Below are 55,454 nucleotides of genomic sequence, written 5' to 3'. Positions count from 1 at the left end.
CCGAGAAGGGGTCTTCTACGCGGAGCTGGTCTTCGCCAGCGGGGTCGAGGTGAGCGCGCGGCCGTCCGACGCCATAGCGCTCGCGCTGCGCACCGGAACGCCGATCTACGGCAGCGACGGTGTCCTCGACGACGCGGGCATCGCCATTCCGGACGAGCAGGAGGACGAGGTGGAGAAGTTCCGCGAGTTCCTCGACCAGATCTCGCCCGAGGACTTCGGCACCAACAGCCAGTAGGCCGTCGCTTCCCGAGGGTCCCGGCGGACCATTCGACTAGCCCTTCCCGAAGGCGCGGTACGGCAAACCACTCTTAGGGTGATTATCACTCGGCGTGCCGAGTGTGGCGATCGTTGACGAGCCCCTGGTGACTGCCTACCGTCGTGGAGGCAGGTCAAGGACGGAGGTCGGCGTGAGAAGCAGCGGCGACGGTACGGCGATGGGCGGTCCGTATCCGCTTCAGAGCAGCGCGGCCGGTCACTCTCCGAAGAGGCCGATGGCGGTTCAGGGGAGCGTTCAGGAGAGCGGGGACGCCACGTCCGGGCCGACCGAACAAGAACAGATCGGGTACCGGGGGCCGACCGCGTGTGCGGCCGCCGGCATCACCTACCGGCAGCTCGACTACTGGGCCCGGACGGGTCTGGTCGAGCCCAGTGTGCGATCGGCGGGCGGGTCGGGGACCCAGCGGCTCTACAGCTTCCGGGACGTCGTCGTCCTGAAGATCGTGAAGCGCTTCCTCGACACCGGTGTGTCCCTCCAGAACATCCGGACCACGGTCCAGCATCTGCGGGACCGCGGTTTCCAGGACCTGGAGCGGATGACGCTCATGAGCGACGGCGCCACGGTCTACGAGTGCACCTCGCCCGACGAGGTCCACGACCTGCTCCAGGGCGGTCAGGGAGTCTTCGGGATCGCGGTGGGCGTCGTGTGGCGGGACGTGCGGGCGGCGCTCTCGCAGCTGCACGGGGAGCGGATCGACACCGGGGAGACGCTGGTACGGCAGAACCCCGCCGACGAGCTCGCCAGGCGGCGCAACAGGGCCGTGTGAGGCGCCGGCGACATGGCGGGCGCGGTGCGGTCCCCGGGGCGTTGTCAGTGGCGTAAGGCAGCATCAGAGGTGTGAGAACCGCGCCCACGATTCTGCATCTCGACATGGATGCTTTCTACGCGTCCGCCGAGCAGGCCGCGAAGCCGAGTCTGCGCGGGAAAGCCGTGGTCGTGGGCGGCCTTGGACCGCGGGGCGTGGTGGCCACGGCGTCGTACGAGGCGCGGAAGTTCGGGGTCCACTCGGCGATGCCCATGGGGCAGGCGCGGCGCCTGGCGCCCAATGCCGCCTATCTGGTGCCGCGCTTCGGGCTCTACCGCGAGATCAGCGACCAGGTGATGGCGCTGCTGCGGGGGCTCTCGCCGCTGGTGGAGCCGCTGAGCCTGGATGAGGCCTTCGTGGATCTGGAGGCGGGCGGCGTGGCCGACGACCAGGCGTCCGCGCTCGTGGTGGGCGAGCGGCTGCGCGCGGACATCAAGGCGGTGACGGGGCTCGCGGGATCGGTGGGTCTCGCCGCGTCCAAGATGCTGGCGAAGATCGCCTCGGAGGAGGCCAAGCCGGACGGGCTGCGGCTGATCGTGCCGGGCACCGAGCGGGAGCTGCTCGGGCCGATGCCGGTCAGGACCCTGCCGGGCGTGGGGCCCGCCACCGGGGACCACCTGCGGCGGGGCGGGATCACGACCGTGGGGGAGATCGCGGAGGCCGGCGAGGACGAGCTGGTGCGGCTCCTGGGGAAGTCGCACGGCAGCGCGCTGTACGCGATGGCGCTCGCCCGCGACGAGCGGCCCGTGGTGGCCGAGCGGGAATCGAAGTCGGTCAGCGTCGAGGACACGTACGACGTGGACATCCATGACCGGGTGCGGGTCAGGGGCGAGGTCGCGCGGCTCGCGGACCGGTGTGTGGAGCGGCTGCGGGCGGCGGGGCACTCGGGGCGCACGATCGTGTTGAAGGTGCGGCGGTTCGACTTCTCCACGCTGACGCGCTCCGAGACGCTGCGCGGGCCCACGGACGACCCCGGGGTGGTGCGGGAGGCCGCGGCGCGGCTCCTGGAGTCCGTGGACACCACCGGCGGCGTGCGGCTGCTCGGCGTGGGCGTGACGGGCCTGGCCGACTACACGCAGGAGGACCTCTTCGCGCAGGCCCAGGCGCAGGCACAGGCCGAGGCGGACGCGCTGGAGGCGCTGGAGGCGCTGGAGGCGCTGGAGACGCAGGGGGAGGCGACCGCCGAGGAGAGCCCGGGGGAGGCCGCGGCCCCGCCGGTCGGAGAGACGGTGGCGGAGCCGGTCGTTCCGGCCGAGCGGCGGTGGCCCGCCGGGCACGACGTGCGGCACGCCGAGTACGGGCACGGGTGGGTGCAGGGCAGCGGCCTGGGGCGGGTCACCGTGCGCTTCGAGACCCCGGAGTCGTCGGCGCCGGGGCGGGTGCGGACGTTCCGTACGGACGATCCGGCCCTGGAGCCCGCCGAGCCTCTGCCCCTGGTGGCGGCTCCCGAGCCGCTGGAGCCGGGGTGACGGCGGCGCCGGGCCCCGTGACGTACCGGGAAGCGCCGGGACGGCCGGAAGCGCCGGGACGGCCCGCGGCGGGCGTCAGGAGCTCTCCTGGCCCGTGGTGGCGGCGAGGTCAGCTCTCCTGGCCCGCGATGGTGCCGAAGTCCTTGTCCGGCGGCGTCATCGACTGCGGAGGCGTGATGTCGAGGCCGTAGTGGTGGTAGAGCTGCAGTTCCTGTTCGGGGGAGAGGTGGCGGCCCACACCGAAATCGGGGGCGTCCTTGATCAAGGAGCGTTCGAAGGGAATGTGCAGGGTGCCGTCGGCCCTGAGCTCGCTCGGCTCCAGGGGGACGAACGCGTCCCGGCTGAACAGACCCGTGCGTATGGCCGCCCACTCCGGGGCACCCGTGGCGTCGTCGAGATAGACCTCGTCGATCGTGCCGATCTTGGCCCCGTTCCGGTCGAACGCCTTGCGGCCGATCAAGTTCCGCGGATCGATGTCGGTCTGCACGGTCCCTCCAACGGGTCGAGGCGTGTCGAAGTGGGGCGTAATTCATCCTCGTTCGTTCGTCATCACTACGAAAGAGCACTTCGCGGCAGGCGGCCACTCGAGGGATCGGCTCCGGACCTCGCTGGTAGGCTGGCGCTTGGCTGCTGACCCCGTGCGGGAGAGCTCTCCGGTCGAGACACCGGAGGCGCCGAAGGAGCAACTCCTCCCCGGAATCTCTCAGGCCCCTGTACCGCACGGACGAGGTCACTCTGGAAAGTAGGGCGGGCGTCGGGCGGGCACGTTCGAATCCCTTCCTCACCGACGGTGAAAGCCGGTGCGACGCCTCTCACGGGGCACGGACCGGTGAAACTCTCAGGTTGAGATGACAGAGGGGGAGGCCGTCCGGGTACCCGTGCCGTGGTGCCCCTCGCAGGTCGCGTCGACCAGGAGGCCTCCGCAATGACCGCCACTCCTCGTATCCCGCTCTCGGAGCTCGAACAGGGCATTCCCTTCGAGCAGCGGCACATCGGTCCCGATGCCGAGGCACGGGCCAAGATGCTCGCGCAGGTGGGATACGGCTCGCTCGACGAGCTGACCGCCGCCGCCGTGCCGGATGTGATCAAGAACGCCGAGGCGCTGAACCTCCCCGGAGCGCGCACCGAGGCCGAGGTCCTGGCCGAACTGCGTTCCCTCGCGGACCGCAACCAGGTGCTCGACTCCATGATCGGGCTCGGTTACTACGGGACCTTCACGCCGCCCGTGATCCTGCGGAACGTCATGGAGAACCCGGCCTGGTACACCGCGTACACGCCGTACCAGCCCGAGATCTCCCAGGGGCGGCTCGAAGCGCTGCTCAACTTCCAGACCGTCGTCGCCGAGCTGACCGGCCTGCCCACGTCCGGCGCCTCGCTGCTGGACGAGGGCACGGCCGCCGCCGAGGCCATGGCGCTCTCGCGGCGCATGGGCAAGGTCAAGAACGGCGTCTTCCTCGTCGACGCCGACGCCCTGCCGCAGACCATCGCCGTGATCCAGACCCGCGCCGAGCCGACCGGTGTCGAGGTCGTCGTCGCCGATCTGAGCGAGGGCATCCCGGCCGAGGTCGCCGAGCGCGGTGTCGTCGGCGTCCTGATCCAGTACCCCGGCGCGTCCGGTGCCGTCCGCGACATCAAGCCCGTCATCGACCAGGCGCACGAGCTCGGTGCCGTCGTCTCCGTCGCCGCCGACCTGCTGGCCCTGACGCTGCTCACCTCGCCCGGCGAGCTGGGCGCGGACATCGCCGTCGGCACGACGCAGCGCTTCGGCGTCCCGATGGGCTTCGGCGGCCCGCACGCCGGATACATGGCGGTGCGCGAGAAGTTCGCGCGCAGCCTGCCGGGCCGGCTCGTCGGTGTCTCCGTGGACGCGGACGGCAACAAGGCCTACCGCCTCGCCCTGCAGACCCGTGAGCAGCACATCCGCCGCGAGAAGGCCACCAGCAACATCTGTACCGCGCAGGTGCTGCTCGCCGTGATGGCCGGAATGTACGCGGTCTACCACGGTCCCGAGGGGCTCAGGTCCATCGCCCGGCGTACCCACCGCTACGCCACCGTCCTCGCCGCCGGGCTCACCGCGGGCGGGGTCGAGGTCGTGCACGGCGCGTACTTCGACACGCTGACCGTGCGGGTGCCCGGCCGGGCCGACGAGTTCGTCGCCGCGGCCCGCGAGGGCGGCGTCAACATCCACCAGATCGACGCCGACCACGTCTCCCTGGCCTGCGACGAGACCACCACGCGCAAGCAGCTGGCGGCGGTCTGGAGCGCGTTCGGCGTCGAGGCCGACGTCGAGGCGCTCGATGAGCGGACCGCGGACACGCTTCCCGCGGACCTGCTGCGCGAGGACGAGTACCTCACGCACCCCGTCTTCCACCAGTACCGCTCCGAGACCGCGATGCTGCGCTACCTGCGCAAGCTGGCCGACCGCGACTACGCGCTCGACCGCGGCATGATCCCGCTGGGCTCCTGCACCATGAAGCTCAACGCGACCACGGAGATGGAGCCGGTCACCTGGCCCGAGTTCGGCCAGCTGCACCCCTTCGCCCCCGCCCAGCAGGCGCAGGGCTATCTGACGCTCATCCGTGAGCTGGAGGAGCGGCTCGCCGAGGTCACCGGCTACGACAAGGTCTCGCTCCAGCCCAACGCCGGTTCGCAGGGCGAGCTGGCCGGACTGCTCGCCGTGCGCGGCTACCACCGCGCCAACGGCGACGAGCAGCGCACCGTCTGCCTCATCCCGTCCTCCGCGCACGGCACGAACGCCGCGAGCGCGGTGATGGCCGGCATGAAGGTCGTCGTCGTGAAGACCAGCGACGACGGCGAGATCGACGTCGAGGACCTGCGCGCCAAGATCGAGAAGCACCGCGACGAGCTGTCGGTTCTGATGATCACCTACCCGTCCACGCACGGCGTGTTCGAGGAGCACGTCGCCGACATCTGCGCCTCCGTGCACGAGGCGGGCGGTCAGGTGTACGTCGACGGCGCCAACCTCAACGCCCTGGTGGGTCTCGCCCAGCCCGGCAAGTTCGGCGGCGACGTCTCGCACCTGAACCTGCACAAGACGTTCTGCATCCCGCACGGCGGCGGTGGCCCCGGCGTCGGCCCGGTCGGCGTGCGCGAGCACCTCGCCCCGTACCTGCCCAACCACCCGCTCCAGCCCGCCGCGGGTCCCGAGACCGGTGTCGGTCCCATCTCCGCGGCGCCCTGGGGCTCGGCCGGAATCCTGCCGATCTCCTGGTCGTACGTACGCCTCATGGGCGGCGAGGGCCTCAAGCGCGCCACGCAGGTCGCGGTGCTCTCCGCGAACTACATCGCCAAGCGCCTCGAGCCGCACTTCCCGGTGCTCTACACCGGCCCCGGCGGCCTCGTCGCGCACGAGTGCATCATCGATCTGCGGCCGATCAGCAAGGCGACCGGCGTCAGCGTCGACGACATCGCCAAGCGGCTCATCGACTACGGCTTCCACGCGCCGACCATGTCGTTCCCGGTGGCCGGCACGCTGATGATCGAGCCGACCGAGAGCGAGGACCTGGTCGAGATCGACCGGTTCTGCGAGGCGATGATCAGCATCCGCGCGGAGATCGAGAAGGTCGGCGGCGACTGGCCCGCCGAGGACAACCCGCTGCGCAACGCCCCGCACACCGCCGCCGCGCTCGGCGGCGAGTGGGAGCACGCCTACAGCCGCGAGGAGGCCGTCTTCCCGGCCGGCGTCGTGGCCGCCGACAAGTACTGGCCGCCGGTGCGCCGCATCGACCAGGCGTACGGCGACCGGAACCTCGTCTGCTCGTGCCCGCCGCTGGACGCGTACGAGGACTGATATCGGGGTCCCGAACATGCGTGGGGGCCGGTCCGGAGGTTGTTCTCTCCGGGTCGGCCCCTTTGTGTTGTCCGTGCCGTGCCGTCGTGCGCTCGCGCGTCAGGCGGCGGTCATGATCTTGTCGGTGCCCAGCGGTCGGTGCGGGGCGATGATCTGGCCGTCCGGCAGCAGCTCACCGGTGTCCTCGAAGAGAAGGACGCCGTTGCACAGCAGGCTCCAGCCCTGCTCCGGGTGGCTCGCCATGAGGAGCGCGGCTTCCCGGTCGGCGGAGTCGGCTGTCGGGCACGGTGGTTGGTGCTGGCACATGGAAGGGTTCTTTCGCTGCGATGTGATGGCTGTGACGTCTGCCTTGCGACTCGATGCGGTGTTCATAACCGCCCCCCGTTCAGTCGGTCCGGTCCCAGTGTTGCCCTACGGGAGTCAATCCGCAGGGATTTCGCTGCAGCGCTCCTCACTGCTTAAAGACGTATCACCCGCCCGGACGGTTCAGCCCAACTGCACTGTCTCTTCGGGTGGTTCGGGGTGGTCATACCGGGCTAGTCCGTATGGGCATCTCACGCGCCGAGCCCCGCGGCCAAAAGCGGCGGCGGGGCACGGAGGCGTACGGCGAGGTCAGGCGGGCGAACCGAGCAGCGGTGCCGGGGTCATGCGGTGGGCGAGCGTGGCCAGGAGCTCGGTGGCGCGGTGCGGGAGGTGCGCCGCGATGCCCGGAGGCGCGGGAGCCAGGGGCACGAGGATGTCGGTGGGCGCGAGAGGGCCCTCCGTGCCGTCCGCGGTGCAGTCGCCGTGCAACCAAAGTGTCAGCATGTAAAGCTCGGGTACCGACAAGAGACGTGGCTGGTACGGCATTGGCATTGCTTCGGCATGACGGAGGGCGCGCTCGGTGGACGCTATGTACGGACCCTCGAAGAAGTGCGAGAAGGTCCATCCGTCGGGCGTCAGCATCGTGTCCGCCGCGGCGACGGCCCGGTCGCCGGCCCGGATCAGGAAACGCCACCCGGCGAGCCGGGTGGGCGAGGTACCTGCCGGAGCGATCCTGTCGAGGACGTGGACGGGCAGCGGGAGTTCGGGGCTTGCGGGTCCCTGTGCGGCGCGCAGGGACGGGGTGCGGGCTTCGCGTACGGCGGTGGGTGAACCGAGTGCCGCGAGGACGCTGCGCAGGGCGGGCGCGGGAGCCGGGGGGACTTGCAGCGGCATGGTGGGTCGCCTCTCTCATTCGACAGGCACGGTGGAACGAGGACAGGTGCGGACGTCGCTGTCTGCTCCGGGGGCAGAAGGGCGGGGGACCTCAAGCGCCAACTCTCTGCCTCGTTCGCGGAGTTTATACGACACGTGTTCAGGCAGTGTTTCGTCTAACCGCACCCGATATTGCCTGCAAGACGTTATCCGGTCGCCATTTTGCGAATTTTAACCCGATTCCAGAAGGGCCCGGACGTTTGACCTCGGCTCCCGTCGCGGAAGTGGACGGCCGATTCTCGTCGGTGTTTTTCACCAGGCGTCGGCGCGAAGATTCACCGGCCAACCCCATGCCTGGTGAATGTGCCGCACGGACGTGGCAGAGAGCCTACTGGGCCGGGGGCATGTGCGGGGCGTTATCGATCACATTGCAGGGCATCATCCACCGAGACACAGCGGCCGGATCATTGGCTGCCCATCCGAGGAGGGGACGCTTCGATGGGGGAGAAGGTCGTAGCAGGAACGTTTGATCTGGCCGAGCGCAACCGGTATCGGACCAAGCTCAAGGAGTGTCTCGCGGGGCTGCGGAGGCTGCTGGACGAGGAGCGGTTCGACCGGCCCAAGAATCTGATGGGCGTGGAGATCGAGCTGAATCTCGCGGGGCCCGACGGCATGCCGAGAATGCTGAATGCCGAAGTACTCGAACGGATCGCGAGCCGCGACTTCCAGACGGAACTCGGCATGTTCAATCTTGAAGTCAATATCGCGCCGCACCGATTGGGCGGCCGTGTTCTCGACCGCCTCGCCGAGGAACTGCGCACCGGACTCGCCTATGCCCACCGGAAAGCGAACGAGGTGAACGCGGGCATCGTGATGATCGGCATTCTGCCGACGCTCGCCCACCACGACCTGGTCTCGGGAAACCTCTCCGACGTCGACCGCTACGCGCTGCTCAACGACCAGATCGTGGCTGCGCGCGGCGAGGAGTTCGTCCTGGACATCCAGGGCGTGGAGCGGCTGACCTGCACGTCCGCGTCGATCGCGCCCGAAGCGGCGTGCACGTCGGTGCAGTTGCATCTCCAGGTCACCCCGGGCCGGTTCGCCGACGTGTGGAACGCGGCCCAGGCCGTCGCCGCCGCACAGGTCGCCGTCGGCGCCAACGCCCCGTTCCTCTTCGGGCGCGAGCTGTGGCGCGAGTCGCGCCCGCCGCTGTTCCTTCAGTCCACCGACACCCGGCCGCCCGAGCTTCAGGCCCAGGGCGTGCGGCCGCGGACCTGGTTCGGCGAGCGCTGGATCAGTGACGCCTACGAGCTCTTCGAGGAGAACCTGCGCTATTTCCCCGCGCTGCTGCCCCTCGTGGACGACGAGGCACCGCTGGAGGTGCTCGACGACGGCCGCGTGCCGCAGCTGGCCGAACTGGTCCTGCACAACGGCACCGTCTACCGCTGGAACCGCCCGGTGTACGGCATCGCGGGCGGTGTCCCGCACCTTCGGGTGGAGAATCGCGTCCTGCCCGCCGGCCCCACCGTCACCGACGTCATCGCCAACGCCGCCTTCTACTACGGCGTCGTACGCGCCCTCGCCGAGGAACCAAAGCCCGTGTGGAACCGGCTGCCCTTCGAGGCCGCGGCCGACAACTTCGACACCGCGTGCCGCGACGGCATCGAGGCCCGGTTGCGCTGGCCGCGGCGCGGCCGGTCGGGCGGGCTCGTGGAGGTGCCCGCGGTCGCTCTCGTGCGCGACGAGCTGCTGCCGCTGGCGGCGGCCGGCCTCGACGCGTGGGGCGTGGAGCCGGCCGACCGGGACTTCTACCTGGGGGTCATCGAGGAGCGGTGCAGGCGCCGGGTCAACGGGGCGTCCTGGCAGGCGGCGACGTACCACCAGGCCCTGGAGACCGGCCTGGAGCGCGAGGCCGCGCTCGCCGCGACCACCCGCCGCTACGCCGAGCTGATGCACGCGGGCGACCCGGTGCACACCTGGCCGGTGGGGCTGCCGGAGCCCGCCGTCCTGAGCTGAGGCGCAGGGAGCGAGCCCGCCGTCCTGAGCTGAGGCGCGGGGAGCCCGCCGTCCTCAGCTGAGGCGCACGGAGGCGGGCGGCCTCAGCCGTGGCTGCCCGCCTCCATGATCGCCTTGAGGATGACCGCGTGGATCTGTGCCGGGTCGTCGACCTGGTGGCCCGATCCGCCGGTCGCCTCCGCGATCTGCACGACCTCCTCCTTGTCCGCGTTCGGGCCCACCGCGATGGCGATGAGCGGCACCGGGCGCTCGGGGTCGGAGAGGTCCTCCAGCTGCGCGATGAGGTTGCTGCGCGAGAGGGAGCCGGGGTCTTGGTTCACGCCGTCCGTGAGCACCACCAGCGCGTTGAACTTGCCGCGCGCGTAGGTGGACGTGGCCTCCTTGTACGCCGCGAGCGTGGTGTCGTACAGGCCGGTCGCGCCGCCCGGGATCGGCGCCAGATCGCTGAAGGCCTCCGAGACCTCGTCCCGCTGGGTGCCCCCGCCCTTGCGGGCGCCCAGGCGCTCGGTGGGGACGAGCTTGCGGTAGTCGCGCTCGCCGTCGAGGTGGGTGGCGAACTCCCAGAGGCCGATCTCGTCCTCGTCGGTGAATCCCGCGAGCGCCTGGAGCAGCGAGGACTTGGTGACCTCCATCCGGGACTGGTCGCGGCCCGGCACGAACTCGCCCATGGAGTCCGACACGTCGACGACCGTACTGATCCGGGCGCTCTGGACGGTGATCGTCCACATGCCGAGTGTCTCCTGGAGCTCCCTCTCGGAGGGCGGGTCGCTCGCCTCGTCGCCGTACGGCTGGGGCGTGCGGCCGCCGGCCGCCGTGACGAGCCTCGCCGACGGCTCCTCGGCGCCGGTCCGGAAACCGTGCTTCGCCAGGATCGCGCGGCCCGCGTCGTCGCCGAACAGGGTCATGAAGCGCAGGGCGGCCCGGCTCTGGTCGGTGGACAGCTCGTCCTCACGGACCAGCGTGTAGGGGTAGTCCAGGCGCGGTGAGCCGTCCTTCGGATAGAACATGTCCAGGCTGTTCTCCTCGCCCGCCGACGCGTTGTGGGTGAACGCGGCCTGCTCGGAGAGGATCAGCGCCTGGTTGCGCCGGGGGTTGCCCTGCTCGGTGCCCGACGCGTCGCGGGCCAGCGTGTCGAGGAGCTGCCCGTCGGTGTCGGACGTGCGGGCCGACAGTGCCTTGGCCATCGCGGCGGCCTGGGTGTCGCCGTCCTGGCCGCCCGACTTCTTCGCCGACGCGCCCAGCTTCGCGAGCGCCAGCAGCCCGGTCGCGCTGCGCGCGGGATCGGCGGCGCCCAGCCGCAGCTTCTCGCCCTTCATCGCCGCGCCGGTCAACTCCGGCCACGCGTACGTCTTCTCGGGCCAGCCCAGCTTCTCGGCGGCCGAGGGGACCATGGCCATGCCCACCGGCGAGGAGGCTATGTTCCCCGCGGGCGACACCTTGTTCTGGCCGCCGCCCAGGCCCACGCGCTGCAACCACAGCTCGGAGTCCGGCACCCACACGTCGTAGCCGGGATCGCCCTTGCCCGTGCGCAGCTCGTCGGCGATCTTGTACGGATCGCGGGCCGAGACCCGCACGTCGATGCAGGCCCCGTCGGACGTGACGTCCTTCTCGCGCGCGTCGTCGGCCGCCGCGCGCAGGGCGGGGGCGATGTCGGGGGCGGCGACGACGTCCAGCCGCACCGAGTCGTCGCGGCAGGCGCCGCCGAAGCTCAGCAGGTCGCTGCGGACGGCGACCGCCGTGCCCGCCGCGACCGTCAGGACGAGTGCCGTCGCGATGGCCACCGTGCGGCCGCGCGAACGGGGCCGAGGGTCGGGTGCGTCCGTCCCGTGCTCATCGGGCAAGCTGTGACGTCCCATGGCGGTGGTGCCCCTCCTCGAATGATGAAGCAAGGAAAGAGGGGGTGGCGTGACCGCAATCGGCGTCCGTCCCCCTCGGCCTGTCGCGCACGATCTTCGTAACTTCTTTCGAGACCCTAGCGGGACGAGGATGGGGATGAGGCGGGATTACTCAACTGGAGGCGGAGTGCAAGCGGAGTCCGGGCCGTTGGCCGGTTCTTTTCGGGGCGAGGGGCCATCGCGACGGATCCTCCGGGACGAGACGCTGCTCGTCCTGGCGCTCTCACTGGGCGCGAGCGGTGTGTCGGCGCTGATCAGCTTTGTCGGCTCGGTGACCAAGCCGGGTGGCCTCAAGGACCAGGCCGCGACGATGAACGCGTCGGCCGCTCCGGGGCGGCCATGGCTTGATCTCGCGTGGCAGTTGTTCGGCATCTCGACCGCGCTGGTGCCGGTGGCGCTGGTCGCGCACTTCCTGATCCGGGAGGGTGCCGGGCTGCGTTCGATCGGGTTCGACCGGAGCCGGCCGTGGCCGGACCTGGGGCGCGGGGCGGCGATCGCCGCGGTGATCGGCAGCACCGGGATCGCGTTCTATCTGGCGGCGCGCGGGCTGGGGTTCAACCTGACGGTGGTGCCGGAGGATCTGCCCGACGTGTGGTGGAAGTACCCGGTGCTCGTGCTGGCCGCGGTGCAGAACGCGGTGCTGGAGGAAGTCATCGTCGTCGGCTATCTGCTGCGCAGGTTCGGCCAGTTGGGGTGGACGCCGATGGCCGCCCTGGTCGGCAGCTCGGTGCTGCGTGGCTCGTACCACCTCTATCAGGGCATCGGCGGTTTCATCGGGAACATGGCGATGGGGGTGGTCTTCGTGCTCCTGTACCGGCGGTGGGGGCGGGTCGGGCCGCTGGTGGTGGCCCATTCGCTCCTCGACATCGGCGCGTTCGTCGGGTACGCGCTGCTCGCGGGCAAGGTGGGGTGGCTTCCCACTCCGTAGACGGCCGGGCGGCCGGGCGGCCGGGCGGTTCTGTGCGGGGACGCCGCTGTGGGGACGTGCGACCGGGTCGGTCGTACGTCCCCACGGTGATGTCAGGGGCACGGGTCGTCAGGCGTACAGGTCGCCCTCGATGACGGTGACCGCGCGGCCCGTGAGGAAGGTGCGGTCGCCGCGCAGCTCCGTGCGGACGAGGCCGCTGCGGGCCGAGGCCTGGAGGCCGGTGAGCTCCGTGCGGCCCAGGCGCCGGGACCAGAAGGGGGCAAGCGCCGTGTGGGCGCTGCCGGTCACCGGGTCCTCGTCGATGCCAACGCGCGGGAAGAAGCCGCGGGAGACGAAGTCGTAGCCGCGGGAGGGGTCTTCGGCGGGCGCGGTGGCGATGATGCCGCGCTCGGAGTGCCGGATCAGGGCCTTGTGGTCCGGGGTGAGCGCGCGGACCGTCTTCTCGTCGGCGAGCTCGACCAGCAGGTCGCCGAGGTTCGCGCCCGCGTCGTACGCGGCGAGCGGTTCGGCGCCGAGGGCTTGTGCCACGCCGTCGGGGATCGCGGTCGGGGTCAGCGGGGCGGTCGGGAAGTCCATGGTGATGGTGCCGTCGTCGTGCGCGGTCGTGGTCAGGACGCCGCTGCGGGTGGCGAACCGTACGGGGCCCTGGGCGGCGCCGGTGGCCCGGAGGACGTGGGCCGTGGCGAGGGTGGCGTGGCCGCAGAGGTCGACCTCGGTGGCGGGCGTGAACCACCGCAGCGCCCAGTCGGCCCCACCGCCCGCGGGGAGGCGGTGCGCGAAGGCGGTCTCGGCGTGGTTGACCTCCGTCGCCACGTTCTGGAGCCAGGCGTCCTCCGGGAAGGCGTCGAGCAGGAGGACCCCCGCGGGGTTGCCCGCGAAGGGGCGGTCGGTGAAGGCGTCGACGATGCGGATGCGGTGAGGAGTCGTCATGCCGTCGACGCTAGCGGGCCAATGCGGGGCCACGACAAGGCCAATCGGGGGTGGGTGGCCCGATTGGTGGCACGGGCCGTCGCGTGGCTGCGTGGTGCGGCGCCCTCTGACCTGCTGCTTTGTCCGACTTGCCGCAAAAGCTTGTCAGGCGAGCTGTTGCGATATATCGTTGAGGCATCGCGACAGATCAACGATGGCGCGATAGATCAGAACACCACGACACGTGCGCACCTGTACGGCGGCACGTAAAAAGGAGTGATTGTCATGCGTTCCCACGGACATGAACACGAGCACGGACGAGGAAAGTGCGGCCCCGGCCACGAGGGCCGCGGCGGCTTCGAGGGGCGGCGCGCGGCGTTCGGCCCCTTCGGACCCGGTTTCGGCGGCCCCGGTGGCGGGCCCGGCGGCCCCTGGGGCGGTCGCGGCGGCAGGGGCGGTCCGCGAGGCAGGGCGAGGCGCGGCGACGTACGCGCGTCGATCCTGGCCCTCCTGAAGGACCGGCCGATGCACGGCTACGAAATGATCCAGGAGATCGCCGAGCGCAGCGGCGGGGCGTGGAAGCCCAGCCCCGGTTCGGTCTACCCGACCCTCCAGCTCCTGGAGGACGAGGGCCTGATCAGCAGCGCGAGCGAGGGCGGCAAGAAGCTCTTCTCGCTCACCGACGCCGGTCGTACCGCGGCCGACGAAGGTCCCGACGCGCCTTGGGAAGAGGCCGGGCGCGGGGTCGACTGGGAAGCCCTGGGTGAGATCCGGCAGGCCGGTTTCGGTCTCATGGAGGCGTTCGGGCAGGTCTGGAAGACCGGCAGCAAGGAGCAGCGCGAGAAGGCCGTCACGGTCATCAACGACGCGCGCAAGAAGCTGTACCTGATCCTCGCCGATGAGGACTGAGGCGGCGGGGGTCGACGATCCCCCTTGCCGTTGAGGCGCCCCGCACTTCGTGTGTGGGGCGCCTCTTTGCGTGGACGCCCTTCGGTGTGGGCGTCTTCTTGTCGTCGAGGGAGGGGACGGCCGAGAGGGGCGACGGGATGCGGGAGGCGGAGAGGGGGTCAGGTCACCAGGCCCGCGAGTTTCCGCAGCGACTCGTTCAGGGCGGCCGTCGCCGAGTCCTTCAGCTTGCCCGCCATCAGGGAGACCGCCGCGCCCGTGAAGTCCCCGTCTATGCGCACCTTCGTCGCGTCGCCCTCGGGGGCGAGGCTGTAGCGGGTGCCGACCGTGACGCCCATCGGGCCCTTGCCCCTGATCGCCAGGGTCCGCTCGCTCTCCAGTTCCTCGACCGTCCAGTTCACCTCGGCCGGGAAGCCCATCAGCTTCATGTTCTCCGCGAACGTGCCGCCCGTCTCCAGCGTGGTGGGCGCGCCCTGGGGGAAGCTGGTGTGCGTGGCGTTCCATTCGCCGTACGAGGAGAAGTCGGTGAGCTGGGCCCAGACCTTCTCGACGGGCGCCTCGATCCGTGCTTCCGCGCTGACTTCGGCCATGCGACGACCCCTTCGTTTCGGGCGCTGCGGCGAGGCGCAGCTGCGGTGTCGCGGAACGTAGCCGCAGGGCCTTGAACATTCAATACTGATGAACCGTCAGATCTGCGAAGGCCTCCGGCGATGCTGCCCGGAATCGGGTCGGGTACTGTTGCCCTCCCCCGCGACGGACGCGGGAAGTCGGACCCAGGAGGTGAGACCCATTACCGCAGCAGCAGGTCGGGTGCTCCCCCTTCGCGACCGCGCGGTTCACCCGGCATAGGTGACCGAGGGAGCCCCACAGGCGTCCCGAAAGGTTTCTCTTCGCATGTCGGTCTCACCTTCTTCACCCGCGTCATCGGCGTCACCCCCATCACCAGGGTCACCGGGGACATCTCCGTCACCTTCGTCGTCCGGGGCGGCGCCCATACCGTCGCTCACGCCTTCCGCCGTGGTCACCCGGCTGCGCGCCGCCGGGTGTGTCTTCGCCGAGGACGAGGCCCGGTTGCTCGTCGGCGCCGCGCGTGACGCCGCCGAACTCGACGCCATGGTGCGGCGGCGCGTCCTCGGCCAGCCGCTGGAACACGTGCTGGGCTGGGCGGAGTTCCGTGGGCTGCGCATCGCGGTGGACGTGGGGGTCTTCGTGCCCCGGCGGCGCACCGAGTTCCTGGTGCGGCAGGCCGCCGCCCTGGCCGGGCCCGGAGCGGTCGTCGTCGATCTGTGCTGCGGCTCGGGTGCGCTGGGGGCCGCTCTGGGTGCCGCCGTCGGCCGCATCGAGCTGCACGCCGCCGACATCGACCCGGTCGCCGTGCGGTGCGCGCGGGGCAACCTCGCCGGTGTCGGGGGACGGGTGTACGAGGGTGATCTCTACGATCCGCTGCCGGATGCGCTCCTGGGCCGCGTCGACGTCCTGCTGGCGAACGTCCCCTACGTACCCACCGAAGAGGTCGGGCTGCTGCCGGCGGAAGCCCGTGACCACGAGGCGCGGGTGGCGCTCGACGGCGGGGCGGATGGTCTCGACGTCCTGCGGCGGGTGACCGCGGACGCGGCGCGCTGGCTGGCTCCGGGCGGCCGGCTGCTGTTCGAGACGAGCGAGCGGCAGGTGCCGTACGCGCTGGAGGCGGTCGCCGCCGGCGGTCTCGTGCCGCGCTCGGTGAGCGACGAGGAGATGTACGCGACGGTGGTCATCGGGACGCGTCGCGCGTAGGCCGGAGGCCGAACCGAAGGCCGGAGCAAAGGCCGGACCAGAGGCCGAGCCCAAAGGCCGTGGACGGTGGGGGGATCAGCCGACCGCGCGTATCTCCGCCGCGTCGAAGAGGTCGCACGCCCTGGGGAACGGGCCCTCGTCGTGGCAGTGCCAGGCTTCCCAGAAGAGGTCGGCGGGCAGCGCGTTTTCGGGCGCGTACACCCGGTACACGTACTGCCTGCCGTCTATTGCCGGCAGCGCGACCATCCAGGACCTGCACTCCATGCCTGGGAGACGAGTGGCGGGTGCGCCGTGGTTGCGTTCCGGCGTGAATCAAGGCGGCGCGCGCCCCTCGGGGAAGAACAGCCAGATCTCATCCGTAAGGAGGAGAAGCCGCTCATGCGTACCCAACCTGTGTCGGACGCGAAGATGCTTCCCGCCGCCGATGACGCCGTGTCCGGGGACTGATGGGGTGGGAGGTGTGCAAAGCCGTACCCCGCCGGGCGCCGAGCCCGGCCCGACCCGAACAGAGACCGACTCCCGACTGAGTGCCGCGCTGGCGTCGGTGGTGGCCGGCGCGCGCCGGCGCGCGGTCCGGGACGGGGACCGGCAGATCGACACCGCGCATCTGCTGCACTCCCTGCTGGAGACCGACCCCGATGTGCGGGCGGTCTTCGAAGGGGCCCAAGTGGTGCGGCTCCTCGGCTATCTCGTCCAGCGCAGCATCGGGTACGGCCTCCAGTGGCAGGGGACGGTCGAGGACTCCGGGGCGGTGCCGATGGTGGGCGCGACGGGTTCGGCCGCATCCGCGAAGGAGACCGGCTGGTCGCCGTCCGCGAGCGCCGCCATGGAGACGGCCGTCGAGCGGGCCGACCGCCGCGGCGCACCGCACGCGCGGGGCCTCGACCTCCTGGCGGGACTGCTCGCCGATCCGGACAACCGCGCGGTCGCGGTGCTGGCGCGGGCCGGGGCCGAGGCGCGGGTGATCCTCGGGCGGATCGAGGCCTATCCGTACGCCGAGACGTCCGCCGATTGAGACAGGGTCTATCGGGGATGACGCTCATGACACGTCCTGCCATGATGTGCCCGTGCAAGCGTCTTCGGGGAAACAGGCAGGCTCGCGGCTGAGCCGGGGGAGAGGCGTCGGACTGGGGCTTGCCCTGGGGTCGGCGGTCGCTTTCGGCGGCTCGGGCGTCGCGGCCAAGCCGCTCATCGAGGCGGGCCTCGACCCGCTCCACGTGGTGTGGCTGCGGGTGGCGGGCGCCGCCCTGGTGATGCTGCCGGTCGCCTGGCGCCACCGCGGACTGCTGCTGCGCAGGCCCGCGCTGCTCCTCGGCTTCGGCCTGCTCGCCGTGGCCGGTGTCCAGGCCTGCTACTTCGCGGCGATCTCCCGCATCCCCGTGGGCGTCGCGCTCCTGGTCGAATATCTCGCGCCGGCGCTCGTCCTCGGCTGGGTGCGCTTCGTGCAGCGGCGGCCCGTGACGCGCGCGGCCGCGGTGGGCGTGGTCCTCGCGGTCGGCGGGCTCGCCTGTGTCGTCGAGGTGTGGGCCGGGCTGAGCTTCGACGCCGTGGGCCTGCTGCTCGCGCTGGGCGCCGCGTGCTGCCAGGTCGGCTACTTCGTCCTGTCCGACCAGGGCAGCGACGCGGGCGACGACGCTCCCGATCCGCTCGGCGTCATCGCGTACGGACTGCTCATCGGTGCCGTGGTGCTGACCGTCGTGGCGCGGCCCTGGGGCATGGACTGGACGGTGCTCGCCGGGAGCGCGGACATGAACGGCACGGCGGTGCCCGCGTGGGTGCTGATCGGCTGGATCGTGCTCATCGCGACCGTCGTGGCGTACGTGACCGGGGTGCTCTCGGTGCGTCGGCTCTCTCCGCAGGTGGCGGGCGTCGTCGCCTGTCTCGAAGCGGTCATCGCCACCGTGCTCGCCTGGGTCATGCTGGGCGAGCACCTGTCGGCGCCGCAGATCATCGGGGGTGCGGTGGTCCTCGCCGGGGCGTTCATCGCCCAGTCGGCCACGCCCGTGAAGCCGCCTCAGGGGCCGACCGCGGGCGGGCTGCCGGAGCCGGAAGAGCAGTTGTCGTCGACCCGTACCGCCGTCTAGGGTGTTGATCATGCATTCACGCGCGCTCGTTCTTCCGCCCCCCGCCGCTTAGGCGCGGGCGCTTCTGGAAGCACATCCGGCCGGTGGCCGGATGGAACGAATGACGCTGCCCGCAGACGGAGCCAGGGACCTTCCTCTTCCTTTCTGCGGAGAACTCACGTGTCGAATGTGTCGACTGCTGCCTCCGGCCTGTCCGTCGGACGCGGCCTCTTCTATCTGATCGTCGCCGGTACGGCCTGGGGCACCGCCGGTGCCGCGGCCGCGCTGGTCTTCGAAGCCAGTGACATGGGCCCGGTCAGCCTGTCCTTCTGGCGCTGCGCGGGCGGCTTCGTGCTGCTTTTCGCCGTCCGTGCGCTGCGGGCACGCCGGCGGTCCGGGGCGATGGCCGGCGCCGCGAGCGCGCCGCTCCGGCAGCGGCTGCCGCGGATCGTGGCGACCGGTGTGGCGCTCGCGGTGTTCCAGACCGCCTACTTCGCCGCCGTCGAGTCGACCGGACTCGCGGTCGGCACGGTGGTCACCATGGGAGCGGGGCCCGTGCTCATCGCGCTCGGGGCGCGGTTCGGCATGGGGGAGCGGCTGGGGCGCGGCGGTGTCGTCGCGGTGGCCGGGGCGCTGGCCGGGCTCGCGGTGCTCGTCCTCGGCGGTGGCGGCGCGAGCGTGCGTCCGGCGGGCGTCGGGTGGGGGCTGCTGTCGGCCGCCGCGTACGCCACCATGACGCTGCTCACGCGGTGGTGGGGGCGGGACGGCGGCACCGACTCTTCCGACACCACGGTCTGGTCGTTCGCGGTGGTGTCGGTCTGCCTGCTGCCGCTGGCCGCGGTGGAGGGGCTCGTGCCGCACGCGGCGCAGCCGGGGCTGACGGGCCTGTACCTGCTGTACATCGTGGTGATCCCGACGGCGGTCGCCTACGCCCTGTACTTCGCGGGTGCCGCCGTCATCCGGTCCGCGACCGTCTCGGTGATCACGCTGCTCGAACCGCTGAGTGCCGCGGTCATCGCGGTCGTGCTGCTCGGTGAGGAACTGACCGTGCCGACGGTTCTCGGCACGCTCCTGATGCTGGCCGCGGTGACCGGGCTCGCTGTCGCGGAGACCCGGGGCGTGGCCGCGGCACGTCGTGAAGCAGCGCTGGTGTGAGGCCCTCGCGGGGCGCGGCCGTGGTGGCCGCGCCCCGCGCCGGGCTCTCGTCAGAGCTCGATCAGGTAGTCGGGGGCGTCGATCCCCGGGGCCAGGTCGGCGGACGGGATCAGAGGGTCGTGGCCCTTGCGCAGGGGGACCACGCCTGCCCAGTGGGGGAGGTCGAGGTCCTCGGGGTCGTCGTTCGGGCCGCCGGTGCGGACCTTGGCGGAGACCGCGGCGAGGTCGAGGCTGAGCACGGCGGTCGCCGCCAGCTCCTTCGCGTTCGCGGGACGGGAGTCGGCGGAGCGGCCCGGCACGACGTGGTCGACGAGCGCGTCGAGGGCGGTGCGCTTCTCCTCGGGATCCGTGACCTGGTGCGCCGTGCCGTGGATCACCACGGAGCGGTAGTTGATCGAGTGGTGGAAGGCCGACCTGGCGAGGACGAGGCCGTCGACGTGGGTGACGGTCAGGCAGACCGCGAGCCCCGGGTCCTCCTGCGGGGCGGCGCCCGCCATCCGCAGCGGCCGGGAGCCCGTGGAACCGTGCACGTAGAGGCGCTCGCCCACCCGGCCGTACAGCGTCGGCAGGACGACCGGGGAGCCGTCACGCACGAAACCGAGGTGGCAGACGTAGGCCTCGTCGAGTATCGCGTGCACCAATTCCTGGTCGTACGCGGCGCGGTCCCGGCCGCGGGTGGGGACGGTGAGATCGGTCGGCGCGTACGAGGCGGTGCCGGTGGCCGTACTGGTGACCGTGCCGGTGGCGGTCTCGGCCCCGGTGTCGATGCCGGACCCGGATGCGACGCTCATTGCCTTCTCCATTACACTAGTGCATAATCTTGTTTGTGCTAGGAGAGTATCGGATCGAAGGCCGGCGTGCAGCTGAGATCGCTGCCAGCGTGGAGCGCGCGGTGGGCGGCGGTGACCTGGAGCCGGGTCAACTGCTCCCGCCGATGCGCGAGTTGGCCCAGGAACTCGGAGTGAATCCCAATACGGTGGCCGCCGCCTACCGCACCCTGCGCGAACGCGGCGTCATCGAGACGGCGGGGCGGCGCGGCAGCCGCGTACGCCCCAAGCCCGCGACCACCGTGCGCGAGCTGATCCGCGTGGACGTGCCGGACGGCGTGCGTGACGTGTCGAACGGCAATCCCGACACGGCGCTGCTCCCGCCCCTGGCCGGGGCGTTCGCGGCGGCGGCCGCGGAGGGCGACCGGCACCCCGTGCTGTACGGGGAAGAGGCGGTGGACCGCGAACTGACCCGCCACGCGCGCGTGGCCCTCGACGCGGACGGCGTCCCGGACGGTCCCGTCGCCGTCACCTCCGGATCCCTCGACGCCATCGAGCGCGTCCTCGCGGCGCACCTCAAGCCCGGTGACGCGGTGGCGGTGGAGGATCCCGGCTGGGGCAGCCTGCTCGACCTGATGCCGGTGCTCGGACTGCGCACGGTCCCGGTCGGCGTGGACGACGACGGCCCGCTCCCGGCCGACGTGGAGCAGGCGCTGCGGGGCGGTGTGCGGGCGCTCGTCGTCACCGACCGCGCCCAGAACCCGACGGGCGCCGCGATCAGCGCTCCCCGCGCGCGTGCGCTGCGACACGTCCTCTCCGCGCACCAGGACGTGCTGCTCGTCGAGGACGACCACGGGCACGCCATCGTCGATCTGCCCCTGCACCCGCTGGCCGGCGTGACCCGCAGCTGGGCCTTCATCCGCTCCACGGCCAAGGCGTACGGGCCCGATCTGCGGCTCGCCCTGCTCACGGGGGACGCCGTCACCGTCGACCGGGTCCAGGGGCGCCAGCGCCTGGGCCCCGGCTGGGTGAGTCACGTGTCGCAGCGAGCCGTCGTACGGCTGTGGACGGACGGGGCGGTGGACACGGGTCAGGTGGCCGCGTCGTACGGGAAGCGGCGGGACGCCCTGATCGCCGCGCTCGCCCTGCGGGGTGTCCCGGCGCACGGGCGCAGCGGCATGAACGTGTGGGTCCCCGTGCCGGACGAGACCGGTGCGGTCGCCAGGCTGCTGCACGCCGGATGGGCCGTCGCTCCCGGGGCGCGCTTCCGGATGAACGCGCGCCCCGGGGTGCGGATCACGGTGTCGACGCTCGGGGACGAGGACATCGAAGCGGTGGCGGACGCCGTCGCCTCCGCCACCGGCCCCGCGCCGGCCCGGCGCTATGAGTGAGGGCCGGCGCCCGCGTGGCGTCAGGGGCGGCCGGCTCGGTTCCGCGCCCGGGCGCGCGGCCTGGACTGGGTCAGGGCCGCGCCGGCCAGGATGACCACCGCGCCGACCGGCGTCGACCAGCTCAGGGACTCGCCGAGGACGGCGACGCCCGCCGCCGTGGCGATGACCGGGACGAAGTACGTGACCATCTGGGCCGTCGTCGGACCGACCTCGGCCACCAGGCCGTACTGGATCAGGAAGGCGAGCCCGGTGCCGACGGCACCCAGTGCCACGACGGCGAGGAGCGGCACCACCGGGAAGTGGGCGGGAAAGGACGTGAACAGCGGGGTCACCACGGCCAGCTCGACGGTCGCGACCAGCAGCTGCGCGCCGGTCAGCGAGAGGTTCGAGTGGCCGGATCCTGCCAGCGTACGGCGCACGTAGATCCAGCCGACCGGGTAGCTCAGCGAGGCGAGCAGCGCCATCGACGTGCCCCTGAGGTCGAGGCCGCTGAAGCCCTGCCAGGCGCCGAGCACCGTGAGTACGCCGAGGAAGCCGATGCCGAGCCCCGCGACCCGGCGCCGCGTCGGGCGGTCCTCGGAGAGCGCGACCATGGAGAGCGCCATGCCCCACAGGGGCGAGGTCGCGTTGCAGATGCCCGCGAGCGTGGACGGGATCGTCTGCTCCGCGTACGCGAAGAGCGAGAACGGCAGGGCGTTGAGGAGCAGCGCGGAGACGGCGAGGTGCCCCCAGGTCCGTGCCCCGCGCGGGAGCCGCCGGCGCTTCGCCACCAGGACCACCGCGACGACCGCGGTGCCGAACACCAGCCGCCCCCGGGGTGACCTGGAAGGGTGCGTACGCCTCCGTGCCGACCTTGATCAGCAGAAAGCTGAAGCCCCAGATCAGCGAGAGGACGCCGAAGCGCAACTGCCAGCCGAGGGGGCGGCGGCGCCGGGGTTCGGCGGGGGTGCTGAGGGCCGGGGGGAGAGACGGAGGCGGTGAGACCGGTAGGGGCGCTGGGACCGGGCGGGGCCGCGGAAGCGGGCGGGGTGGTGGAACCCGGCGGGGTGGTGGGACCGGGCGGGGTGGTGACGCTCATGCATGTCACCCTGCGGCAGCCGACCTCGTAGAACAAGCGAAATAAACTGCCTGGTATCGCGTAGCATCACTTACATGTTGAACCTGGAGCGCCTGCGTACGCTCGACGCACTGGCCCGGCACGGCTCGGTCAGCGGCGCCGCGGCCGGGCTGCACGTCACGACGTCGGCCGTCTCCCAGCAGATGACCAAGCTGGAGCGCGAGGTGGGCCAGCAGCTCCTGGCCAAGAACGGCCGGGGCGTGCGCCTCACCGACGCCGGCCGGCTGCTCGCCGAGCACGCCGCGCGCATCCTCTCGCAGGTGGAGCTCGCCCAGTCCGACCTGGAGGAACAGCGCGGCAAGGCCGTCGGCGAACTGCGGATCTCCGCGTTCCCCACGGCGATGCGCGGACTGCTGCCCGCCACGCTCACCGCGCTGCGTGCCGGGCATCCCGGCCTGCGCGTCCGCTCCCAGGAGATGGAGCCGCAGCCCGGCGTGGCCGCCGTGGTGCGCGGGGACATCGACATGGCGGTGGTCCTCGACTGGTACAACAAGCCGCTGCCGATGCCGGACGGCCTGGTCAAGGCATCCCTCCTGGACGACCCCGCCGATGTCGCCATGCCCGCCGCGCACCCTCTCGCCGACCGTGCCGAGGTCGACCTGGAGGAGTTCGCGGACGACGAGTGGATCACCTGGGCGGAGGGGGAGTTCTGCCACGAGTGGCTCATGTTCACGCTGCGCGCCAAGGGCATCGAACCGCGGATCGCGCACCGCGCGGAGGAGCATCACACCCAGCTCGCTCTGGTGGCCGCCGGCCTCGGCGTGTGCGTGGCACCCCAGTTGGGGCGCGACCCGATGCCCGCCGGGGTCAGGGCGGTGCCGGTGCGCAATCTGGTGCGCCGTCATGTGTACGTGGTGTGGCGCGCGGACGCGGACCGCCGCCCGTCGATCAGGGCGGCGGTGGAGGCGCTCCAGGTGACCGGGGCCGGGTTGCGCTAGTACTCCAGCAGGACTTCGCTGTCTGACCTGTGGCGTTGGCCGGGCGGCTGGAGTGTAGCGGGCCGGACCATGGTCAGGGACGGTCTCACGGGGGCCGCCCCTCGAACGTGCGACCCCGCCGCCGGTAATGGCAGCGTCGGGCGACTGCCTGGCGCCGTCGGCGCCAGTTGGACCAGTTCATCGCGTGGTGTCTGCCTCGCTGTCCGCGCAGGTGCGGGGGCCGGGGACAACAAGCTGCCAGGAGTCGCCGAACCTCCGCCACTGTGAGCGCGATGGCCCCGGCGCTTTCACCGGTGGCGCCCCCTTTTCGCTTGCCCGGTGGGCGGTGACGGCCAGGAAGGCGTGGGCGAGCATGGCCAGCGTGATGTGCCGGTACCAGCCCACGTAACGGCGGACTTCGTACTGGTCCAGCCCGCATTCGTTCTTCGCCGCCTGGAAACACTCCTCGATGGCCCACCGCGCCCCGGCGATCCGCACCAGTTCCTGGACGGTGACCTGCAGGGGGCTGTAGGCGAGGTAGTAGGCGATGTCATCCGGGCGGGACAGGCTGCGGCGGGCCAGCGCCACCGCATCCGGAACGGGACGTCGCCCTGGTAGTCGAACTCTTCGACGGCCGGCAGCCGCACGGCGGCCCAGTGGTAGATGCGCGGTCCCTTCGCCCCTTCGCCGCAGGAGAGCTTCTGCCATGCCTCGGCCGGGGCCTGCGCGAACAGGTGGTCGATGCGCGGGCAGCCGACGGCGAACTGGGACTTGGGCACGGCCAGCACGTAGCCGACGCCGGACTGTTCCAGCAGCCGGCGGAAGCGGTCTTCCTGCCCGTAAGCGGAATCCGCAGTGACCCAGGTGATGGGCAGGGATGAGGCCAGGGCCCTCAGTACTATGTGCGCCGCCAGTTGCCCCTTCGTGGCGAACCCCCGGCCATCGGGGATCTTGGCCGCGTGGCAGCGTTCCTGGTCCTCGGTCCAGGACTTGGGGAGGTACAACTCCCGGTCCACCAGCACCCGTCCGCGGCGGGAGGCGTAGGCGGCGAACACACCGATCTGGCAATTCTCGGTGCGGCCGGCGGTGCCGGAGTACTGACGCTGCACCCCGGCAGAGGTGGTGCCCTTTTTGATGAAGCCGGTGTCGTCGATGACGAGGACACCGTCGTCCTCGCCGAGCTGGTCGGCGACATATTGCTGCAGGTCATCGCGGACGTCGTCGGGCTGCCACTTCGCGCCGGCCAGCAGGTGCTGCAGACCGTCGGGGGTGGCATGGCCGGCCTGCTCGGCCAGCTGCCAGCTGTTCTTCCGGGCGACCGGGGCGAGCAGCCCGCGGACGTAGTCACGCATCCGGCGCCGCAGCTCCACCCGGCCGAAACGACGGCCGACGGTGATCAGAAGGTCGTCGAGTTCCCGGCCCCACTGCGCGGCAGCACGCTCGGTCATCACAAGAAGACCGTGCCCCCGACGCTGCCATTACCGGCGGCGGGGTCGCACGTTCGAGGGGCGGCCCCCGTGAGACCGTCCCTGACCATGGTCCGGCCCGCTACACTCCAGCCGCCCGGCCAACGCCACAGGTCAGACAGCGAAGTCCGGCTGGAGTACTAGGGCTCGGGGTGGGTTGCGCCAGGGCTCGGGGGTGGACTTGCCCAGGGGTGGGCGTGCCCGGGGTCGAACACGGCGGGCATGCCCGGGGGCGGCACGGTGGGCGTGCCCGGGGTCGGGCACCATCGGCGTGCCCGGGGTCGGGCAGTCAGGGCAGTCACCTCAGGGCCGCGCCGGCAGATCCGCCAGCTTCCGGAAGTCCCAGGACGTGATCGCGTCGGGGGTCAGCCGGATCCAGGCGTGCTTCCCGTCGTACGGCATCGTGTCCATCCCGAAGTACTTCTGCGCGAACAGCCGCTCGGGGGCGTCGAGTTCCGGGCAGGGCTCGCCGAGCCGCGGCGCCTCGGCGACGAAGTCCGCCGTTCCGGTCAGCTCCACGCCCCGCAGCTCCCCGTACTCCACGCCCGAGTCGATGACGACGGCGATGCGCCGGTCGCCCCGCAGGTCGGCCCAGCGCTTGCTGCGGGTGATCGAGAACAGCCACAAGGACGTGCCGTCCCAGGCGAACCAGAGCGCGCTGACGTGCGGGGCGCCGTCGCCGGACACGGTCGCGACCCGGCAGGTGCGTTCCGTGCCGAGGTAGGTGTCGATCTCGTCCGGTGACATCATGATCTTGCGGCCCCGGCGCTGTGTGACGGCCATCGGTCCTCCCGCGACAGTGGATAAGGTCGGCGCACGACCGAACCGACCAGCTAACTGACTGCCCGTCAGAATGGCGTGCCTGGAAAGCATGCGGTCTCTTCCGCCGTGGCGCAATGGCGGCTAACCTCCGCGCATCCGGCCGCCGGTCGTCCCGACCCGGACCACCCGTATGCGCGCCAGACCCGGATGACCCGGATGACCCGCACAGGGGGAGCGATGCCGTCGTACGAACAGCTCAAGGAACTCCTCGACCCCGCCACCACCGTGCTGATGACCGTCGAGTGCCAGCAGGGCGTGGTGGGGACGGAGAGCGCGCTGCCCGAACTCGCCGACGTGGCACGCTCGTCGGGGTGCCTCGTCAACGTCGCGCGGCTCGTCTCCGCCGCCCACCTGGCCGGGGTCCAGGTCCTGCACGCCGTCGCCGAGCGGCGGCCCGACGGGCGCGGCGCCAACCACAACGCCCGTCTCTTCCGGGCCGCGGGGCGGCTGCCCGTGCAGCAGCTCTCCGGGACCAAGGCCGTACGGATCGCGCCGCCCGTCGAGGTCGCCGAGGAGGACTTCGTCGTGCGGCGGCTGCACGGCCTCTCGCCCCTCGCGGGCACCGACGTCGACCCGCTGCTGCGCAACCTGGGCTGCCGCACTCTGCTGGTGACCGGGGTGTCGGCGAACGTGGCGATACCGAACGCCGTCTTCGACGCCGTGAACCTCGGCTACACCGCCGTGGTGCCTTCGGATGCCATCGCGGGAGTCCCCTCCGACTACACACCCGCGATGATCCGCAACACCCTCTCCCTGGTGGCCACCATCACCACCACCGAGGAGATCCTCGGCTGCTGGAAGCGCCCTAGGCCAGTGTGATCGAGTCCCCGTCCACGCTGATCTCGGCGGAGGGCAGCGGCGCCGGTGCGGGGGAGGCCTTCACGCTCCCGTCGGTGATGGAGAACTTGCTGCCGTGGCAGGGGCAGTTGATCGTGCCGCCCTCCACGCTCGTCACCGGGCACTGTTTATGGGTGCAGCGGTTGGAGAAGGCCTTGAACTCGCCCTTCGTCGGCTGGGTCACCACCACCCCCTCCTTCTTGAAGATCTTGCCGCCGCCCACCGGAATCTCCGACGTCTTGGCGAGCGCGGCCCCGGCGGCGCCTCCGCCGGCCTCGTCGGGCGTCTGCTCCGCGGCCGGGGCGGAGTCACCGTCGTCCCCGCCGTCACCGCAGGCGGAGAGCGCGGCGGCCAGGCTGACGACGCCCGCCGCGGCGACGACGGAACGGCGGGTGGGCGGGGGGAAGGATTCCTTGGAAAGGGTCATGCCCGGTGGTACGGGGCCGCGGGCCGATGTGTTCAAAGGCTCAAGCACTTCTTGCGCGCGCCCTGTGGGGACCGGGACCCGCTGGGACCGGCATTAACCTGGGGCAATGCTCACCGAAGTCACCGCGGTCCGCTACATCACGCCCCTGCGGGAGGGCGGATCGCTCCCCGGCCTGGTCGAGGCCGCCGACGGCCGGGGAACGTACGCGCCGTACGTCATGAAGTTCACCGGGGCCGGCCAGGGCCGCAAGACGCTCGTCGCCGAGGTGATCTGCGGGCAGCTGGCGCGCGGTCTGGGCTTCCGGGTGCCGGGCCTGACGGCGATCGACCTCGACCCGGTGCTCGGCCTCGGCGAACCCGACCAGCAGGTACAGGAACTGCTGAAGTCCAGCGGCGGCCCGAACCTCGGCATGGAGTACCTCTCCGGGGCCCTTGGCTTCGACTCGCTCGCGTACGCCGTCGACCCGGTCGAGGCGGGCCGTGTGGTGTGGTTCGACGCGCTCGTCAACAACGTCGACCGCTCCTGGCGCAACCCGAACATGCTGCTCTGGCGCGGCGAGCTGTGGCTCATCGACCACGGCGCGAGCATGATCTGGCACCACAACTGGCGTACGGCCGAGACCGCCGCCGCCAAGCCGTACGACGCGTCCGACCACGCCCTGGCCCCCTTCGGGCCCGACGTCGCCGCTGCCGCCGCCGCGCTCGCCCCGCTCGTCACCGAGGAACTGCTGGCCGCCGCCGCGGCCGACGTGCCCGACGCGTGGCTGGTGGACGAGCCGGGCTTCGACGACCCCGACGCCGTGCGCCGCGCCTATGTGACCGCGCTGCTGCCGCGCGCCAAGACCATCCACGAACGCATCCAGCTGCCCGAGCCGCAGCGGAAGGGCGCCATCCAGTGACCGAGCAGCCGACGGAGCGTCGCGTCGAGCGGGACGTCTTCGAGTACGCCCTGGTGCGTGTCGTCCCGCGCGTGGAGCGCGGCGAGCAGTTCAACGCGGGCGTGGTGGTCTACTGCCGGGCCAAGTCCTTCGTGGCCGCCCGCACGCATCTCGACGAGGCGAAGCTGCGGGCCCTGGACCCTCAGGCCGACCTCGGGGGCATCGAGGCCGCGCTCGGCGCCGTCGAGCGGATCTGCACCGGGGGCGAGGGGGCCGGCCAGGCCGAGCGGGACGACGCCGGGCGGCGCTTCCGGTGGCTGATCGCGCCCCGCTCCACCGTCGTACAGCCGGGGCCGGTGCACACGGGCCTCACGGCGGATCCGGCCGCGGAGGTGGACCGACTCCTCGACCTCCTGGTGAGGTAAAGAATCACAGGCCCCGGTGTGCCGTTGACACCGGGTGCCAGGGCTTCTAGCGTCTCGTTCAGCTGAAGGTACTAAGCGGTCGCTCACCATCGGGGCGTACCGTAGAGCCGCATCCCAAGGGCGAGGAGAACCAGCATGTCCACCACTGAGCAGCGCGTCGCGGTCGTGACCGGAGCAGCGCGAGGCATCGGCGCGGCGACCGCCGTACGCCTGGCCGCCGAAGGCCGCGCCGTCGCCGTGATCGACCTCGACGAGGCCGCCTGCAAGGACACCGTCACGCAGATCACCGCTGCCGGTGGCAAGGCGATCGCCGTCGGCTGCGACGTGTCCGACGAGGCTCAGGTCGAGGCGGCCATCGCCCGGATCGCCGACGAGCTCGGCGCGCCCACGATCCTCGTGAACAACGCCGGCGTCCTGCGCGACAACCTCCTCTTCAAGATGAGCGCGAGCGACTGGGACACGGTCATGAACGTCCACCTGCGCGGTGCGTTCCTGATGTCCCGCGCCATCCAGAAGCACATGGTGGACGCCAAGTTCGGCCGGATCGTGAACCTCTCCTCGTCCTCCGCGCTCGGCAACCGCGGCCAGGTGAACTACGCCGCGGCCAAGGCGGGTCTCCAGGGCTTCACCAAGACCCTCGCCAAGGAGCTCGGCAAGTTCGGCGTCACCGCCAACTCCGTGGCCCCGGGCTTCATCGTCACCGAGATGACCAAGGCCACCGCCGACCGTGTCGGCATGGGCTTCGAGGACTTCCAGGCGGCTGCCGCCACGCAGATCCCGGTGCAGCGCGTCGGCCGTCCCGAGGACATCGCCAACGCCATCGCCTTCTTCACCGGCGACGCCGCGGGCTTCGTCTCGGGCCAGGTCATGTACGTGGCCGGCGGCCCGCTCAACTAGGTCTGTTCCGGTTGGTCCGGTTCCCAAGGGATGTGGAGACGACAGTGCAGGACAGCGGAAAGGCCGCGCTCGTCACGGGCGCGAGCCGCGGCATCGGCTACGGCATCGCGGAGGCGCTCGTCGCCCGTGGTGACCGGGTGTGCATCACCGGACGCAACGAGGACGCGCTCAAGGAGGCCGTCGAGAAGCTCGGCGCCGACCGCGTCATCGGCGTCGCGGGCAAGGCGCACGACGAGGCGCACCAGGCGGTCGCCGTCGAGCGCGCCATGGAGGCCTTCGGGCGGGTCGACTTCCTGATCAACAACGCCGGCACGAACCCGGTGTTCGGGCCGATGGCCGAGCTCGACCTCAATGTGGCGCGCAAGGTCTTCGAGACCAACGTGATCTCGGCGCTCGGCTTCGCCCAGCAGACCTGGAAGGCCTGGCAGAGCGAGAACGGCGGGGCGATCGTGAACATCGCCTCCGTCGCGGGCGTCGCCCCCTCGCCGTTCATCGGCGCGTACGGCATGAGCAAGGCCGCCATGGTCAACCTCACCTTGCAGCTCGCGCACGAGTTCGCGCCCAAGGTGCGGGTCAACTCGATCGCGCCCGCCGTGGTCAAGACCAAGTTCGCCCAGGCGCTGTACGAGGGCCGCGAGGAGGAGGCCGCCGCCGCGTACCCCCTGGGGCGGCTCGGTGTGCCCGAGGACATCGGGGGCGCCGCCGCGTTCCTCACGTCCGCCCAGTCCGACTGGATCACGGGCCAGACACTCGTGGTCGATGGCGGCATCTTCCTCAATGCGGGCGTCGGCTGACGAAGGCCGAACAATCACCAGGTACGCCACTGAAAAGGGACGTACACGCGCATCAAGTGCCCCGTCGGCGCCACCAGTTGGCCCGGCGGGGCATTGCGATATTGTCTCCCGACCCATGGCATGGCCGATCGAGGAGCGTGCGCGTGTTCAGTGAAGTTCGCCTGGTGGCGGCGGCGGGTCTGCGCGGCCTGGCCGGGTCGTCCCGCCGGGGTCTGCGGCCGGCCGCGGCACTGGTGTCGATGTCCCTGCTCGCGGGGTGCGGAATGTTCTCGTCGGACGAGTCCGACGAGGAGCAGAAGATAACCGTGGGCACGATGAGTGCCCCCAGCACGCTCGATCCGGCCGCGGCGTGGGACAGCTCCTGGGAGCTGTACCGCAACGTCTTCCAGACGCTCCTGAGCTTCCCCAGCGGGGCGGCCGAGCCCGAACCGGACGCAGCCGAGTCCTGCAAGTTCACCGACGCCACGAACATGGTCTTCTCCTGCGAGCTGCGCGAGGACCTCAAGTTCTCCGACGGCCACGAACTCGACGCGAAGGCCGTCAAATACACCTTCGACCGCATGCGGCGCATCGACGTGAAGGGCGGGCCCACCGGGCTGCTCGGATCGCTCGACTCGGTCGAGACGAAGGGCGACCGCACGGTCGTCTTCCGGCTCAAGAAGCCGGACGCCACGTTCCCCTTCGTGCTCTCCACGCCCGCCATGTCGATCGTCGACCCCCGCGAGTACCCGGCGGACAAGCTCCGCGAGGGCACCACCATCGCGGGTTCGGGACCGTACGCCCTGGAGTCGTACGAGGCCGGCGACCGCGCGGAGCTGGTCAAGAACACGAACTACAAGGGCGCGGCCGACCGCAAGAACGACGCCGTCACGATCCGCTACTTCAACAAGTCGGCCACCATGGTCGACGCCCTGAAGAACAAGCAGATCGACGTCACCTTCCGTGGACTCGCGGCGCAGGACATCGTCGAGATGCAGGCCAACAAGCACGCGCGCGAGGGCATCCAGCTCGTGGAGGGCGCGGGCACCGAGATCCGCTATCTGGTCTTCAATCCCGACGATCCCTGGGCCAGGAAGAAGCCGGTCCGCCAGGCCATCGCCCAGATCATCGACCGCCCGGCCATCGCCCACAAGATCTACCAGGACACCGTCGAGCCGCTGTACTCCATGGTCCCCCAGGGGCTGACCGGGCACGGCACCGGCTTCTTCGACGACTACGGGAACCCCAGCGACGCCAAGGCCGCGAACATCCTCAGGGGCGCGGGCATCAACGAACCCGTGCCGCTCACCCTCTGGTACACCACCGACCGCTACGGCTCGGCGACCGCCAAGGAGTTCCAGGAGATCAAGCGGCAGCTCGAAGGGTCGGGCCTCTTCAAGATCACGCTCAAGGGCCGTCCCTGGACCGAGTTCGACGCCGGCACCAAGAAGCGCGAGTACCCGGTCTTCGGTCGTGGCTGGTTCCCCGACTTCCCCGACGCCGAGAACTTCATCGCGCCGTTCGTCGGCGAGAAGAACGTGCTCAACACGCCCTACCCGTCGAAGGCGATCACCGACGAGATGCTGCCGCGCTCGCGCCGCGAGGCCGACCGGGGCGCGGTGGCCGACGACTTCGAGCAGGCCCAGAAGCTCCTCGTCGACGACGCGCGGCTGCTGCCGCTGTGGCAGGGGAAGCAGTACATCATGGCGAGCGAGGAGATCGCGGGCGGCGAACTCGCCCTGGACCCCTCGGCGATCATGATGATGTGGGAGCTGGAGCGCAAGACGAGTTGGTAGCGGTGGGCTGGTCGGCGGCGGTGGGCCGGTGGGTGGTGGCGCTGGATCAGCTGGTGACGCAGGGCCATCAGGTGACGCAAGGCCATCAGGTGGCGGGTTGCCGCGGGCAGTGAGGGTGGGGCTGATTGTCAGTGGCCGCCGGTAGGTTCTGTGGTGAGAAGTGACCGCACACCGGAGGTTGTTGACGTGACCGACATCGCCATGCTGCCCGCGTCCTGGCGCGGAGTCCTCGGCGAGGAGCTGCAGAAGCCCTACTTCAAGGAGCTCACCGAGTTCGTCGAGGAAGAGCGGGGCAAGGGTCCCGTCTACCCTCCGCGTGAAGAGGTGTTCGCCGCGCTCGACGCGACACCGTACGACCAGGTCAAGGTGCTCGTCCTCGGCCAGGACCCGTACCACGGCGAGGGGCAGGGGCACGGCCTCTGCTTCTCCGTGCGGCCGGGCGTGAAGACCCCGCCCTCGCTGCGGAACATCTACAAGGAGATGAAGGAGGAGCTCGGCCACCCCGTGCCGGACAACGGCTATCTGATGCCGTGGGCCCAGCAGGGCGTCCTCCTGCTGAACGCGGTGCTCACCGTCCGCGCGGGAGAGGCCAACTCCCACAAGGGCAAGGGCTGGGAGAAGTTCACCGACGCGGTGATCCGCGCGGTGGCCGACCGCCCCGACCCGGCCGTCTTCGTCCTGTGGGGCAACTACGCCCAGAAGAAGCTCCCGCTCATCGACGAGGAGCGGCACGCGGTCGTGAAGGGCGCCCACCCCTCGCCGCTCTCCGCGAAGAAGTTCTTCGGCTCGCGCCCCTTCACTCAGATCGACGAGGCTGTGGCGGCCCAGGGCCACGACCCGATCGACTGGCGGATCCCGAATCTGGGCTGAGCTCTGAAGGCGCGCGTGGGGTGATGTCAGCTGATCGTGTACGTGAAGGTGTACGTGACGGTGGGCTCGCCGTGCCGCGCGGTGAACGTGCCGGTGCCCGCGAGGCCGGTCAGCTGACCTGAGCCCGAACCGGGCTGCACGGTCAGGGCGCAGGTGATCGTGCCGTCGGCGCCGAAGGATCCGCGCTGCTCCAGGACGAAGGAGCCCGTGCGGCCGTCCACGCTTCCTTCGACGAATTCGTAGCCCGTGAAGACACCGGTGGTCTCGTCGACGTACACGAGCGTGTACTCGCAGGAGGTGCCGGTGGCCTCGACGGCGCCGGTGAAGTCGTTCGTGACGGCGGCATGCGCGATGCGGGCGCCGCCGTCCGCTCCGGCGACGGGCTTCTCGTCCCACCGGGAGAAGGTGAAGGTGCCGGTGGTTCGGGGGGTGGGGTGGGTGGTCATGGTTGGGGTCCCTTCTCGGGGCTGTCGGGCCTGTCGGGGCTCGGCGCGGTGGTGGGGCTTGTGTGCCGTGGCGCTGAGATCACTTTGACGCCCGTACCTGACACCTTCTGTCAGGTACGGATCCGGATGCAGACTGGGTCTCATGCGCGCCGACAGGCTTCTCGCCCTGCTCCTGCTGCTCCAGAACCGCGGGCACATGTCCGCGCCGGAGCTCGCCGAGGAGCTGGAGGTCTCTGTGCGGACCGTCTACCGGGACGCCGAGGCGCTCGCCGCCTCCGGGGTGCCCATTTATGCCGAGCGGGGTCCGGCGGGCGGCTTCCGGCTGATGGACGGTTACCGCACCCGGCTGACCGGTCTCACGGACGACGAGGCCGACTCCCTCGCCCTCGCGGGGATGCCGGCCGCCGCGGCGGACCTGGGCCTGGGGGCCGAACTGGTCACCGCGCGACTCAAGTTGGGCGCGGCGCTGCCGGCCGGGCTCGGTGAGCGGTCGCGGCGGATCCAGGAGCGCTTTCACCTGGACGCGGAGGGCTGGTTCCGCGCGGCCGATCCCGCGCCGCTGCTGTCCGTCGTCGCCGACGCCGTCTGGCGCCGACGTGTGCTGCGGGCGCACTACCGGCGGTGGGGCGGCGAGGTGCGGCGCGAGCTGCATCCTTTGGGGCTCGTGCTCAAGGCGGGGAACTGGTATCTGGTGGCGGCGGCCGACGACACCGTACGGACCTACCGGGTGTCGCGGTTCCTGGAGGTGACGGCGGCGGACGAGGAGTCCGCGCGGCCCGCCGGGTTCGATCTGGCCGCCTACTGGGAGAGCGCCTCGCGCGAGTTGCAGGCGCGGGTCCTGAAGGGCACGGCGCGGGTACGGCTCTCGCCGGCGGGGCTGCGGCTGCTGCCCGCGCTGTTCGGGGCGGCGGGCACGCGGGCCGTGGAGGGGGCGGGCGAGCCGGACGAGGACGGCCGGCGAGTGGTCGATCTGGAGGTCGAGACGCTGCCCGTCGCCGTGAGCGACCTGCTCAGGCTGGGCCTGGAGGCCGAGGTGCTCGGCCCGCCCGAACTCCGCGCCGAGCTGGCGAGGACCGTCACCGGGCTGGCCCAGCGGTATGCGTGAGCGCCTCGCGGGCGATCGCGCCTGACGGTGATTGTCGGTGGGTGCGGATAGCGTCGAGAGCGGTGTGCACGGTGGGCGTACGGGTGTGCACGACGGGCGTACGAGCGTGGAGGACCCGGTGGCGGAGCAGCAGGAGCAGGCGGCGGAAGACGCCATGATGACGCGGATCGGGCAGGCGGTCATGCTGCACCACGGGGGTGACCGTGAGGAGGCACAGGGCCGCTTCCTCACGCTGTGGGCGGAGATCGGTGAGAACGGCGACCCCCTGCACCGCTGCACGCTCGCGCACTACATGGCGGACACGCAGGAGGATCCGTCGGACGAACTGGCCTGGGACCTGCGGGCGTTGTCGGCGGCGGACGAACTCACGGACGAGCGCCTGCACGAACACCACCACTCCATCGCGGTCCGGGGCTTCTACCCCTCCCTGCACCTGAACCTGGCCGCCGACTACGCGAAACTGGGGCGCCCCGAGGCGGCGCGCAACCACATCCGGCGGGCGCGTGGGGCGATCGGGGCGCTGGGGGACGACGGGTACGGCGACGGCGTCCGGGCGGCCATCGGGAGGCTTGAGCTGCGGTTGGGGGAGGGGAGTGAGGTGGAGTAGCGGGGGTGCTTGGGGCTGGGGCTTGGGGTTGGGGCGGGGCTACGGCTGGGGGCTGGCCTGGGTGGGTTTCGGCTAGTGGCCGTAGGCGTCCTGGCAGATGGTTGCTTCCGGGCTGCCGGGTTGCCAGCCGCCGTACTGCTTGCCGAGGGCGCAGAGATCCGGGCGCTCGGGCTTGGGCAAGGCGGTGGGAAGAGCCGGCGGCGCGGCGGCCTCGGGGCGGTGTGCGCGGCGTCGCGGGGGCGGGTCCGCGGGTTTCGTGTGCCGGGCGGGGTTCGCCGCGCGGGGTGGTGCGGCGGAGAGGGTCGGCGCGGTGCCGGTGGCGCGGGGCGCCGGGGAGCGGGGCGGTCCGATGAGTTCCAGTGCCTCGCGGGCGGGGGCTTCCACGACGCGCGGTCGGGATGCGCCGTCGGTGCGGGGCGCCGGGGGCGGGGCGCTCGCGGCGGACGGTCCGGACGCGGGCTGCCGCTCGACGCTGACACAGCCGGCGAGGGTGGCGACCGCCACGGTGGTCAGGAGTGTGGCGGTGGTCGTGGTGGTTCGGTGCATTCGCGCAACTCTGAGGGGTGGGGGGTGCCTTCGGCGAGGGATCGGGGGGAAGTTGGCCCGCACGAGTGAGTGGGCCTCTGGCCGGCCGGGGGGCTTTGTTGCTTCGCCACTCCGTGGGGTGGGCCAGGCCGTGCCGGCTGCTTTGCGCCAGCTGCTTCGCGCCGGCTGCTTCGTGCCGGCTGCTTCGCACCCACCCACCCACCCGCCCGTTCACCCGGCAGCCCCAGAGGCGCCCCCACAAACCTGCCGCTTCGCGGCTAGTGTGCCCTGCGCGCGCCGCAAGCCCGCCGCTGCGCGCCGGATTTTTCCCGCCCGCCCACCCGCCCGATGCCCGGCGGTCCCAGCGGCACCGCACCCGCCCCGCCGCTTCGCGGCGATGTCCCCCGCCCACCCACCCGTTCACCCGGCAGCCCCAGACGCCCCCCACTAGCCCGCCGCTTCGCGCCGGAACTTTTCCGCCCCTCGCCCGATTACCCGGCTATCCGAGCTGACCTGCCGGCGTTCCTGCGGGGGTTGTCCGATGCCGGGTGATCGGGTGGGTGGGTGGGAGGGAGGGCAGTTGGCGTGGAGCGGCCGGGTGGGGGTGGGAGTCTGTCGGGCGTTACGCCTGGTTCAGCATTCCTTGGAGCAGCTCTCGGAACCCCCTGCGGAGCGTTTCCTCCGTGGGGGAGGGCGTGCGGTCGGAGCCTGCCGCCTGGGAGAACATCTGACCCTCGCTCCACGCGGACAGCGACAACGCGTGCCGCTCCGGTTCCGGTGAGCCGAGGGTTCGCATCAGGGCCACCAGCGGCTGCCTGAACCGTGCCCCCGCCGCGTCGTAGTAGGCCCGTAGCTCCGGTCGGCGGGTCGCCTCCAGGGCCAGTTCGTAGCGGGAGATCAGCAGGTGGCGGTACTCGCTCGAGAGTGACCGGTGCATGGACTGGGCCAGCGCGGCGATCAAGGCCTCGCGGCGGCCCTCCATGGTCGAGGCCTCGTCGCCGCCCGACGCCGCCCGCGCGTGGGCCTCCGCCATTTCCGGCAGGGCCAGTACCGCCGCCTCGCGCTCCGCCAGCCTCCGTACCGCCGCTTCGAGGAGGGCGAGCCGCGTGCGCGCGTGATTCGAGGTCGAGCCCTGGGGGAGTCCGGCCGCTTCGTCCACCGCCCGGTGGGTCAGCCCCCGCATGCCCCGCTCCGAGAGCAGGGCGAGTGCCGTGTCGGCGATCAGTTCGTTGCGGGGCGGCCCCGCGGGTTCTGGAGCCGGCTCTGGCTCCGGCTTCGGCTGTGGTCCCGCCTTCGGCGCCGGGGCCGAAGGCGGAACGTGCGAGGGATCCGAGGGATCCGCGGGATCCGCGGGACCCATGAACTTCGTGCCGGTGCGTGGGGGCATGCCGTTCAGTCTATCGGAGGTCACTACACCTGTAGTACCGTCGGCCTCATCGCGTACTACAGGTGTAGTGCAGGGAGTCCGAGCAGGAGGACGAGTCATGGCACACCCCCGGCACCAGTCGTTCCACCCGCCCCACAAACCGAACGCCGTCATCATCGGCGGCGGCATCGGCGGTCTCACCTGCGCCATCGCCCTGAAGCTCGCGGGCTGGCAGGTGTCCGTCCTGGAGCAGGCCGCCACCTTGGAGCCCGTCGGCTCAGGCATCGGACTCGCCCCCAACTCCCAGCGCGCCCTGGACGTCCTGGGCCTCGGCGACCGCGTCCGCGCGCTCGCCGCCTGGGAGGGCGACGGCGGGATGCGCGCGCAGAACGGGCGCTGGCTCGTGCGGACGTCCGCCGCGGCGACCGCCGCGAAATTCGGCGGCGCGCTCGTCCTGCTGCACCGCGCCACCCTCGTGAACCTGCTGGTAGGCGCCCTGCCGACCCATGCCCTGCGGACCGGCGTACGGGCCGAGCTCGTCGATCCGGGAGCGGAGGACCGCAAGGCCGTCGTCCGCACCGACGACGGGGACATCGAGGCCGACCTGGTCGTCGGCGCCGACGGCATCAACTCGGCCGTGCGATCGGTCCTGTTCCCGTCCCACCCGCAGCCGACGTACGCCGGATTCACCGCCTGGCGTCTCGTCGTCCCCGCTCCCGAGCGCCCCTTCGAGCCGCACGAGACCTGGGGACAGGGCGGCGTCTGGGGCACCCACCCGCTCAAGGACGGCAGGATCTACGCGTACGCCACCGCCACCGTCCCCGAAGGGGGCCACGGCCCCGACGGCGAGAAGGCCGAACTGGCGTGCCGCTTCAGCCACTGGCACGACCCGATCCCCGAGATCATCGCCGCCGCCCGCCCCGCGGACATCCTGCGCAACGACGTGCGCCACATGAGCACGCCGCTCTCGCGCTACCACCGAGGCAGGGTCGCCCTCATCGGGGACGCCGCGCACGCCATGGCGCCCACGCTGGCCCAGGGCGGCAACCAGGCCATCGAGGACGCCGTCGTCCTGGCCCACCACGTGGCCCCGGGAGGCGACCTGGCCGCGGGGCTCGCCGGGTACAGCGCGGCGCGGGTGCCGCGTACCACGGCGATCGTCCGGCAGGCGGCGCGCGCCGCCCGCATGAACCACCTGACGAGCGCCCCCCTCATCTCCGTACGCAACGCACTCATCACCGCGGCCGGACGCCTCGGCCCGAACCTGATCCTGCGGAGCTTCGCCTCGATCGCCGGCTGGCGCCCGCCGCAGCAGCCGTATGCTGCGGGAACAGGAATCGCACAGCGGTAGCGCGCCGCCGAGAACTGGCGGTGGACCATCGCCACGGGCGCGGCGGTGGAGCAGACAGACAGGGGACAACGGTGAAGGTCGGCTGCATCGGACTCGGTGACATCGCGCAGAAGGCGTATCTGCCCGTGCTCACCACCTTGCCGGGGGTCGAGCTGCACTTGCAGACGCGTACGCCGGCGACCCTCGCCCGTGTCGCGGGCACCCACCACATCCCCGAAGAGCGCTGCCACACCGACCTGGACGCGCTGCTCGCCCAGGGCATCGACGCCGCCTTCGTGCACGCCTCGACCTCCGCGCACCCGGAGATCGTGACGCGGCTGCTCGAAGCGGGCGTGGCCACCTATGTCGACAAGCCCCTCGCGTACGAACTGGCCGAGTCGGAGCGTCTCGTGCAGCTCGCCGAGGAGCGTGCGACGAGCCTCGCCGTCGGCTTCAACCGCCGTTACGCGCCCGGCTACGTGCAGTGCGTCGACCACCCGCGCGAGCTGATCCTGATGCAGAAGAACCGCGTCGGCCTGCCCGAGGACGTGCGCACGCTCGTCCTGGACGACTTCATCCACGTCGTGGACACGCTGCGCTTCCTCGCGCCGGGACCGATCGACCACGTCGGCGTGCGCGCACGCCTCCAGGACGGGCTCATGGAGCATGTCGTGCTCCAGCTCGCGGGGGACGGGTTCACCGCGCTCGGCGTGATGAACCGGCTGAGCGGTTCCACCGAGGAGATCCTGGAGGTGTCGGGGCAGGACACCAAGCGCCAGGTGCTCAATCTCGCCGAGGTCGTCGACCACAAGGGCCAGCCCACCGTGCGGCGGCGCGGCGACTGGGTGCCGGTGGCCCGGCAGCGCGGCATCGAGCAGGTGGTGCTCGCGTTCCTCGACGCCGTGCGCGCGGGCAAGGTGCTCAGCGCCCGGGACGCGCTGGCGACCCATGAGCTGTGCGAGCGCGTGGTTCGCGCGGCTCAGGAGCAGGCTGCCTGAGCCGCCGCCCCTTCGCGGGGTCCCGCTCATCCCGGCCTCGCCCGGCAGGGCCCTGTCCGGTAGGGCCCTGTCCGGTAGGACCTCTTCCGGCACGGCCCCGTCCGCGGCTCCGTCCGGCACGGTCCCGCAGGGCACGCGCGGCTTCGGCCGCGCCGAGCGCCGCGAGTACGGCGAGAGCCGCGTGCACCGGCCAGTCGCCCAGCCTGACGTACGGCGTGACCCCCTTGGCCAGCGGAATCTCGTACGTCGCCGTGGTGCTCGCCGAGGTGCCGAGCGGTGTGCCGAGCCGTTCGCCGCCCGCGGCGTAGACCGCGGAGACGCCGGTGAGCGTGGCGTGCACCATGGGGCGGCCGGTCTCGGCGGCCCGCACGGCAGCGAGCGATGCGTGCTGTTCGGGCGCCCAGCTGGACTGGAACGACGACGTGGACGACTGGGCCAGCAGCAACTGCGCTCCCTCGCGCGTCAGATGACGGCTCATGTCGGGGAACGCCGACTCGAAACAGACCAGCGGGCCGACCTTCAGGCCGTCCCCGACGTTCATCACCACCGGTCGCTCGCCGCGCCTGCGGTCCTCGCCCGCCGCCTTGCCCACCGACGTCGCCCAGCCGAGGAGCGAGCGGGCGGGGACGTACTCGCCGAACGGGACGAGCCGCATCTTGTCGTAGCGGTCGCCGGTCGGGCCCTGGGGGCCCACGAGGACGGAGCTCTTGAAGATGCCGGGCTGGTCGGAGCGGCGCGCATCCACGTTCACCAGGATGTCGGCGCCGACATCGCGGGACAGCACGGATATCCGCCGTGCCACGTCGGGGCGCTCTGCCAGGTCGTAGCCGACGCTGCTCTCGCCCCAGACGACGAGGTCCAGGTCCCGTCCCGCCAGGCCGCGGGTCAGCTCCTCCTCGCGTGCGAGGCGCTTGTCGGGGCCGCCGACTCCGTTGATCACTCCCGGCTGGACGACGGCGACGCGCGTCTCGCCCGCGGGTTCGGGGCGGGGGGCCCACGCCCAGGCGGAGGTGGTCACGGCGGCGACGGCCACGAGGCCGGCCGTGGCGGGGAGGGTCTTGGCCAGGGAGGCGCGTGGTGGTGCGGAGGGTGTGCGTGTGGGTGGGGGTGTGCCGGCCATTCCCGCCTCGTCGGACGGCGTTGGCGCGCTGGATGCCGTCGCTTCCTCGGACTCCTTCGTCGCGTCGGACGTCTGAGCCGTGCGGTAGGTGGTCGTCGTACGGGAGGTCTTCGCGGCGCCGGGGGTGGTCGTCGTGCGGGACGTCCTCGCCATGCCGGGGGTGGTCGTGGTGGTCGTCGTGGTCGTCGTACGGGACCTGTCAGGCGGGCGGAGACCGTGGGCCGCGGTGACGGCCGTGAGGAGTGCCGCGACGACGGTGTTCAGGGTGACGAGCAGGGCGCTGACCAGCCACACTCCCCCCACCGACATGACGCGCAGGGCGGGTTCGACCTGCCACTGGCTGGAGCCGAGCAGCCCCCAGGGCCCGCCCAGTCCCTCCCAGGACCTGACCAGTTCCACCATCAGCCAGGCGGACGGCAGGACGACCAGCGCCGCCAGAGTCCGGCCCGGAGTGTTCACCCCGCCCAGGAATCGCCGTACCAGCCAGCCCCACGGCGCCCACAGCAGGCCGAGCAGGGCCGCGATGAGCAGGGTGAACACATGGAGGCTCGGCAGCAGCCAGTGATGCACGGCCACCATGAACCCGAGGCCGCCCAGCCAGCCGTCGATCGCCGCCCTGCGCCCCGTCCGCGCCGAGCGGGCCAGGAGGATCCAGGGCACGAGCGCGACGTACGCGAACCACCACAGCGAAGGGGCGGGGAAGGCGAGAGCGGGCAGCGCCCCGGCGGCGACGGCCAGGAGGCCGCGCCAGCGGGGCGATGTCAGCAGCCGCCTCGCCGCAGGAACAGCGGGGGCCGCAGGTGCAGCCGGTGCAGCAGGCGCAGAGGGGGCGGCAGAGGCGGCAGGGTTTACGGAGGCCGGAGAGGCCGCCGAGGTGGCTTGAGGGGCCGGAGGTGCCGCCGAGGTTGCTGGAGGGGACGGAGAGCGGGGCCGTCGCCGGTCACGGTCGTCGCCGTAATGGTCCATGCAGCGCCTCCCTCGTTCCCCGACGGAACGCCTCCCTCGTCCCCGGCGCCCGGTCGTCCCTCCAGTGTGCGCGCCCCGGACGATCTACGACAGTGCGTCTGCCGTGCGATCTTGGGGCGCCTCTCGTCGGCTGCCCGGCTGCCCGGTTGCCCGGCTCGCCCCTCAGCTGGGTGCTTCGGTCCGGGAGCGGGGCCGGACCTGGCGCCACTTCTCCTGCACGGTCACCTGCCGCAGCCGCCAGCCCTGGTCCGTGCGCAGGGCGGTGAAGGCGTAGCGTCCGCCGCAGATGAAGTCCGGCGCCATGGATTCCGCGCCGTCTGCCTGTGCTGCGCCCGCCTTCGCGCTCGCGCTCGCGTTCGTGTTCGAGGGGAAGCGCATCGGGTTCACGTAGTCGGCCTGGACGTGTGCCAGGTCATCGATGTCCTGGTCGAGAGTCCCGAAGGTCAGCTTCCTGTTGACTATCAGGTGCTGGCGCATCGGGAAGAGCTCCATCGCGCCCGCGAGCCAGCCGGCCACCTCGGCGGCGCTCGCGTCGATACCGCCCGCCGAGCTGTAGTCGGCACGTCCGTCCGGGGTGAAGAGCCGCTGGTAGGCGTCCCAGTCGCCGTCGTCGACGGTCACTGCGTACTCGGTGATGAGGGAGTCGATGGCCAACCGGTCCATCACGGCGGCGAGTTCCACGCGCTGCGTCATCGGGTCAGTGTTGGGCACGGGGGGTGCGCAGCCAAGAGGCGCGCAGGAACGCGCCGGAAAGCGTGCGGAGACGTGGCTCGTGTGGCGCGCTTCGTGCGGTGCCGTCGAGACCGGTCGAGGCCGGGCGCGTCCGGTCGCGACAGGTCGATTTCGCTTCAACTTGTCATACGATGCCGGGCAGTTGGGCGGCCGTGGAATGTTCGCAGGGTCGGCGTCGAGGATGCCGAGGACCCGCGCGGGGCGTTCGCCGGACGTTTCGCGGCGGCATGAGTACTCCTAGCCGGGGAGGCCCGTTGAAGAACGAGCAGCGCATCGCGGCGTACAAACGCCAAGGCAACCGCAAGGAACTGACGGGGCGGCAGAAGCGCCGCATCGCGAGGAAGGCGCGTCAGGGCAAGGGCTGACGCGCCGGCCGTTGACGGCGGGACGCCGCTCGGCGAAGGTACGGCTCATGGGCCCGGACATCCGTGGCGTACGGGGCGTGCTGATCGATGTCGGCGGGGTGCTCGTCCGCGAGTACCTGCCCGCCGTCGCGGCCGCCTGGGGCAGGCGGCTGGACATCCCGGCCGCCGCCTTCATGACCGCCCTGTACGAGGGCGACGACTCCGGGGTCCTGATCGGCCGCGTCAGCGAGAACGCCTGGTGGGAGACCGTACGGGGGCGTCTTGGCGTGGCGCCGGGCGTGATCACCGAGCTGCGCCGGGACCTCGTGGCCAAGGAGACGTGGGACGAGGACCTGGTGGCGTGCCTGCGGGATCTGCGGAAGCGGGGCGTCCCGACCGCCGTGGTCAGCAACACCTGGCCCGGCCTGCGCGAGCGGATGTCGGCCGGTGGACTCCTGGACGTCGCCGATCATCTCGTCCTGTCCTGCGAGGCCGGCTGCGCCAAGCCGGACCGGCGGATCTACGAGATCTCCCGGCGGCTGCTCGCCGTCGAGCCCGCGAACGCCCTGTTCGTCGACGACACCGCGGTCAACGTCGTGGCGGCGCGGGCGCTGGGGATGGCAGGTCACGTGCACACCGGCACGGCGGAAACCCTGGCGCGGATAGGGGAGTTCACGGGGCGGGGCACGTGAGGCAGGGCCAATCAATCGAACGTGCGGACGTCCCCACCACATGTCCGAACCAGATGCCCGAACCGTACTAGGCGGCCCTGACGACCTCTTCGCGGACGGCTGCGGCCCACTCGGTCACCAACTGCTCGTACTCACGGCGCTGTTCGGCCGAGAGGCGTCCGCCGGCGCGCATCCACAGACCGCGGATTCGCTCGTTCAGTTCCGCGGCAGACCGTGCGGAACCAAGGGGATGAGGGGTTAAGGGCATGCGGCAAGCCTAGGGGATAGCTAAGACAATCGGAACTCTCAGCTACTGGGCAGATCCTCCAAGTGAGCGGACGCACAGTCTCCGCCCGGTCTCCGCCCGGTGTCCGCACCGCGTCCCAAGGCGTCACGTGCCGTCACCCGTACGGCGCAGTACCGCGCGGTGCCCGCCCGTGGCCCCTGATATCCAGGGGAGAAGGGACGCGCCGGAAGCCGCGCGCCGTGGGGGATTCATCGCCCTGACGCCACACCGGCGGCCGGGGCTCATCGAGTGGAGGACCACTCATGTCCCAGTACATAAGTCTTTCCGTGGACTTCACCCAGGGTCTCGACGACGCCTGGTCGAAGGTCGCTCAGTTCGTGCCGAAGCTGATCGGCTTCCTGGTCGTCATGGCCATCGGCTGGTTCGTGTCGAAGATGATCGCCAAGGTCCTCGACCGGCTCCTGCGCAAGGCCGGCTCCGAGAAGCTCGCCGAACGCGCGGGCGCGTCGAAGATGCTGGCGAACTCCAAGTACGACCTCACCGGGATCGTCTGCAAGGTCGTGTACTTCGCCCTGCTCCTGATCACCCTGCAGCTCGGCTTCGGCGTGTTCGGCAGCAACCCGGTCTCCACGATGCTCGACGGCATCGTCTCCTGGATCCCGCGCGGCGTCGTCGCCATCGTGCTGCTGGTCGTCGCCATGGCCGTGGCCAACGTCGTACGCGACATCGTCACCAGCGCCCTGTCCTCGATGTCGTACGGGAAGACCATCGGCACCATCGTCTGGGCCTGCATCGTCGCGCTCGGCGTGATCGCGGCGCTCGGCCAGGCGGGCATCGCCACGACGGTCACGCAGCCCGTCCTGTACGCGGCGCTCGCGGCCGGTGCGGGCATCCTCATCGTCGGCGTCGGCGGTGGTCTCATCGGCCCGATGCGTCAGCGCTGGGAGCGGTGGCTGAACACGGCGGAGCAGGAGACGGCCAAGGCGCGCGGCAGTGTCAGCGCGTACCAGGCGGGCCGCGAGGACGCGATGACCAACCAGCCGGTGGAGGAGCGCGAGCGCTTCGACATGTGAGCGGGCGGATTCGGGGTCCGGGCGCTCAGGACTCAGGGCCCGGAAGTCTCCGGAACCAGGTCGTGCCGCCTCACCAGCCAGGAGATGGCAGTGAGGCGGCACACCGCGTAGTCGTGGCCGACCGGCTCGCGCCACCCGTTCTCGGCGAGCGCGTCGAGGAACCCCAGGGCGTAGTCCGAGAGGATCTCCGGGTCCGGCGTCGGCGGCACGAGTCCGGGCCCGCCCATCTCGAGCCGGTCCCGCAACTCCGCCACGTGCTGGTCCACGGCGGCGGTGAAACCGGGCTCGAAGGCGAACTCGGCGAAGCGCGGGGCGTACGAGGCGCTGATGCGGGCGAGGGGCGACATCCCTTCACCGTAGGCGGGCCAAACCCTCCTGAAGAGGGCCTTTCGGCATGCCTTTGGTCACAACGAGCGAGCCGCTGGCCTGCGCCCGCCCGCACTCTCCTGCACAGTCCCGTGCCTGCGTGCCTGCGTGCCTGCGTGCCTGCCTGCCTACCGGACGGAGGCGGCAGCCTTGCTCAGCGCGTCCGCGGCATCGCGTCCGGCGTGACGGGCGGCGTCGCGGCTCGACTTCGCGACGCCGCGACTGCGCTGGGCGCCGGACTTCACGACGGAGCGGCCTCGGGTGGCACCACTCTTGGCGGCGGAGCGCCCTCGGACGGCACCGGTCTTGGCGGCGTGGCGGCTGCGGTAGGCCACGGAGGGCTTGCCGTGCGTGTCGGCCGCGGCGATCAGGAGGCCGCCGAAGAGCGAGAGGTTCTTGATGAACTGGGTGCGCTGAGCGGCACGCCGTTCCGGGTCCTCCTCCTTCCACCAGGCGTGCCCGGCCAGCGTCGTCGGCACGAGGGACCCGGCGAGCGCGAGCGCGGCGACGCGGGGGACCCGCCCGGTGGCCAGCAGCACGCCGGCGCCGACCTGCACCGCACCGTTGATGCGGACCAGGCGTTCCGGGTCCTCCGTGAGCCGGGGGATCTTGGAACTCAGCGGAACCGCGACGGGCTCCGCGGCGGAGGCCACACGCTTCGGGTCCCGGAGGGTACTGAGTCCGCCGGACAGGAAGACGGAGGCGAGCAAGGGGCGTGCGCATTTCCTGAGAACAGCCATGCCTTCCGGCTTCCCCAGATCCGCCCTCTCAGACAGCACCCCCACACAAACCGCCACCGTGCTCGCTCCCGGTCGATCCACGACCGCGAGCGAGCTGCTACGACGCCCAGTCGCCAGCCGGTGGCGGATGGTGGCGGTCGGCGGCAGTCACTTCCGCCGACGGACGAACAACCAGATACGAGCGGCCATCGAGCCGATCACCAGAACGGCGACCGCGATCTGTACCCACCGAGGGAGAGCCCCCGCGCCGGGGAGATACAGGGCGAGTGACATCACGGGGCGCTACTCCTCCCGAACCGTTGCAGGCCACATGCGGCGCCTCCGCCTACAGGCCGGAGGATGTGTTGCCTCGACCGTAGCGTGACACCCGGCCCCGGCCCGCCGTTACACGGCGTGCGGCTGCGGGAGTGGAACCGGGCAGGCAGTCCAATTCATACGGACGCAGGGCACTCGGGCGCAGTGCATACGGACGCAGTAGTCCACGCGGGTAGGGAGAAGGGCCGCGACGTGCGGCGCATCGTTCCTTCGGGCGGTGGGGGCGCTTTCGTCATGCTCCGAGCACGTCCAGGACCCGCTCGGTGTCGGCGAGGTCGTCGAGCACGACCTCGGCGCCGGCGGCCTGGAGCTCGGCCCGCGACGTCTTGCCAGTGGCGATCGCCACGACCCGCACCCCAGCATCGTGCGCACCCGTCACATCGGCAGGGGTATCCCCGAGGAACACCGCGTCCGTGGCGGGGATGTCGGCGCGGATCAGCGCAGCGCGCAGCAGCTCGGGACGCTTCTCAGCATCTTCCCCGTACGCGCCCTCGTCTAGGCGGAGGTACGCGTCGAGGCCGAACGTCGCCAACTTCACCTCAGCCGCGGCGCGGACGTTGCCAGTCACCACCGACTGCCGGACCCCGCGCGCGTCGAGCGCCGCCAGGATCGACGCGGCACCAGGAAGAGCGTGCCCACGCTCGCGCACCTCGGCCGCCCGCTGAAGGTGGACGGCGCCCAGTGCGTCAGCGAACCGCGTGAACAGGTCGTCGCTGAAAGGGACGTCGTGCAACTTCGCAGTTTCCCGGAGGATCACGCGCTCCGTCGACCCGGTCGCGGACGCCTGCTCGCGCAGCGGCACGCCCGTCACCTCCTCGAACGCGACCGCCCACAGCTCGCCGCCGAGTCCGCGCATGGCCATGAGCGTGTGGTCGATGTCCCACAACACCAGCCTCGCCACGGCGCCCCCTCTCTCAGTGGATTCCCGTGTCCCCACCTTGCGGGCACCCTACGCTCGGAAAACAGAGCGAGGAGCGGGCGCATGGTTGCAGCAGACCTCCCCATCGGGGACCGGATCAGGCACTATCGGGGCGGGCGCCGGCAGGATGCGGTCGCCGGACTGGTGGGCATTTCGCCCGACTACTTGTCCCAGATCGAGCGGGGTCTCAAGGTCCCTTCGCTGCCCATCCTGTATGCCCTGGCTCAGGAGCTGGGGGTACCCACTGCCGCTCTGCTGTCGGAGCAACCCCCCGCAGAAGAGGAAGCCTCAGACACAGCGGAGGCTGCTGTGGGCCGCGCGCTCCTCGGCTACGGGCCCGCTTTCAAGGCTGGGCCTGCAACGGCAGCCGTGCTGAGGGACCGGGTGGAGGCCGCGTGGCAGTCCTGGCAGACCGCGCGCGACCGCTTCACCCAGGCCGCCCATACGCTGCCCGGACTCGTTGCTGATGTAGATCACGCGGCTCGCGCCGCTCGCGCCGGGGCGGATCCGGTAGAGCGCCGTGCCGTGCTCCGGGTTGCCTCTGACCTCTACTGCCTGCTCCGTTCCTACCTGCGGCGCACCGGCCGCGTCGATCTGGCCACCATCGCAGCGGACCGGGCCATGCGCGGCGCAGAGGACGCCGACGACCCTCTGCGTGTCGCTGCCGCGCAGTGGAACCTCGGCCATGTCCTCCTCGCTGCGGGCCGGCCAGGCGAGGCGGAGGACCTGGCGCTGCGGGCGGTCGAGCAGGTTGCTGTCGCTCAGATGCCGGAGATGGAGCGCCAAGCGATGGGCGGCGCACTCCAGCTGGTGGCCGTCCTCGGGGCGACCCGTCGGCGCCGCTGGTGGGAGGCCCGGGACCGACTGGTTCAGCACGCAGCGCCCGCGGCCCGCCAGGTGCCCGACGACAGCAACATCCGATGGACCGTGTTCGGGCCGACCAACATTGCTCTGCACGCCCTGTCCATCGAGATGGAAGCGGGCGAGACCGGTGAGGCCCTGCACACTGCGGACGCGACCGACATCAGTGGTCTGCCTTCGGTGGAGAGGGAGTTCACTTTCGGTCTGGAGGTGGCGGCCTGCCACGGCCAGCGTCGCGACGATGCCGCCGTTCTGCTGTCTCTGCTCGGCTTGGAGGCCATCGCCCCGGAAGATCTGGCCCGGACGCCGCTCGCCCGGCAGTTGGTCTTGACGACGATCCGCCGGTCCCGGGCGACGCACGCTCGGCAGGCCGAGCAGCTCGCTGTGCGGATGGGCCTCGTCTAGCTGGGGAGCTTGTGGCTCACCCGAACTGACAGCTCGGGTGATCGCGCAGAGGTTGCCTACGGTCATGGGTGTGAGGCACGTCACCATGACTGTGAAGGCTTTCCCGATGCCCGATCCAACACAAATCTCGGCGGTCGATCGCTGGCTGTCCCAAGCGCAGGCCGCACCCGAGCAGGCGTGGCGCGAGTGGAGGGACGGAGGCGTCGCCCTCCTGCCATGCGGCAACCGCTTCTGCGCGATCCGAATCCCTACGCAGCTCGTGCACGCCGCGGTCGGCACCTCGGAGCAGCCAGCAGTGGACACCGCGCTCTCTGCGGCTCTCGACGGACCAGTGATCCGCGATGAGGCGGGCCAGCACGACTACGCACTGATCGAAACCATTCCGCGGAGGGACTGGCCCTTTCAGCAAGATGCCCCGTTGCTCGGCCACGGCACGTACCTGGGCGTTCCGAAAACGGAGCGTGAAGGTTCGTCCCGCACGCACTGGGTTGTGCCGCCCCGCTTCCCCGGAAACCTGTGCTCCCTCCGGGCGGTCGAGGAACTCGTGGCCACAGGCCGCGCCAGCCTCGCCGAGAACAGCCCTCCGGAGACAAGCCCATGAGGACCGTAGTCCCGGCCGACGTGGCCCCCGAGGCGCAGAAGGTATATCAGGCGCTTCTCGCGCACCTCGACGCCTGTACCCCGTGCCGCGTCGAAGCTCCGTGCGAGGACGGCCGCCGCATCCGCCGAGCCTGGCAAGCGGCCCGCGCTGCGGCCACGCCTCCCTCGAACTCCCGCCGTACTTACGGCGTGTAGACGGCTCAGATGGGCACGCTCACGAACGGCACGACCACCATTCTCTACCAGTACCACGCGGCGCCAGGACTGGACTGGCGGAAGGCCCGCCGGACCGACCTCGATCCAATTCTGAAGGACTGCCTCATCCTCGCGGACGCCGGCGTCGCGAAGGGGTACCCGCACGACAGCATCCCCGACGGGACGCGCATGGTCGCGATCAGCGACGACAAGGACCCGAAGACACCGGTGCTGCTCATGAGCCGGGCCGTGATCAGCAAGTTCTTCGACGGGGTGATCTGCGATGTGCACGAGGGCCCGCCGCTGGAGACGGAGCGGGAGTGGAACGGGACTCGGATCTGCCCGGTCTGTACGCCGCTCGGCCGTACTCACCAGGAGACGCGGGTGATCGTCCGGAGGGCGAAAGCGCGTTTCGAGCGCGAGGGGTACTGGAATCAGCCGGGCCGGTGTACCTAGCTGCTGGTGCCGAACGGGGCTGCCGGTGCTGTGGTACCGGCAGTCTCCGCCCCGTCAGACGAAGTCGCGGAGCGGCACGTCGAGCGCGTCGGCGATGAGGAGGGGGTCGGTGAGCGTGGGCACCCTGGTGGCGTGTTCGTACCGGTGGACCGTCTTGCGATCACGGCCGACGCGCCCACGCTCGCGGCTTGTGAGACTCCGGGGTCGAGTGCAGACCAGGGGTCGTCGAGCTTGGCCCGAGCCCAGACCCTGCTCGCGCCGCAGATCCTCCGCCCATCGTGAGCACCCCCTCGTCGGCGGGCGGACACTGGTTCTCGATTCTGATCAGCTAAGTCTGGGCCTGCTGAATTAGGTTGCATTGCTGACCGTTACGCGTGCCGCGTGTGCGCGTTGAGCACTGTGGCCAGGGCGGGGGAGAGACTCCCCCCAGGTGGCCCCCCGCTCTGGTCCCTCAGGCCAAGACAACGGCGGCCCCGCAGTGTGAAACCGCGGGGCCGCCGTCGCGCTGCGCCGCCAAGCGGGGGAGTGGGAGACGACTGGGAGATGATCAAGGAGAGATTCCTCGAACAGCTGCCATTTTCGTCTGGTTTCCTCTAGATGCCACTAGGCGAAAGTCAGAGACCCAATCTTGACTTCAGCCCGCCGACTCGCCCGCGTGAGGGCTCAGTACGCCCATGCTGACCAGCACGATCAGTACGATGCCGAGGGCGATGCGGTAGTAGACGAACGGCATGAAGGACTTGGTCGTGATGAACTTCATGAACCAGGCGATGACCGCGTAGCCGACCAGGAACGCGACGATCGTCGCAAAGATCGTCGGGCCCCAGGAGACGTGGCCGCCCTCGCCCGCGTCCTTGAGTTCGAAGGCGCCCGAGGCGAGGACCGCCGGGATGGCGAGCAAGAAGGAGTAGCGCGCCGCCGCCTCGCGGGTGTAGCCCATGAGCAGGCCGCCGCTGATGGTGGCGCCGGAGCGGGAGACGCCCGGGATCAGGGCCATCGCCTGGCAGATGCCGAAGATCAGGCCGTCGCGGACGCCCAGTTCCTTCAGGCTCTTGCGTTCCTTCACGGCACGGTGCTTGCCGCCGGTCTCGTCGCGCGCCGCGAGGCGGTCGGCGATGCCGAGGACGATGCCCATCACGATCAGCGTCGTGGCGATGAGCCGCAGATCGCGGAACGGGCCCTCGATCTGGTCCTTGAAGGTGACGCCCAGCACGCCGATCGGGATCGAGCCGACGATGACGAGCCAGCCCATCTGCGCGTCGTGGTCGGAGCGTGGCACCTTGCCGAAGAGGGAGCCGAACCACGCGGAGATGATCCGTGCGATGTCCTTGCGGAAGTAGATCAGCACGGCTGCCTCGGTGCCGATCTGGGTGATCGCGGTGAACGCGGCTCCCGGATCGTGCCAGCCCGCGAAGGCCGCGGTCAGCCGCAGATGCGCGCTGGACGAGATCGGGAGGAACTCGGTCAGTCCCTGGACGAGCCCGAGGATGAAGGATTCAAGCCAAGACATGGAAACTGCGCCGTCCAAGTACGGATCATGGGCTGCGGGTGCGGTCATGTGATGGGAGATACGGGAGGTATGCGCGCGAGGGGTGATCACTCCCTTGCCGTGGGGCAGCGTAGCGCCACTTGGTTAATAGATTGCCGGAGGGCCGCCGCGCGGGGCGGCGGGCCAGCTGGGACGGGGGTCCGGGAGGCACTCCTCGCGCCGCGCCACAAGCCGATCCGGATCGGCCGCGTCGGCCAGGATCGGCCGCGTCGGCCCGCATCGGCCACGCCGCAGCGGATCGGCCACGTCGGCCCGGATCGGCCACTCCGACCCGGATCGGCCACGCCACACCGGACCGGCTACGCCGCCGTGGGGCCCTTCGTCGTCCAGCCGGGGGTCTGCGGGTGTGCGGTGAGGTCGTCGTGGTGGACCTGCTCGCCGCAGGCCGCGCAGGTCACGACCGGGAGCATCTCGTTGCCGCAGACGTGCTCGACGACCATCGGGCGGTCGTCGTCCGTGCGGAGGTGGCGGTCGCCCCAGGCCATCAACGTCATCAGGACCGGCTCCAGTTCGAGGCCGGCCTGCGTGGGGCGGTACTGGAAGCGCTGCGGACGCTCGCTGTAGGCGACCTTCTCCAGGACGCCGGCGTCGACCAGGCGGCGCAGCCGCGTCGCGAGGATGTCGCGCGGGGCGCCGATGTTGCGCACCAGCTGGTCGAAGCGCCCGTTGCCGAGGCAGACCTCGCGCAGGACGAGCAGGGAGTACTTCTCGCCGACCAGGGCGAGGGCGTCGGCGATCGAGCAGGGGCGCGCATCCTTCATGCGGACATCCTAGGGGAGGGTTTGTTTTTCCAACTCGCCGGGCTATGGTGAGTTGGAATTTCCTACTCACTGGTATTCGCCGGGGGGAGCCGTGCACGGCGGCGGGCAAAGGGGAGTCCATCTCGTACCGCGCCCCGCGCCGCTGACCCCCGGCGCCCTAGGAGGACCGCACCATGCGTGACGCCGTCATCGTCGAAGCCGTACGCACCCCGGTCGGCAAGGGAAAGCCGAACGGCTCCCTCGCCCACGTCCACCCGGTCGAACTCCTCGCCCACACCCTGCGCGCCCTGGTGGAGCGCACGGGCATCGACCCCGGCCAGGTCGACGACGTGATCGGCGGCTGCGTCGACCAGGTCGCCGAGCAGGCCATGAACACCACCCGGTACGCCGTCCTGTCCGCGGGCTTCCCGGAGTCGGTGCCCGCCACCACCGTGGACCGCCAGTGCGGTTCGTCCCAGCAGGCCGTGCACTTCGCCGCGCAGGGCGTGCTCTCCGGCGCGTACGACATGGCCGTCGCCTGCGGGGTCGAGTCGATGAGCCGCGTACCGATGTGGTCGAACGTCCCGCCGGGCGCCGACCCCTTCGGACCCGGGGTCGCCCGGCGCTTTCCCGAGGGGCTCGTACCGCAGGGCATCAGCGCCGAACTCATCGCCGCCAAGTGGTCCATCGGCCGCGAGCAGATGGACGCGTTCGCCACGACCTCCCACCGGCGGGCGGCACGGGCCTGGGACGAGGGACTCTTCGACGCGGAGGTCGCCCCGGTCGACGGCGTCACGCGCGATGAGTGCGTACGCTCCGCCACCACCCCCGAGATACTCGCCGGCCTGAAGCCCGCCTACCAGGACCCCGGCTTCGGCGAGCGCTTCCCGCAGATCGACTGGTCCGTCACGGCGGGCAACGCCAGCCCCGTCAACGACGGCGCATCCGCCGTCCTGATCACCACCAGCGAGCACGCCGCACGGCTCGGTCTGCGCCCGCTGGCCCGGCTGCACAGCTTCGCCGTCACCGGCTCCGACCCGCTCCTGATGCTCACCGGCATCCTGCCCGCCACCGAAAAGGTGCTGCGCAAGGCCTCGTTGAGCCTGTCCGACATCGACCTCTTCGAGGTCAACGAAGCCTTCGCCAGCGTCGTCCTGGCCTGGCTCCAGGAGACCGGCGCCGACCCGGAGAAGGTCAACGTGCACGGCGGAGCCATCGCGTTGGGGCACCCCCTGGGCGCGAGCGGCACGCGGCTCATGACCACCCTCGTGCACGCCATGCGGGCCCGTGGGGCGCGTTATGGGTTGCAGACCATGTGCGAGGCGGGGGGCCTGGCCAACGCGACGATCCTCGAAGCGATATGAGCCAGGAGCGGGCAGGGCAGGCCAGGCCAGGGCAGAGGCGCTCCTAGGGGCTGCCCCCGGGTGCGCGGGTGCGGGTGCGTGCCTGCGTGGGTCCTGCGTGGGTGCGGCGCGATCGGCCGCCGAAGTCCTAGCGGGCGCGCAAATGGTGGCGCTTGAACCACGCCACCACCGCGCCCGCCAGCCCCGTCACCGCGATGAAGCCCATCGCGACCAGGAACACGGGAGACGTAGGCGTCGAGGCGCGCGCGCCCGCGATGACGTACGCGGCGGTGTTCGGGATCGACCCCAGGCCGGTGGCGAGCAGGAACGGCAGCCAGCCCATACGGGACACCGCCGCGCAGTAGTTGGCCGCCGCGAACGGCACCCCGGGGAAGAGCCGGGCCGCCAGCATCGACCGGAAGCCGTGTCTGCTCAACTGCCCGTCGGCCGCCTTCAGCCAGCGGCCGCGCAGCAGCGGGCGCAGCGCGTCCTGGCCCAGCATCCTGCCCAGGCCGAAGGCGATCCCGGAGCCGAGGACCGTGCCCGCGAGCGCCGCCGTGAGGCCCGCCTGCGAACCGAACAGGGCGCCTGCCGCCAGATTGAGCAACGGACGCGGTACGAACGCGGTGGTGCACAGGCCGTACGCGACCGCGAAGACAAGGACCGCGGCGGCCCCGCCGAGCTGCGCCGGCCAGCCGTCGGACAGCAGCCGCTGTGGCTCGAAGAGCAGCACACACGTCCCGGCGGCCGCGAGCAGCGCCACCAGCAGCGAGAGCCGCGACCACGGCGAGAGCAGCACCCTGGTGCAGCGCTCGGCGAAGCCTTGCGGACGGACTGCGGCTGAGTCGAACATCCGGGGAGACTAACCGACAAATGTGTGTGATCGCCGTATGGAGCGTCTCACGGGCGTCACAGTTCTAAGGTGCGTCCCATGAGCGCGACCGTTCCGCACAGCGAGCTGGCCGACACCGTCATGGAGCGTCTCACCGTGACGTACGCGGCTTCGGCGGACCCCGTGCGGGCCGCGCGGGCACAGGCGTACATGAAGGACATCGCCCCTTTTCTGGGCCTGCCCTCGCCCGTGCGCCGCGAGCTGTCCCGCACGGTCCTCGCCGGGCTCCCGCGCCCCGACGAGGCGGACTGCGCGGCCGTGGCGCTGCGCTGCTGGGAACTGCCGGAGCGCGAGTACGCGTACTTCGCCGTGGACTATCTGCGGCGGCACGTGAAGTGCCTCTCGTCGGGCTTCCTGCCGGTCGCCCGCCGTCTCGTCACGACGGTGTCCTGGTGGGACACCGTCGACGCGCTCGCCGCGCACGTCGTCGGGGGCCTGGTCGCCGCCGACCCGCGGCTCAGGACGGAGATGGACGCCTGGATCGAGGACGAGGACCTCTGGGTGGCCCGCACCGCCCTCCTCCACCAGCTCCGCCACAAGGACACCACCGACACCGGACGCCTCTTCGCCTACTGCCTGCGCCAGGCCGGGCACCCCGACTTCTTCATCCGCAAGGCCATCGGCTGGTGCCTGCGCGAGTACGCCAAGACCGATCCGGCGGCCGTACGCGACTTCGTCGAGCGGGAGAAGGGACACTTGGCGCCCCTCTCGGTGCGCGAGGCCCTGAAGAACCTCTGATCACACCGGACTTCACGGGCACGGGCCCGGCGAAAACCATTCGACGAACCCCCGCCCGTCGGCAATGATCTGCCCCATGTTCCGGTACGCCTTCCACGCAGCCCCGTCCGCAGTCGCGGACGCTGCGAAGGCTGCCGTCTTCCACTTCGCGGCATTCCCCGTCGGCGGCGCCCGACGCTGACCCTCCCCGGACACTCCGGCGGACCCCACAGGGGGAGGGTCGGTTCGGCCCCGGGGTCCCCGTCCCGAGCGCGCACGCGACGCCGTGCGCCCAGGACTTCAGCTTTCGAGTTCCGGAGAAGGAACCGCCATGTCCAAGACGGCGTACATCCGCACGAAACCGCACCTCAACATCGGCACGATGGGCCACGTCGACCACGGCAAGACCACCCTGACCGCCGCCATCACCAAGGTCCTCAGCGAGCGCGGCACCGGCACGTTCGTGCCCTTCGACCGCATCGACCGCGCCCCCGAGGAGGCCCAGCGCGGCATCACCATCAACATCGCGCACGTCGAGTACGAGACCGACACCCGGCACTACGCGCACGTGGACATGCCGGGCCACGCCGACTACGTCAAGAACATGGTCACCGGCGCCGCGCAGCTCGACGGGGCGATCCTCGTCGTCTCCGCGCTCGACGGGATCATGCCGCAGACCGCCGAGCACGTCCTGCTGGCCCGCCAGGTCGGCGTCGACCACATCGTGGTCGCGCTGAACAAGGCGGACGCGGGGGACGAGGAGCTCACCGACCTCGTCGAGCTGGAGGTGCGTGAGCTGCTCTCCGCGCACGGGTACGGGGGCGACTCCGTGCCGGTCGTGCGGGTCTCGGGGCTGAAGGCGCTGGAGGGCGACCCGCGCTGGGCCGCCGCCATCGAGGCGCTGCTCGACGCCGTGGACACCTATGTGCCCATGCCCGAGCGGTACGTCGACGCGCCCTTTCTGCTGCCGGTGGAGAACGTGCTCACCATCACCGGCCGCGGGACCGTCGTCACCGGAGCCGTCGAGCGCGGCACGGTGCGGGTCGGTGACCGGGTGGAGGTCCTCGGCGCGGAGACGGAGACCGTCGTCACCGGTCTGGAGACCTTCGGCAAGCCGATGGAGTCCGCGCAGGCCGGCGACAACGTGGCGCTGCTCCTGCGCGGGGTCCCACGCGACGCCGTACGGCGCGGGCATGTCGTCGCCGAGCCGGGCAGCGTCGCTCCGAGCCGCCGCTTCACCGCCCAGGTGTACGTCCTGTCG

General features: G+C 71.2%; 53 protein-coding genes, 2 pseudogenes and 1 riboswitch (2 of these 56 running past the window's edge). Of the genes and pseudogenes, 32 read left to right on the top strand and 23 right to left on the bottom strand.

The features are described 5' to 3' along the window. From QBL25_RS08615 to QBL25_RS08605, 3 genes are all read left to right on the top strand, one after another. A protein-coding gene (locus QBL25_RS08615; RefSeq protein ID WP_006123076.1) for a bifunctional nuclease family protein crosses the window boundary here: on the top strand, positions 1–235 show its 3' portion. The gene continues 239 nt to the left of window position 1, outside the view; 235 of the gene's 474 nt are visible here — the last part of the coding sequence; its start codon lies beyond the left edge, outside the window; it ends in the stop codon at positions 233–235. Positions 236–407: 172 nt separating this feature from the next. Beyond that, positions 408–1,043, top strand: coding sequence for a MerR family transcriptional regulator (locus QBL25_RS08610; protein WP_409056429.1), 636 nt, complete (start codon positions 408–410; stop codon positions 1,041–1,043). A gap of 71 nt (positions 1,044–1,114) precedes the next feature. Then, on the top strand, positions 1,115–2,551 hold the full coding sequence (locus QBL25_RS08605) for a DNA polymerase IV (RefSeq protein ID WP_409056428.1): 1,437 nt from the start codon (positions 1,115–1,117) through the stop codon (positions 2,549–2,551). A 109-nt stretch (positions 2,552–2,660) separates the two neighbouring features. Here the strand turns inward: QBL25_RS08605 and QBL25_RS08600 are convergent, their stop codons facing one another. Next, positions 2,661–3,038: a PRC-barrel domain-containing protein gene (locus QBL25_RS08600; protein WP_409056427.1), complete on the bottom strand. Its 378-nt coding sequence runs from the start codon at positions 3,036–3,038 to the stop codon at positions 2,661–2,663. A 144-nt stretch (positions 3,039–3,182) separates the two neighbouring features. After that, a riboswitch (glycine riboswitch) is annotated at positions 3,183–3,280 on the top strand. 196 nt (positions 3,281–3,476) lie between these two features. Between QBL25_RS08600 and gcvP the strand changes: the two genes are divergently transcribed. After that, positions 3,477–6,362 (top strand): aminomethyl-transferring glycine dehydrogenase, encoded by a 2,886-nt coding sequence (gcvP, locus tag QBL25_RS08595; protein WP_409056426.1) that lies wholly within the window; start codon positions 3,477–3,479, stop codon positions 6,360–6,362. Between the two features lie 99 nt (positions 6,363–6,461). Here the strand turns inward: gcvP and QBL25_RS08590 are convergent, their stop codons facing one another. After that, on the bottom strand, positions 6,462–6,668 hold the full coding sequence (locus QBL25_RS08590; protein WP_361843540.1) for a DUF5999 family protein: 207 nt from the start codon (positions 6,666–6,668) through the stop codon (positions 6,462–6,464). A 306-nt stretch (positions 6,669–6,974) separates the two neighbouring features. Continuing rightward, positions 6,975–7,559 carry a hypothetical protein gene (locus QBL25_RS08585; protein ID WP_409056425.1) on the bottom strand — a complete coding sequence of 195 codons (585 nt, stop codon included), beginning with the start codon at positions 7,557–7,559 and terminating at the stop codon, positions 6,975–6,977. 477 nt (positions 7,560–8,036) lie between these two features. On the opposite strand from QBL25_RS08585, the gene QBL25_RS08580 reads away from it, so the two are divergent. After that, positions 8,037–9,554: a glutamate--cysteine ligase gene (locus QBL25_RS08580; RefSeq protein ID WP_409056424.1), complete on the top strand. Its 1,518-nt coding sequence runs from the start codon at positions 8,037–8,039 to the stop codon at positions 9,552–9,554. An 83-nt stretch (positions 9,555–9,637) separates the two neighbouring features. On the opposite strand, the gene QBL25_RS08575 is transcribed toward QBL25_RS08580, so the two are convergent. Further along, positions 9,638–11,410 carry a substrate-binding domain-containing protein gene (locus QBL25_RS08575; RefSeq protein WP_409056423.1) on the bottom strand — a complete coding sequence of 591 codons (1,773 nt, stop codon included), beginning with the start codon at positions 11,408–11,410 and terminating at the stop codon, positions 9,638–9,640. 166 nt (positions 11,411–11,576) lie between these two features. Here QBL25_RS08575 and QBL25_RS08570 point away from each other — a divergent pair, with 166 nt between their 5' ends. After that, positions 11,577–12,377, top strand: coding sequence for a CPBP family intramembrane glutamic endopeptidase (locus tag QBL25_RS08570; protein WP_409056422.1), 801 nt, complete (start codon positions 11,577–11,579; stop codon positions 12,375–12,377). 108 nt (positions 12,378–12,485) lie between these two features. Here QBL25_RS08570 and QBL25_RS08565 read toward each other — a convergent pair whose 3' ends face one another. Beyond that, complete coding sequence (locus QBL25_RS08565; protein ID WP_409056421.1) at positions 12,486–13,307, bottom strand: PhzF family phenazine biosynthesis protein; 822 nt, start codon at positions 13,305–13,307, stop codon at positions 12,486–12,488. A gap of 264 nt (positions 13,308–13,571) precedes the next feature. Between QBL25_RS08565 and QBL25_RS08560 the strand changes: the two genes are divergently transcribed. Beyond that, positions 13,572–14,195, top strand: coding sequence for a PadR family transcriptional regulator (locus QBL25_RS08560; protein ID WP_409056420.1), 624 nt, complete (start codon positions 13,572–13,574; stop codon positions 14,193–14,195). Between the two features lie 158 nt (positions 14,196–14,353). Here the strand turns inward: QBL25_RS08560 and QBL25_RS08555 are convergent, their stop codons facing one another. Then, on the bottom strand, positions 14,354–14,782 hold the full coding sequence (locus QBL25_RS08555) for an SRPBCC family protein (RefSeq protein WP_409056419.1): 429 nt from the start codon (positions 14,780–14,782) through the stop codon (positions 14,354–14,356). Between the two features lie 304 nt (positions 14,783–15,086). Here QBL25_RS08555 and QBL25_RS08550 point away from each other — a divergent pair, with 304 nt between their 5' ends. Then, positions 15,087–15,965 (top strand): putative protein N(5)-glutamine methyltransferase, encoded by an 879-nt coding sequence (locus QBL25_RS08550; protein ID WP_409056418.1) that lies wholly within the window; start codon positions 15,087–15,089, stop codon positions 15,963–15,965. Positions 15,966–16,040: 75 nt separating this feature from the next. Here QBL25_RS08550 and QBL25_RS08545 read toward each other — a convergent pair whose 3' ends face one another. Continuing rightward, entirely contained in the window at positions 16,041–16,229 is a 189-nt protein-coding gene (locus tag QBL25_RS08545) for a hypothetical protein (RefSeq protein ID WP_409056417.1), read from the bottom strand. A 196-nt stretch (positions 16,230–16,425) separates the two neighbouring features. Here QBL25_RS08545 and QBL25_RS08540 point away from each other — a divergent pair, with 196 nt between their 5' ends. The 3 genes from QBL25_RS08540 to QBL25_RS08530 all read left to right on the top strand — a co-directional run bounded on the left by QBL25_RS08540 (position 16,426) and on the right by QBL25_RS08530 (position 19,183). Continuing rightward, positions 16,426–16,980, top strand: a complete 555-nt coding sequence (locus QBL25_RS08540; protein WP_409056416.1) for a Clp protease N-terminal domain-containing protein — start codon at positions 16,426–16,428, stop codon at positions 16,978–16,980. 52 nt (positions 16,981–17,032) lie between these two features. Next, a complete protein-coding gene (locus tag QBL25_RS08535; RefSeq protein ID WP_409056415.1) occupies positions 17,033–18,049 on the top strand; it encodes an EamA family transporter in 1,017 nt (338 codons plus the stop codon). Between the two features lie 168 nt (positions 18,050–18,217). Then, on the top strand, positions 18,218–19,183 hold the full coding sequence (locus QBL25_RS08530) for a DMT family transporter (protein WP_409062584.1): 966 nt from the start codon (positions 18,218–18,220) through the stop codon (positions 19,181–19,183). 50 nt (positions 19,184–19,233) lie between these two features. On the opposite strand, the gene QBL25_RS08525 is transcribed toward QBL25_RS08530, so the two are convergent. Next, positions 19,234–19,974: a pyridoxamine 5'-phosphate oxidase family protein gene (locus tag QBL25_RS08525; RefSeq protein ID WP_409056414.1), complete on the bottom strand. Its 741-nt coding sequence runs from the start codon at positions 19,972–19,974 to the stop codon at positions 19,234–19,236. Positions 19,975–20,009: 35 nt separating this feature from the next. Between QBL25_RS08525 and QBL25_RS08520 the strand changes: the two genes are divergently transcribed. Continuing rightward, positions 20,010–21,341 carry an aminotransferase class I/II-fold pyridoxal phosphate-dependent enzyme gene (locus tag QBL25_RS08520; protein WP_409056413.1) on the top strand — a complete coding sequence of 444 codons (1,332 nt, stop codon included), beginning with the start codon at positions 20,010–20,012 and terminating at the stop codon, positions 21,339–21,341. A gap of 20 nt (positions 21,342–21,361) precedes the next feature. Here QBL25_RS08520 and QBL25_RS08515 read toward each other — a convergent pair. Continuing rightward, positions 21,362–22,277, bottom strand: a pseudogene (locus QBL25_RS08515) (DMT family transporter); the annotation flags it as partial. 216 nt (positions 22,278–22,493) lie between these two features. Here QBL25_RS08515 and QBL25_RS08510 point away from each other — a divergent pair. Beyond that, on the top strand, positions 22,494–23,396 hold the full coding sequence (locus tag QBL25_RS08510; protein WP_409056412.1) for a LysR family transcriptional regulator: 903 nt from the start codon (positions 22,494–22,496) through the stop codon (positions 23,394–23,396). 177 nt (positions 23,397–23,573) lie between these two features. Here the strand turns inward: QBL25_RS08510 and QBL25_RS08505 are convergent. Together QBL25_RS08505 and QBL25_RS08500 are read right to left on the bottom strand one after the other, a co-directional pair. Continuing rightward, a pseudogene (locus QBL25_RS08505) lies at positions 23,574–24,823 on the bottom strand (IS701 family transposase). Positions 24,824–25,144: 321 nt separating this feature from the next. Next, complete coding sequence (locus QBL25_RS08500; RefSeq protein ID WP_409056411.1) at positions 25,145–25,624, bottom strand: pyridoxamine 5'-phosphate oxidase family protein; 480 nt, start codon at positions 25,622–25,624, stop codon at positions 25,145–25,147. Between the two features lie 216 nt (positions 25,625–25,840). Here QBL25_RS08500 and QBL25_RS08495 point away from each other — a divergent pair, with 216 nt between their 5' ends. After that, positions 25,841–26,482, top strand: coding sequence for a cysteine hydrolase (locus tag QBL25_RS08495; RefSeq protein ID WP_409062583.1), 642 nt, complete (start codon positions 25,841–25,843; stop codon positions 26,480–26,482). Here QBL25_RS08495 and QBL25_RS08490 read toward each other — a convergent pair. Beyond that, a complete protein-coding gene (locus QBL25_RS08490; RefSeq protein ID WP_409056410.1) occupies positions 26,469–26,927 on the bottom strand; it encodes a Rieske (2Fe-2S) protein in 459 nt (152 codons plus the stop codon). The two genes, QBL25_RS08495 and QBL25_RS08490, sit on opposite strands and share 14 nt — an antisense overlap. Before the next feature lie 106 nt (positions 26,928–27,033). Here QBL25_RS08490 and QBL25_RS08485 point away from each other — a divergent pair, with 106 nt between their 5' ends. The 6 genes from QBL25_RS08485 to ung all read left to right on the top strand — a co-directional run bounded on the left by QBL25_RS08485 (position 27,034) and on the right by ung (position 32,565). Next, positions 27,034–27,825, top strand: coding sequence for a HipA family kinase (locus QBL25_RS08485; protein ID WP_409056409.1), 792 nt, complete (start codon positions 27,034–27,036; stop codon positions 27,823–27,825). Continuing rightward, positions 27,822–28,229: a DUF3037 domain-containing protein gene (locus tag QBL25_RS08480; RefSeq protein ID WP_409056408.1), complete on the top strand. Its 408-nt coding sequence runs from the start codon at positions 27,822–27,824 to the stop codon at positions 28,227–28,229. The genes QBL25_RS08485 and QBL25_RS08480 overlap by 4 nt, the downstream gene beginning before the upstream one ends. 135 nt (positions 28,230–28,364) lie before the next feature. Continuing rightward, complete coding sequence (gene fabG / locus QBL25_RS08475; RefSeq protein ID WP_409056407.1) at positions 28,365–29,126, top strand: 3-oxoacyl-ACP reductase FabG; 762 nt, start codon at positions 28,365–28,367, stop codon at positions 29,124–29,126. Between the two features lie 44 nt (positions 29,127–29,170). After that, positions 29,171–29,920 (top strand): SDR family oxidoreductase, encoded by a 750-nt coding sequence (locus QBL25_RS08470; protein WP_409056406.1) that lies wholly within the window; start codon positions 29,171–29,173, stop codon positions 29,918–29,920. 239 nt (positions 29,921–30,159) lie between these two features. Next, complete coding sequence (locus QBL25_RS08465) at positions 30,160–31,695, top strand: ABC transporter substrate-binding protein (RefSeq protein WP_409062582.1); 1,536 nt, start codon at positions 30,160–30,162, stop codon at positions 31,693–31,695. A 186-nt stretch (positions 31,696–31,881) separates the two neighbouring features. Further along, entirely contained in the window at positions 31,882–32,565 is a 684-nt protein-coding gene (ung, locus tag QBL25_RS08460; protein WP_409056405.1) for a uracil-DNA glycosylase, read from the top strand. Between the two features lie 26 nt (positions 32,566–32,591). Here the strand turns inward: ung and QBL25_RS08455 are convergent, their stop codons facing one another. Beyond that, positions 32,592–33,011: a DUF3224 domain-containing protein gene (locus QBL25_RS08455; RefSeq protein WP_409056404.1), complete on the bottom strand. Its 420-nt coding sequence runs from the start codon at positions 33,009–33,011 to the stop codon at positions 32,592–32,594. A gap of 142 nt (positions 33,012–33,153) precedes the next feature. Between QBL25_RS08455 and QBL25_RS08450 the strand changes: the two genes are divergently transcribed. Both QBL25_RS08450 and QBL25_RS08445 read left to right on the top strand, forming a co-directional pair. Further along, on the top strand, positions 33,154–34,116 hold the full coding sequence (locus QBL25_RS08450; protein ID WP_409056403.1) for a helix-turn-helix transcriptional regulator: 963 nt from the start codon (positions 33,154–33,156) through the stop codon (positions 34,114–34,116). 118 nt (positions 34,117–34,234) lie between these two features. After that, positions 34,235–34,723, top strand: coding sequence for a hypothetical protein (locus QBL25_RS08445; RefSeq protein ID WP_409062581.1), 489 nt, complete (start codon positions 34,235–34,237; stop codon positions 34,721–34,723). A gap of 72 nt (positions 34,724–34,795) precedes the next feature. Here QBL25_RS08445 and QBL25_RS08440 read toward each other — a convergent pair whose 3' ends face one another. Continuing rightward, complete coding sequence (locus QBL25_RS08440) at positions 34,796–35,269, bottom strand: hypothetical protein (RefSeq protein ID WP_409056402.1); 474 nt, start codon at positions 35,267–35,269, stop codon at positions 34,796–34,798. A gap of 601 nt (positions 35,270–35,870) precedes the next feature. Beyond that, a complete protein-coding gene (locus QBL25_RS08435; protein WP_409056401.1) occupies positions 35,871–36,635 on the bottom strand; it encodes a TetR/AcrR family transcriptional regulator in 765 nt (254 codons plus the stop codon). A 97-nt stretch (positions 36,636–36,732) separates the two neighbouring features. On the opposite strand from QBL25_RS08435, the gene QBL25_RS08430 reads away from it, so the two are divergent. Both QBL25_RS08430 and QBL25_RS08425 read left to right on the top strand, forming a co-directional pair. Next, complete coding sequence (locus QBL25_RS08430) at positions 36,733–37,965, top strand: FAD-dependent monooxygenase (protein WP_409056400.1); 1,233 nt, start codon at positions 36,733–36,735, stop codon at positions 37,963–37,965. 71 nt (positions 37,966–38,036) lie between these two features. Beyond that, complete coding sequence (locus QBL25_RS08425) at positions 38,037–38,942, top strand: Gfo/Idh/MocA family protein (RefSeq protein ID WP_409056399.1); 906 nt, start codon at positions 38,037–38,039, stop codon at positions 38,940–38,942. On the opposite strand, the gene lnt is transcribed toward QBL25_RS08425, so the two are convergent. Further along, positions 38,866–41,028 carry an apolipoprotein N-acyltransferase gene (lnt, locus tag QBL25_RS08420; RefSeq protein WP_409056398.1) on the bottom strand — a complete coding sequence of 721 codons (2,163 nt, stop codon included), beginning with the start codon at positions 41,026–41,028 and terminating at the stop codon, positions 38,866–38,868. The two genes, QBL25_RS08425 and lnt, sit on opposite strands and share 77 nt — an antisense overlap. A 162-nt stretch (positions 41,029–41,190) precedes the next feature. Then, positions 41,191–41,721 carry a nuclear transport factor 2 family protein gene (locus QBL25_RS08415; RefSeq protein ID WP_409056397.1) on the bottom strand — a complete coding sequence of 177 codons (531 nt, stop codon included), beginning with the start codon at positions 41,719–41,721 and terminating at the stop codon, positions 41,191–41,193. Between the two features lie 451 nt (positions 41,722–42,172). On the opposite strand from QBL25_RS08415, the gene QBL25_RS08410 reads away from it, so the two are divergent. Both QBL25_RS08410 and QBL25_RS08405 read left to right on the top strand, forming a co-directional pair. Beyond that, complete coding sequence (locus QBL25_RS08410; protein ID WP_409056396.1) at positions 42,173–42,796, top strand: HAD family hydrolase; 624 nt, start codon at positions 42,173–42,175, stop codon at positions 42,794–42,796. A gap of 528 nt (positions 42,797–43,324) precedes the next feature. Continuing rightward, complete coding sequence (locus QBL25_RS08405) at positions 43,325–44,095, top strand: mechanosensitive ion channel family protein (RefSeq protein ID WP_409056395.1); 771 nt, start codon at positions 43,325–43,327, stop codon at positions 44,093–44,095. A gap of 32 nt (positions 44,096–44,127) precedes the next feature. On the opposite strand, the gene QBL25_RS08400 is transcribed toward QBL25_RS08405, so the two are convergent. The 3 genes from QBL25_RS08400 to QBL25_RS08390 all read right to left on the bottom strand — a co-directional run bounded on the left by QBL25_RS08400 (position 44,128) and on the right by QBL25_RS08390 (position 46,417). Beyond that, on the bottom strand, positions 44,128–44,442 hold the full coding sequence (locus QBL25_RS08400) for a DUF6401 family natural product biosynthesis protein (protein WP_409056394.1): 315 nt from the start codon (positions 44,440–44,442) through the stop codon (positions 44,128–44,130). Between the two features lie 147 nt (positions 44,443–44,589). Then, on the bottom strand, positions 44,590–45,201 hold the full coding sequence (locus QBL25_RS08395) for a DoxX family protein (RefSeq protein WP_409056393.1): 612 nt from the start codon (positions 45,199–45,201) through the stop codon (positions 44,590–44,592). A 547-nt stretch (positions 45,202–45,748) separates the two neighbouring features. Continuing rightward, a complete protein-coding gene (locus QBL25_RS08390) occupies positions 45,749–46,417 on the bottom strand; it encodes an HAD family hydrolase (protein WP_409056392.1) in 669 nt (222 codons plus the stop codon). A gap of 81 nt (positions 46,418–46,498) precedes the next feature. Between QBL25_RS08390 and QBL25_RS08385 the strand changes: the two genes are divergently transcribed. From QBL25_RS08385 to QBL25_RS08375, 3 genes are all read left to right on the top strand, one after another. Next, on the top strand, positions 46,499–47,701 hold the full coding sequence (locus QBL25_RS08385; protein WP_409056391.1) for a helix-turn-helix domain-containing protein: 1,203 nt from the start codon (positions 46,499–46,501) through the stop codon (positions 47,699–47,701). A gap of 70 nt (positions 47,702–47,771) precedes the next feature. Then, on the top strand, positions 47,772–48,302 hold the full coding sequence (locus QBL25_RS08380; RefSeq protein WP_409056390.1) for a hypothetical protein: 531 nt from the start codon (positions 47,772–47,774) through the stop codon (positions 48,300–48,302). Positions 48,303–48,505: 203 nt separating this feature from the next. Further along, a complete protein-coding gene (locus QBL25_RS08375) occupies positions 48,506–48,952 on the top strand; it encodes a hypothetical protein (RefSeq protein WP_409056389.1) in 447 nt (148 codons plus the stop codon). A gap of 634 nt (positions 48,953–49,586) precedes the next feature. Here the strand turns inward: QBL25_RS08375 and QBL25_RS08370 are convergent. Then, positions 49,587–50,462 (bottom strand): undecaprenyl-diphosphate phosphatase, encoded by an 876-nt coding sequence (locus QBL25_RS08370; RefSeq protein WP_409056388.1) that lies wholly within the window; start codon positions 50,460–50,462, stop codon positions 49,587–49,589. Between the two features lie 338 nt (positions 50,463–50,800). Continuing rightward, positions 50,801–51,262: a winged helix-turn-helix transcriptional regulator gene (locus QBL25_RS08365; RefSeq protein WP_409056387.1), complete on the bottom strand. Its 462-nt coding sequence runs from the start codon at positions 51,260–51,262 to the stop codon at positions 50,801–50,803. Between the two features lie 173 nt (positions 51,263–51,435). Here QBL25_RS08365 and QBL25_RS08360 point away from each other — a divergent pair, with 173 nt between their 5' ends. Further along, positions 51,436–52,605 carry a thiolase family protein gene (locus tag QBL25_RS08360; RefSeq protein ID WP_409056386.1) on the top strand — a complete coding sequence of 390 codons (1,170 nt, stop codon included), beginning with the start codon at positions 51,436–51,438 and terminating at the stop codon, positions 52,603–52,605. A 127-nt stretch (positions 52,606–52,732) separates the two neighbouring features. On the opposite strand, the gene QBL25_RS08355 is transcribed toward QBL25_RS08360, so the two are convergent. Next, positions 52,733–53,437 (bottom strand): TVP38/TMEM64 family protein, encoded by a 705-nt coding sequence (locus QBL25_RS08355; protein ID WP_409056385.1) that lies wholly within the window; start codon positions 53,435–53,437, stop codon positions 52,733–52,735. A 78-nt stretch (positions 53,438–53,515) separates the two neighbouring features. On the opposite strand from QBL25_RS08355, the gene QBL25_RS08350 reads away from it, so the two are divergent. Next, the gene (locus QBL25_RS08350; protein WP_409056384.1) at positions 53,516–54,214 is read left to right on the top strand and encodes a DNA alkylation repair protein; all 699 of its coding nucleotides are present in this window, start codon (positions 53,516–53,518) and stop codon (positions 54,212–54,214) included. Positions 54,215–54,524: 310 nt separating this feature from the next. After that, a protein-coding gene (tuf, locus tag QBL25_RS08345; protein WP_409056383.1) for an elongation factor Tu crosses the window boundary here: on the top strand, positions 54,525–55,454 show its 5' portion. It continues 240 nt past the right edge of the window; 930 of the gene's 1,170 nt are visible here — the first part of the coding sequence; it begins with the start codon at positions 54,525–54,527; its stop codon lies beyond the right edge, outside the window.

Origin of the sequence: Streptomyces sp. SYP-A7185 (genome assembly GCF_046103685.1) — a bacterium.
Lineage (GTDB): Bacteria > Actinomycetota > Actinomycetes > Streptomycetales > Streptomycetaceae > Streptomyces.
Note: the sequence above shows the minus strand (reverse complement) of the source record. Positions and strands in the feature narration are given on the sequence as shown.

Bases quoted from the DNA above. Each gene is read 5' to 3' on its own strand.
- QBL25_RS08455 (WP_409056404.1), bottom strand. From the start codon at position 33,011: ATGACCACCCACCCCACCCCCCGAACCACCGGCACCTTCACCTTCTCC.
- QBL25_RS08440 (WP_409056402.1), bottom strand. From the start codon at position 35,269: ATGCACCGAACCACCACGACCACCGCCACACTCCTGACCACCGTGGCG.
- QBL25_RS08560 (WP_409056420.1), top strand. From the start codon at position 13,572: ATGCGTTCCCACGGACATGAACACGAGCACGGACGAGGAAAGTGCGGC.
- QBL25_RS08590 (WP_361843540.1), bottom strand. From the start codon at position 6,668: ATGTGCCAGCACCAACCACCGTGCCCGACAGCCGACTCCGCCGACCGG.
- QBL25_RS08545 (WP_409056417.1), bottom strand. From the start codon at position 16,229: ATGGAGTGCAGGTCCTGGATGGTCGCGCTGCCGGCAATAGACGGCAGG.
- QBL25_RS08485 (WP_409056409.1), top strand. From the start codon at position 27,034: ATGCTCACCGAAGTCACCGCGGTCCGCTACATCACGCCCCTGCGGGAG.
- QBL25_RS08405 (WP_409056395.1), top strand. From the start codon at position 43,325: ATGTCCCAGTACATAAGTCTTTCCGTGGACTTCACCCAGGGTCTCGAC.
- lnt (WP_409056398.1), bottom strand. From the start codon at position 41,028: ATGGACCATTACGGCGACGACCGTGACCGGCGACGGCCCCGCTCTCCG.
- QBL25_RS08360 (WP_409056386.1), top strand. From the start codon at position 51,436: ATGCGTGACGCCGTCATCGTCGAAGCCGTACGCACCCCGGTCGGCAAG.
- QBL25_RS08495 (WP_409062583.1), top strand. From the start codon at position 25,841: ATGCCGTCGTACGAACAGCTCAAGGAACTCCTCGACCCCGCCACCACC.
- gcvP (WP_409056426.1), top strand. From the start codon at position 3,477: ATGACCGCCACTCCTCGTATCCCGCTCTCGGAGCTCGAACAGGGCATT.
- QBL25_RS08365 (WP_409056387.1), bottom strand. From the start codon at position 51,262: ATGAAGGATGCGCGCCCCTGCTCGATCGCCGACGCCCTCGCCCTGGTC.
- QBL25_RS08415 (WP_409056397.1), bottom strand. From the start codon at position 41,721: ATGACGCAGCGCGTGGAACTCGCCGCCGTGATGGACCGGTTGGCCATC.
- QBL25_RS08370 (WP_409056388.1), bottom strand. From the start codon at position 50,462: ATGTCTTGGCTTGAATCCTTCATCCTCGGGCTCGTCCAGGGACTGACC.
- QBL25_RS08510 (WP_409056412.1), top strand. From the start codon at position 22,494: ATGTTGAACCTGGAGCGCCTGCGTACGCTCGACGCACTGGCCCGGCAC.
- QBL25_RS08450 (WP_409056403.1), top strand. From the start codon at position 33,154: ATGCGCGCCGACAGGCTTCTCGCCCTGCTCCTGCTGCTCCAGAACCGC.
- QBL25_RS08355 (WP_409056385.1), bottom strand. From the start codon at position 53,437: ATGTTCGACTCAGCCGCAGTCCGTCCGCAAGGCTTCGCCGAGCGCTGC.
- QBL25_RS08465 (WP_409062582.1), top strand. From the start codon at position 30,160: ATGTCCCTGCTCGCGGGGTGCGGAATGTTCTCGTCGGACGAGTCCGAC.
- QBL25_RS08435 (WP_409056401.1), bottom strand. From the start codon at position 36,635: ATGCCCCCACGCACCGGCACGAAGTTCATGGGTCCCGCGGATCCCGCG.
- QBL25_RS08565 (WP_409056421.1), bottom strand. From the start codon at position 13,307: ATGACGACTCCTCACCGCATCCGCATCGTCGACGCCTTCACCGACCGC.
- QBL25_RS08430 (WP_409056400.1), top strand. From the start codon at position 36,733: ATGGCACACCCCCGGCACCAGTCGTTCCACCCGCCCCACAAACCGAAC.
- QBL25_RS08410 (WP_409056396.1), top strand. From the start codon at position 42,173: ATGGGCCCGGACATCCGTGGCGTACGGGGCGTGCTGATCGATGTCGGC.
- QBL25_RS08550 (WP_409056418.1), top strand. From the start codon at position 15,087: ATGTCGGTCTCACCTTCTTCACCCGCGTCATCGGCGTCACCCCCATCA.
- QBL25_RS08490 (WP_409056410.1), bottom strand. From the start codon at position 26,927: ATGACCCTTTCCAAGGAATCCTTCCCCCCGCCCACCCGCCGTTCCGTC.
- QBL25_RS08525 (WP_409056414.1), bottom strand. From the start codon at position 19,974: ATGAGCGTCGCATCCGGGTCCGGCATCGACACCGGGGCCGAGACCGCC.
- QBL25_RS08385 (WP_409056391.1), top strand. From the start codon at position 46,499: ATGGTTGCAGCAGACCTCCCCATCGGGGACCGGATCAGGCACTATCGG.
- QBL25_RS08500 (WP_409056411.1), bottom strand. From the start codon at position 25,624: ATGGCCGTCACACAGCGCCGGGGCCGCAAGATCATGATGTCACCGGAC.
- QBL25_RS08585 (WP_409056425.1), bottom strand. From the start codon at position 7,559: ATGCCGCTGCAAGTCCCCCCGGCTCCCGCGCCCGCCCTGCGCAGCGTC.
- QBL25_RS08375 (WP_409056389.1), top strand. From the start codon at position 48,506: ATGGGCACGCTCACGAACGGCACGACCACCATTCTCTACCAGTACCAC.
- QBL25_RS08350 (WP_409056384.1), top strand. From the start codon at position 53,516: ATGAGCGCGACCGTTCCGCACAGCGAGCTGGCCGACACCGTCATGGAG.
- QBL25_RS08575 (WP_409056423.1), bottom strand. From the start codon at position 11,410: ATGGGACGTCACAGCTTGCCCGATGAGCACGGGACGGACGCACCCGAC.
- QBL25_RS08395 (WP_409056393.1), bottom strand. From the start codon at position 45,201: ATGGCTGTTCTCAGGAAATGCGCACGCCCCTTGCTCGCCTCCGTCTTC.
- QBL25_RS08400 (WP_409056394.1), bottom strand. From the start codon at position 44,442: ATGTCGCCCCTCGCCCGCATCAGCGCCTCGTACGCCCCGCGCTTCGCC.
- QBL25_RS08580 (WP_409056424.1), top strand. From the start codon at position 8,037: ATGGGGGAGAAGGTCGTAGCAGGAACGTTTGATCTGGCCGAGCGCAAC.
- QBL25_RS08555 (WP_409056419.1), bottom strand. From the start codon at position 14,782: ATGGCCGAAGTCAGCGCGGAAGCACGGATCGAGGCGCCCGTCGAGAAG.
- fabG (WP_409056407.1), top strand. From the start codon at position 28,365: ATGTCCACCACTGAGCAGCGCGTCGCGGTCGTGACCGGAGCAGCGCGA.